At 55.9% G+C, this 48,459-nt stretch carries 52 protein-coding genes and 1 tRNA gene (1 of these 53 cut by a window edge); 20 read left to right on the top strand and 33 right to left on the bottom strand.

Translation table 11 applies throughout. The annotated features are described in order from the left end of the window. Positions 1-550: 550 nt before the first annotated feature. From rpsT to mutM, 3 genes are all read right to left on the bottom strand, one after another. Complete coding sequence (rpsT, locus tag QQG91_RS14510) at positions 551-814, bottom strand: 30S ribosomal protein S20 (protein WP_285770933.1); 264 nt, start codon at positions 812-814, stop codon at positions 551-553. A gap of 189 nt (positions 815-1,003) precedes the next feature. Continuing rightward, positions 1,004-1,780: an enoyl-CoA hydratase gene (locus QQG91_RS14505; RefSeq protein WP_285770932.1), complete on the bottom strand. Its 777-nt coding sequence runs from the start codon at positions 1,778-1,780 to the stop codon at positions 1,004-1,006. A 63-nt stretch (positions 1,781-1,843) separates the two neighbouring features. Then, on the bottom strand, positions 1,844-2,695 hold the full coding sequence (gene mutM / locus QQG91_RS14500) for a bifunctional DNA-formamidopyrimidine glycosylase/DNA-(apurinic or apyrimidinic site) lyase (protein ID WP_285770931.1): 852 nt from the start codon (positions 2,693-2,695) through the stop codon (positions 1,844-1,846). 83 nt (positions 2,696-2,778) lie between these two features. Here mutM and ubiE point away from each other — a divergent pair, with 83 nt between their 5' ends. Together ubiE and ubiB are read left to right on the top strand one after the other, a co-directional pair. Further along, positions 2,779-3,531, top strand: a complete 753-nt coding sequence (gene ubiE, locus QQG91_RS14495) for a bifunctional demethylmenaquinone methyltransferase/2-methoxy-6-polyprenyl-1,4-benzoquinol methylase UbiE (protein ID WP_285770930.1) — start codon at positions 2,779-2,781, stop codon at positions 3,529-3,531. Next, a complete protein-coding gene (gene ubiB / locus QQG91_RS14490) occupies positions 3,531-5,060 on the top strand; it encodes a 2-polyprenylphenol 6-hydroxylase (RefSeq protein ID WP_285770929.1) in 1,530 nt (509 codons plus the stop codon). Before ubiE ends, ubiB begins: the two co-directional genes overlap by 1 nt. Here the strand turns inward: ubiB and QQG91_RS14485 are convergent. After that, positions 5,057-5,701 carry a flagellar hook capping FlgD N-terminal domain-containing protein gene (locus tag QQG91_RS14485; protein ID WP_285770928.1) on the bottom strand — a complete coding sequence of 215 codons (645 nt, stop codon included), beginning with the start codon at positions 5,699-5,701 and terminating at the stop codon, positions 5,057-5,059. The two genes, ubiB and QQG91_RS14485, sit on opposite strands and share 4 nt — an antisense overlap. Then, complete coding sequence (locus tag QQG91_RS14480) at positions 5,698-6,687, bottom strand: flagellar hook-length control protein FliK (protein ID WP_285770927.1); 990 nt, start codon at positions 6,685-6,687, stop codon at positions 5,698-5,700. The genes QQG91_RS14485 and QQG91_RS14480 overlap by 4 nt, the downstream gene beginning before the upstream one ends. A 136-nt stretch (positions 6,688-6,823) precedes the next feature. Between QQG91_RS14480 and QQG91_RS14475 the strand changes: the two genes are divergently transcribed. Next, positions 6,824-7,036 (top strand): rod-binding protein, encoded by a 213-nt coding sequence (locus QQG91_RS14475; protein WP_285770926.1) that lies wholly within the window; start codon positions 6,824-6,826, stop codon positions 7,034-7,036. Further along, positions 7,026-7,334, top strand: coding sequence for a hypothetical protein (locus QQG91_RS14470; protein WP_285770925.1), 309 nt, complete (start codon positions 7,026-7,028; stop codon positions 7,332-7,334). The genes QQG91_RS14475 and QQG91_RS14470 overlap by 11 nt, the downstream gene beginning before the upstream one ends. A gap of 152 nt (positions 7,335-7,486) precedes the next feature. Here the strand turns inward: QQG91_RS14470 and QQG91_RS14465 are convergent, their stop codons facing one another. From QQG91_RS14465 to QQG91_RS14425, 9 genes are all read right to left on the bottom strand, one after another. Continuing rightward, the gene (locus QQG91_RS14465) at positions 7,487-8,896 is read right to left on the bottom strand and encodes a flagellar hook protein FlgE (RefSeq protein ID WP_285770924.1); all 1,410 of its coding nucleotides are present in this window, start codon (positions 8,894-8,896) and stop codon (positions 7,487-7,489) included. Between the two features lie 83 nt (positions 8,897-8,979). Next, positions 8,980-9,783: a flagellar motor protein MotB gene (locus tag QQG91_RS14460; RefSeq protein ID WP_285770923.1), complete on the bottom strand. Its 804-nt coding sequence runs from the start codon at positions 9,781-9,783 to the stop codon at positions 8,980-8,982. 67 nt (positions 9,784-9,850) lie between these two features. Next, the gene (locus QQG91_RS14455) at positions 9,851-10,609 is read right to left on the bottom strand and encodes an FkbM family methyltransferase (RefSeq protein ID WP_285770922.1); all 759 of its coding nucleotides are present in this window, start codon (positions 10,607-10,609) and stop codon (positions 9,851-9,853) included. Continuing rightward, on the bottom strand, positions 10,609-11,007 hold the full coding sequence (locus QQG91_RS14450; protein ID WP_285770921.1) for a DUF6165 family protein: 399 nt from the start codon (positions 11,005-11,007) through the stop codon (positions 10,609-10,611). Before QQG91_RS14450 ends, QQG91_RS14455 begins: the two co-directional genes overlap by 1 nt. Then, entirely contained in the window at positions 11,004-12,353 is a 1,350-nt protein-coding gene (locus QQG91_RS14445) for a tetratricopeptide repeat protein (protein ID WP_285770920.1), read from the bottom strand. Before QQG91_RS14445 ends, QQG91_RS14450 begins: the two co-directional genes overlap by 4 nt. Before the next feature lies 1 nt (position 12,354). Beyond that, the gene (locus QQG91_RS14440; protein ID WP_285770919.1) at positions 12,355-13,134 is read right to left on the bottom strand and encodes a hypothetical protein; all 780 of its coding nucleotides are present in this window, start codon (positions 13,132-13,134) and stop codon (positions 12,355-12,357) included. Positions 13,135-13,199: 65 nt separating this feature from the next. Then, entirely contained in the window at positions 13,200-14,252 is a 1,053-nt protein-coding gene (locus QQG91_RS14435; RefSeq protein WP_285770918.1) for a Gfo/Idh/MocA family protein, read from the bottom strand. Further along, the gene (locus tag QQG91_RS14430; RefSeq protein ID WP_285770917.1) at positions 14,252-15,037 is read right to left on the bottom strand and encodes a ThuA domain-containing protein; all 786 of its coding nucleotides are present in this window, start codon (positions 15,035-15,037) and stop codon (positions 14,252-14,254) included. Before QQG91_RS14430 ends, QQG91_RS14435 begins: the two co-directional genes overlap by 1 nt. 93 nt (positions 15,038-15,130) lie before the next feature. Then, positions 15,131-15,373, bottom strand: a complete 243-nt coding sequence (locus QQG91_RS14425) for a hypothetical protein (RefSeq protein WP_285770916.1) — start codon at positions 15,371-15,373, stop codon at positions 15,131-15,133. A 152-nt stretch (positions 15,374-15,525) separates the two neighbouring features. On the opposite strand from QQG91_RS14425, the gene QQG91_RS14420 reads away from it, so the two are divergent. Further along, positions 15,526-16,134, top strand: coding sequence for a TetR family transcriptional regulator C-terminal domain-containing protein (locus QQG91_RS14420; protein WP_285770915.1), 609 nt, complete (start codon positions 15,526-15,528; stop codon positions 16,132-16,134). On the opposite strand, the gene QQG91_RS14415 is transcribed toward QQG91_RS14420, so the two are convergent. Genes QQG91_RS14415 through QQG91_RS14400 form a run of 4 tightly spaced genes read right to left on the bottom strand, consistent with a single transcriptional unit; the run spans position 16,135 to position 20,245 of the window. Further along, positions 16,135-16,758, bottom strand: coding sequence for an ATP-binding cassette domain-containing protein (locus QQG91_RS14415; RefSeq protein WP_285770914.1), 624 nt, complete (start codon positions 16,756-16,758; stop codon positions 16,135-16,137). After that, the gene (locus QQG91_RS14410) at positions 16,751-18,415 is read right to left on the bottom strand and encodes an ABC transporter permease (RefSeq protein WP_285770913.1); all 1,665 of its coding nucleotides are present in this window, start codon (positions 18,413-18,415) and stop codon (positions 16,751-16,753) included. Before QQG91_RS14410 ends, QQG91_RS14415 begins: the two co-directional genes overlap by 8 nt. A 13-nt stretch (positions 18,416-18,428) precedes the next feature. Then, positions 18,429-19,625, bottom strand: coding sequence for an ABC transporter substrate-binding protein (locus QQG91_RS14405; protein WP_285770912.1), 1,197 nt, complete (start codon positions 19,623-19,625; stop codon positions 18,429-18,431). Continuing rightward, positions 19,622-20,245, bottom strand: a complete 624-nt coding sequence (locus tag QQG91_RS14400; RefSeq protein WP_285770911.1) for a CDP-alcohol phosphatidyltransferase family protein — start codon at positions 20,243-20,245, stop codon at positions 19,622-19,624. Before QQG91_RS14400 ends, QQG91_RS14405 begins: the two co-directional genes overlap by 4 nt. A 163-nt stretch (positions 20,246-20,408) precedes the next feature. On the opposite strand from QQG91_RS14400, the gene QQG91_RS14395 reads away from it, so the two are divergent. Genes QQG91_RS14395 through acuI form a run of 4 tightly spaced genes read left to right on the top strand, consistent with a single transcriptional unit; the run spans position 20,409 to position 24,324 of the window. Further along, positions 20,409-21,518, top strand: coding sequence for a THUMP domain-containing class I SAM-dependent RNA methyltransferase (locus QQG91_RS14395; protein ID WP_285770910.1), 1,110 nt, complete (start codon positions 20,409-20,411; stop codon positions 21,516-21,518). A gap of 16 nt (positions 21,519-21,534) precedes the next feature. After that, positions 21,535-22,674: an iron-containing alcohol dehydrogenase gene (locus tag QQG91_RS14390; RefSeq protein ID WP_285770909.1), complete on the top strand. Its 1,140-nt coding sequence runs from the start codon at positions 21,535-21,537 to the stop codon at positions 22,672-22,674. A gap of 43 nt (positions 22,675-22,717) precedes the next feature. Then, complete coding sequence (gene acuR, locus QQG91_RS14385; protein WP_285770908.1) at positions 22,718-23,335, top strand: acrylate utilization transcriptional regulator AcuR; 618 nt, start codon at positions 22,718-22,720, stop codon at positions 23,333-23,335. Then, complete coding sequence (gene acuI / locus QQG91_RS14380) at positions 23,332-24,324, top strand: acrylyl-CoA reductase (NADPH) (RefSeq protein WP_285770907.1); 993 nt, start codon at positions 23,332-23,334, stop codon at positions 24,322-24,324. The genes acuR and acuI overlap by 4 nt, the downstream gene beginning before the upstream one ends. Here acuI and QQG91_RS14375 read toward each other — a convergent pair whose 3' ends face one another. The 6 genes from QQG91_RS14375 to QQG91_RS14350 all read right to left on the bottom strand — a co-directional run bounded on the left by QQG91_RS14375 (position 24,325) and on the right by QQG91_RS14350 (position 31,532). Further along, complete coding sequence (locus QQG91_RS14375; RefSeq protein ID WP_285770906.1) at positions 24,325-25,986, bottom strand: GMC family oxidoreductase; 1,662 nt, start codon at positions 25,984-25,986, stop codon at positions 24,325-24,327. A gap of 110 nt (positions 25,987-26,096) precedes the next feature. After that, complete coding sequence (gene fahA / locus QQG91_RS14370) at positions 26,097-27,332, bottom strand: fumarylacetoacetase (RefSeq protein ID WP_285770905.1); 1,236 nt, start codon at positions 27,330-27,332, stop codon at positions 26,097-26,099. 30 nt (positions 27,333-27,362) lie between these two features. Then, a complete protein-coding gene (gene hmgA / locus QQG91_RS14365; RefSeq protein WP_502881581.1) occupies positions 27,363-28,715 on the bottom strand; it encodes a homogentisate 1,2-dioxygenase in 1,353 nt (450 codons plus the stop codon). Positions 28,716-28,728: 13 nt separating this feature from the next. After that, complete coding sequence (locus tag QQG91_RS14360; protein WP_285770904.1) at positions 28,729-28,929, bottom strand: DUF2783 domain-containing protein; 201 nt, start codon at positions 28,927-28,929, stop codon at positions 28,729-28,731. A gap of 3 nt (positions 28,930-28,932) precedes the next feature. After that, on the bottom strand, positions 28,933-30,558 hold the full coding sequence (locus QQG91_RS14355; RefSeq protein ID WP_285770903.1) for an FAD-dependent oxidoreductase: 1,626 nt from the start codon (positions 30,556-30,558) through the stop codon (positions 28,933-28,935). Positions 30,559-30,581: 23 nt separating this feature from the next. Beyond that, positions 30,582-31,532, bottom strand: a complete 951-nt coding sequence (locus QQG91_RS14350; RefSeq protein WP_285770902.1) for an MBL fold metallo-hydrolase — start codon at positions 31,530-31,532, stop codon at positions 30,582-30,584. A 163-nt stretch (positions 31,533-31,695) separates the two neighbouring features. On the opposite strand from QQG91_RS14350, the gene QQG91_RS14345 reads away from it, so the two are divergent. Continuing rightward, positions 31,696-32,178 (top strand): MarR family winged helix-turn-helix transcriptional regulator, encoded by a 483-nt coding sequence (locus QQG91_RS14345; RefSeq protein WP_285770901.1) that lies wholly within the window; start codon positions 31,696-31,698, stop codon positions 32,176-32,178. Between the two features lie 31 nt (positions 32,179-32,209). Here QQG91_RS14345 and chrA read toward each other — a convergent pair whose 3' ends face one another. The 5 genes from chrA to QQG91_RS14320 form a co-directional block, all read right to left on the bottom strand. Then, positions 32,210-33,562, bottom strand: coding sequence for a chromate efflux transporter (chrA, locus tag QQG91_RS14340; protein ID WP_285770900.1), 1,353 nt, complete (start codon positions 33,560-33,562; stop codon positions 32,210-32,212). A gap of 104 nt (positions 33,563-33,666) precedes the next feature. After that, positions 33,667-33,742 (bottom strand) — tRNA-Thr (locus QQG91_RS14335). A gap of 43 nt (positions 33,743-33,785) precedes the next feature. Next, positions 33,786-35,234 carry a heme biosynthesis protein HemY gene (locus QQG91_RS14330; RefSeq protein WP_285770899.1) on the bottom strand — a complete coding sequence of 483 codons (1,449 nt, stop codon included), beginning with the start codon at positions 35,232-35,234 and terminating at the stop codon, positions 33,786-33,788. An 11-nt stretch (positions 35,235-35,245) separates the two neighbouring features. Beyond that, complete coding sequence (locus QQG91_RS14325) at positions 35,246-36,493, bottom strand: COG4223 family protein (RefSeq protein ID WP_285770898.1); 1,248 nt, start codon at positions 36,491-36,493, stop codon at positions 35,246-35,248. A 65-nt stretch (positions 36,494-36,558) separates the two neighbouring features. Further along, positions 36,559-37,272, bottom strand: a complete 714-nt coding sequence (locus tag QQG91_RS14320) for a uroporphyrinogen-III synthase (RefSeq protein WP_285770897.1) — start codon at positions 37,270-37,272, stop codon at positions 36,559-36,561. An 86-nt stretch (positions 37,273-37,358) separates the two neighbouring features. Here QQG91_RS14320 and tsaD point away from each other — a divergent pair, with 86 nt between their 5' ends. From tsaD to QQG91_RS14295, 5 genes are read left to right on the top strand one after another with little or no spacing between them, the layout of a single operon-like run. Next, on the top strand, positions 37,359-38,453 hold the full coding sequence (gene tsaD, locus QQG91_RS14315; RefSeq protein ID WP_285770896.1) for a tRNA (adenosine(37)-N6)-threonylcarbamoyltransferase complex transferase subunit TsaD: 1,095 nt from the start codon (positions 37,359-37,361) through the stop codon (positions 38,451-38,453). Beyond that, positions 38,450-39,409 carry an NAD(P)H-dependent glycerol-3-phosphate dehydrogenase gene (locus tag QQG91_RS14310; RefSeq protein ID WP_285770895.1) on the top strand — a complete coding sequence of 320 codons (960 nt, stop codon included), beginning with the start codon at positions 38,450-38,452 and terminating at the stop codon, positions 39,407-39,409. The genes tsaD and QQG91_RS14310 overlap by 4 nt, the downstream gene beginning before the upstream one ends. A gap of 4 nt (positions 39,410-39,413) precedes the next feature. Next, positions 39,414-39,686 carry a YciI family protein gene (locus QQG91_RS14305; RefSeq protein WP_285770894.1) on the top strand — a complete coding sequence of 91 codons (273 nt, stop codon included), beginning with the start codon at positions 39,414-39,416 and terminating at the stop codon, positions 39,684-39,686. Beyond that, a complete protein-coding gene (locus QQG91_RS14300; protein WP_285770893.1) occupies positions 39,686-40,105 on the top strand; it encodes an EVE domain-containing protein in 420 nt (139 codons plus the stop codon). The genes QQG91_RS14305 and QQG91_RS14300 overlap by 1 nt, the downstream gene beginning before the upstream one ends. A gap of 40 nt (positions 40,106-40,145) precedes the next feature. Continuing rightward, positions 40,146-40,541 (top strand): DUF1761 domain-containing protein, encoded by a 396-nt coding sequence (locus QQG91_RS14295; RefSeq protein WP_285770892.1) that lies wholly within the window; start codon positions 40,146-40,148, stop codon positions 40,539-40,541. A 178-nt stretch (positions 40,542-40,719) separates the two neighbouring features. On the opposite strand, the gene QQG91_RS14290 is transcribed toward QQG91_RS14295, so the two are convergent. Together QQG91_RS14290 and ahcY are read right to left on the bottom strand one after the other, a co-directional pair. Beyond that, the gene (locus tag QQG91_RS14290; RefSeq protein WP_285770891.1) at positions 40,720-41,064 is read right to left on the bottom strand and encodes a DUF2853 family protein; all 345 of its coding nucleotides are present in this window, start codon (positions 41,062-41,064) and stop codon (positions 40,720-40,722) included. A 128-nt stretch (positions 41,065-41,192) separates the two neighbouring features. After that, entirely contained in the window at positions 41,193-42,581 is a 1,389-nt protein-coding gene (ahcY, locus tag QQG91_RS14285) for an adenosylhomocysteinase (RefSeq protein ID WP_285770890.1), read from the bottom strand. Between the two features lie 107 nt (positions 42,582-42,688). Between ahcY and QQG91_RS14280 the strand changes: the two genes are divergently transcribed. Beyond that, a complete protein-coding gene (locus QQG91_RS14280) occupies positions 42,689-43,279 on the top strand; it encodes an HD domain-containing protein (RefSeq protein WP_285770889.1) in 591 nt (196 codons plus the stop codon). Here QQG91_RS14280 and QQG91_RS14275 read toward each other — a convergent pair whose 3' ends face one another. Both QQG91_RS14275 and QQG91_RS14270 read right to left on the bottom strand, forming a co-directional pair. Further along, positions 43,280-43,831 carry an ActR/PrrA/RegA family redox response regulator transcription factor gene (locus QQG91_RS14275; protein ID WP_285770888.1) on the bottom strand — a complete coding sequence of 184 codons (552 nt, stop codon included), beginning with the start codon at positions 43,829-43,831 and terminating at the stop codon, positions 43,280-43,282. Positions 43,832-43,886: 55 nt separating this feature from the next. After that, a complete protein-coding gene (locus tag QQG91_RS14270) occupies positions 43,887-44,510 on the bottom strand; it encodes an SCO family protein (RefSeq protein WP_285770887.1) in 624 nt (207 codons plus the stop codon). A gap of 85 nt (positions 44,511-44,595) precedes the next feature. Here QQG91_RS14270 and regB point away from each other — a divergent pair, with 85 nt between their 5' ends. The 4 genes in view from regB to QQG91_RS14250 are tightly spaced (at most 60 nt apart) and all read left to right on the top strand, a layout consistent with a single transcriptional unit that may run on beyond the window. Continuing rightward, entirely contained in the window at positions 44,596-45,978 is a 1,383-nt protein-coding gene (gene regB, locus QQG91_RS14265; protein ID WP_285770886.1) for a sensor histidine kinase RegB, read from the top strand. A gap of 60 nt (positions 45,979-46,038) precedes the next feature. Continuing rightward, complete coding sequence (locus QQG91_RS14260) at positions 46,039-47,619, top strand: PAS-domain containing protein (protein ID WP_285770885.1); 1,581 nt, start codon at positions 46,039-46,041, stop codon at positions 47,617-47,619. Positions 47,620-47,661: 42 nt separating this feature from the next. Beyond that, the gene (gene tsaE / locus QQG91_RS14255; protein WP_285770884.1) at positions 47,662-48,126 is read left to right on the top strand and encodes a tRNA (adenosine(37)-N6)-threonylcarbamoyltransferase complex ATPase subunit type 1 TsaE; all 465 of its coding nucleotides are present in this window, start codon (positions 47,662-47,664) and stop codon (positions 48,124-48,126) included. Next, positions 48,119-48,459, top strand: partial view of an aminoglycoside phosphotransferase family protein gene (locus tag QQG91_RS14250; protein ID WP_285770883.1) — the start only. 592 nt of this gene lie beyond the right edge of the window; 341 of the gene's 933 nt are visible here — the first part of the coding sequence; the start codon lies at positions 48,119-48,121; its stop codon lies beyond the right edge, outside the window. Before tsaE ends, QQG91_RS14250 begins: the two co-directional genes overlap by 8 nt.

Genomic DNA, 48,459 nt, shown 5'->3' with positions numbered 1-48,459 from the left:
GACGAGAGAAGTCGTCATCAAAATGATGGGATGCATTGCCAGCCAAACCGCATGGTTTTTCGCTCGATGCATCCTAGCCCAGCAGAGAGACTCACAACCGAAAGGTGTAGGCCTTAGGTCAACACGATTACGTGCCCAATCAAGTGATTGGACCGAACAGAATTGCTTTTGCCTACAAAAGACGAGCGGCTTGTCCCAAAGCTCTCGTCTCACTTTTGGTGCAGAATCTCTACTCCCCCAGGAGCGAAGTGAATCGCATGGGCAAGCTAGCAAGCAGCTTGGGTACGCTTCAACAGAACAACGCCCTTGACTCTACCTTTGAGAAAAAAGAATCCCCGCCGCGCCAGTTGGATCAATAATTTACCAAATGGTCAGTGACACAGAATCCCGAAAGTAGACTTTTTTTGCTCTGTCGGGGGAGACATCATTGACGTGTTGGATTTTGTAAATCGAGAATCGGTTCGCGCTAAACGTGTATAGACTCAAGCCTGATTTGAAACAAAAAAGCGCGCCACGAGGGCGCGCTTTTGGAATGCGATTTGCGCAGGGCTTAGCCGAGCGACTTCACACGCGAAGCAAGACGCGAGATTTTGCGCGAAGCGGTGTTCTTGTGGAATACGCCCTTGGTGACGCCGCGCATCAGTTCGGGCTGAGCAGCCTTGAGAGCTTCTGCAGCTGCGGTCTGATCGCCTGCAGCAAGAGCTTCTTCTACCTTGCGAAGGTAGGTGCGGATACGCGAACGGCGCATCTTGTTGACTGCAAAACGGCGCTCGGACTGACGTGCGCGCTTTTTGGACTGGGGCGTATTTGCCATCGTGCTTTTCCTTGTTCGTTCCCGTGTGTCGGGACAATTGAATATCGAATGCGCAAAAGCCCGACCGGGTTCTAGAACCGGCTGATTCTGGCCAAAGCGGGCCTCGCACGCATGTATCGGGCGGCATATATGGCAAAGGCGCCATAAAGTGAAGCCCTAATTGCAGGGCCGAAGCTTCGGCCCCGTTGTTTATTTGTCGCGGAACTGCGGTTCGCGCTTTTCAAGAAAAGCAGCCATGCCTTCTTTTTGGTCCTCGGTCGCGAAAAGACTATAGAAAACGTGGCTTTCGTATTTCAGCCCCTCGCTCAGGCTGGTTTCGAAGGCACGGTTGACACAGGCCTTGGCGGCGCCCGCAGCAACGAGGCTCTTCTCGGCAATCTTACCCGCAGCGGCGAGCGCTTCTTCCTTGAGCTTTTTGACGGGCACCACGCGGCTCACAAGACCCGAACGTTCGGCTTCGGCCGCATCCATGAAACGACCCGTCAGATGCATGTCCATCGACTTGGATTTCCCGACATAACGGCTCAGACGCTGCGTGCCGCCGATGCCGGCAATAACACCGAGATTGATTTCGGGTTGGCCGAATTTTGCATTCTCCGCCGCAATGATGAAATCGCACATCATGGCAAGTTCACATCCGCCGCCCAGCGCATAGCCCGAGACAGCCGCGATGATCGGCTTGCGGGTATTTGCGAAACGCTCCGACTCGGCGGAAAAGAATTTCGCCGTATACATCTCGAGGAACGACTTGTCGGCCATCTCCGAAATATCGGCCCCTGCGGCAAATGCCTTTTCGGACCCCATGATCACAATAGCGCGGACTTTGTCTGAAGCGTCTGCATCTTCGACGGCGGTGCAAAGTTCGCCAAGGAGCTTGGAATTGAGAGCGTTAAGCGCATCGGGGCGGTTCAGGGTAATCAGTGCTACGTAGTCCTGAACGTCTACGATGATCGTCTCATAAGCCATTGCGGGCCTCAATTGCGGTTTCGTTGGAGTTAAGTGCTTAGCATCGCGGTGGCGGTGATCAAGTTATCTTTGGCATTGCGGACAATAGAAAGTTGAGCGTCCCGACTGCACGAATCGCGCGACACTCCCCTTGCAATCAGGGGTGACGCAGGGTTCACCTTCGCGGTCGTATACGCGGAAAACATGTTGAAAATAACCAAGTTCTCCGTCCGCCTGCCGATAGTCCTTGAGCGAGCTTCCCCCTGCTTCGATTGCCTCTGAAAGCACCTCTCGGATGATCGGCACAAGAGAGGCCACCCGCGCCGAAGAAAGCTGTCCCGCTTTGCGCTTTGGGTTGATATTTGCGCGGAATAACACCTCGCAAACGTAAATATTCCCCAAACCCGAAACGATTCCCTGATCAAGAAGCACAGTCTTGATCGGCGAATTCTTCCCTTTGAGTCGCTCGATCAGATAGGCTTCGTGAAAAGCGTTTCCGAGCGGCTCTGGCCCGAGGTTCTTGAGCAGCCAATGTGCGTCCCCGACCTCTGTGCCGAAGAGATCCATGGCACCGAAGCGGCGCGCATCGTTGAAGGTGATCCGTGCGCCCTGCTCCATATCGAACACCACATGGTCGTGCTTTTCGGGCACGGGATGCGGGTGGTGGAACTCGCCCACGGTGTGACCCGAAATCAGCATCCGCCCCGACATTCCGAGATGGATCAGAAGCGTCTCGCCCGAGTCGAGATCGGCCAGAATGTATTTGGAACGACGGCGCAGTGCTTTGATCCGCTTGCCCGTCAAACGCTCTGCCATACCTTCGGGAAACGGCCAGCGCAGATCGGGACGGTTGACGGTCGCTTTCGCGATGACCTGACCTTCCATGACTGGCAACAACCCGCGACGCACTGTCTCGACTTCGGGCAATTCTGGCATGGCGGACTTCCTATCTTGGGGGGCGCAGTGTATGCGGTCTTTGACCCTTATAGGTGTTATGCTGGCAAAGGACGACAAGTGCTATGACCGACAGCCTCGAAAATACGACGCACTTCGGATTTCAAACCGTGCGCGAAGAGGAAAAAGCTGGACGCGTGCAAGGCGTGTTCACCTCTGTTGCCTCCAAATACGACGTGATGAATGACGCCATGAGCATGGGCATCCACCGCATTTGGAAAGATGCCATGATGGACTGGCTGGCGCCGCGTCCCGGTCAAAAGCTCCTTGATGTCGCGGGCGGCACGGGGGACATTTCGTTCCGCTTTCTCAAGCGCGCAGGCCACGGCCACGCCACCGTCTGCGATCTGACCGAGTCGATGCTTGTCGCGGGCCGTCAACGCGCCGAAGCCTCGGATATGAGCGAGAGCCTTGAATGGGTCGTGGGCGACGCGATGAAGCTCCCCTTCGAGAACAACACCTTCGACGTCTATACGATCAGCTTCGGCATCCGGAACGTAACCCGTCCGCAAGAAGCGCTGAACGAAGCGTTCCGTGTGCTCAAGCCCGGCGGTCGTTTGATGGTGCTTGAGTTCAGCCAGATTCCGAACGACCTGATGCAAAAGGTCTATGACGCCTATTCCTTCAATGTAATCCCAAAGATGGGCGAGCTGATCGCGAATGACCGCGACAGCTACCAGTATCTGGTCGAGTCGATCCGCAAGTTCCCAGATCAGGAAACCTTCCTCGGGATGGTCCGCAAGGCGGGGTTTGAGAACGCCAAGTATCGCAATTTGTCGATGGGCATCGCCTGTCTGCATTCGGGTTGGAAAATCTGATGCGCGGACCTCATAATATCTGGCGATTGATCCGCACGGGCGCGACCTTGGAACGTGCGGGCGCGATGAATATCGTTCTTGACGCTTTCGAGGCGGGTCCGCTCTTGCGTCTCACCGCCCGCACTCTTGCTTGGCCGTTCAAATGGCTCGGCTACAAGGGCGACACCTCACTCCCGCCCGCAAGCAGCGCTCTGACGGCGCTTGGCCCCGCTTACATCAAGTTCGGCCAGATCCTCTCGACCCGTCCTGACGTGGTCGGCCCCGTCATGGCCAATGAACTCCGCATTCTTCAGGACAACCTCCCGCCGTTTCCAATCGAGGTCGCCCGCGCCGAAGTGGCGCGTGAACTCGGCATCGACGTAGACGATGTCTTCTCGGAATTTTCCGAACCCGTTGCGGCTGCCTCTATCGCGCAGGTGCACAAAGCGGTTCTGCGCGAAAACGGGCGCGAAGTAGCGGTCAAGGTGCTTCGCCCCGGTGTGGAAAAGGCCTTTCGCAAGGATATCGACGCCTTTTACTTTGCCGCCAACGCGATTGAATTCCTCTCGCCTGCCTCGCGGCGACTGCGCCCGCTCGATGTCATCGAGCATTTCGAAGGCGTGGTGAACGGCGAGCTTGATCTGCGTCTCGAAAGCGCAGGCGCTTCGGAATTTGCCGCCAATACCGCGAATGACGAAGGTTTCCGTGTCCCCCAAGTGCTCTGGCATCTCTCAAGCCGCCGCGTGATGACGCTCGACTGGGTCGACGGGGTCAATTCGGGCGATAACGACGCGATCGACGCCGCAGGCCACGACCGCAAAGTGCTTGGTGCGCGGGTGCTGCAACTGTTCCTCAGCCATGCGCTGCGGGACGGTTTTTTCCACGCCGACATGCACCAAGGCAACCTCAAGATCGGCAAAGACGGCGAGATCGTCGCCTATGATTTCGGGATCATGGGGCATATCGATGCCTATACCCGCCGCGTCTATGCCGAAATCCTCTTCGGCTTTATCCGCCGCGACTATCGCCGCGTCGCCGAGGTCCACTTTGAAGCGGGCTATGTGCCGCGCGATCAGGATATCGACGAATTCGCTCGCGCCCTCCGCGCCGTGGGGGAGCCGATCTTTGGAATGGATGCCAGCCGTATCTCGATGGGTCGTCTTCTGGCCTATCTCTTCGAGGTGACAGAACGTTTCGGCATGCAAACCCGCACCGAACTGATCCTCCTCCAGCGGACCATGGTCGTGGTCGAAGGCGTAGCGCGCTCTATGGACCCGCATATCAACATCTGGGAAGTCGCCCGACCCATCGTCGAGGACTATATCAAGCAAAGCATCGGCCCGCGCGCTGTTGCCAAGGACCTTCTCGATACGGCCAAGGTCCTCTCGCGTTTTGGGCCGCGCTTGCCGCAGATCGCCGAAGCCGCCTTGATCCGCGAAATCAACCAATCGCAACAGATTGAAAAATCGCCGAAATCGCGTTGGTATTTGTGGCTCGGTCTCGGCGGTGTCATCGGCGCTCTGGGCACTTTTGCGGGGCTCATGCTCTAGTCCCGCAGGCCCGAAATCTCGGAAGCCTCGACCGTCCCGCCATTGGCAAAAGTCACTATGACGGCGCCGTCCTCGGTGCGAACCTCGGTCACCCGATTATATGTCCGCGCTTGCGTGAACTCGAGCAGCGTATCGCCGCGATAGCTTGCGACATACAAATCATACTCTCCAAAGGGCAGCGCGTTGCCCCCTTCTGATCCGACCCAGTCTATCGCTCCGCTTTCGAGAGCCATCGCTTGACGCTGGACCTCTTTGCCGCTCGCGTCGAGAACGACAAGCTCTGCGCGCTCTGCTTCGGCGGCAAGCTCGGTAAAAATCGTCTGCGGCGCACCGTCCCAAGTCACCGGCGCAGGGGCAAGGGCTTCTTGCCCGAGCCAGCCCGCATAACCGCCAAGCCCCGCAGCACCGCCCGCGCCCATCTGCTCCAGAAGCGTGTTGGTCCGAACCTGTTGCTCCACACCCGAAAAGGTAGCCAACTGGACCGCATAATCGCTCGAATCCACGGGATTCAGCGGGTCCTGATTCTGCATCTGGACCGTTAGCATTTTAAGAAACGTCTCGAAGTCGGAAGACAGACCCGATGCGCGTGCCGTGGTCGGGGGGACGCCTGCCCCCTTCGTAGATGATATCTCGAGTGTCATAGCCGTAAATCCAACCCTTCTGGTGCAACAATCACCCGCACGACCTCCGCCACAGGCTCGACAAAGTTCTGGGCACCCATGTTTTGGGCTTGGCCCTTTGGCTGATCCCGCTTTGTCTGTTCTTCAAAGCTGAAATCGACGTTTTCAAAGCCGATGCTGGTCAACTCGCGGCTCAGCTCCGACAGGTTCCGCCTGATCAGGTCGCTCGTTTCGGCCCGCTCGGTCGCCACATGCACGATCATCGTTTCGGCCGACTGCTCGAGCTTGATCTTTACGGTTCCCAACTCCTCGGGCGAGAGCACGATTTCGGTCGTCGCCTCGCCGCTCGCTGTCACGGCAAGCGCGATCTGAACCGCAGGAGACGGGATCGGCCCACGCGGATGAACGTGTCGGATCAAGAGGCTCTGCGGCTCGCCCCTCATCGCCTCGGTCGTCTGCACCAAAGATGCAAAGATTTCCTCTGGCGGCTCCGAAGTAGGCCGTGACGCCACGGGTTCGGGCACACTTCGTTCCTCTTTTTGATCCGGAGCCCCCTCAAACCCACCACTCGACTCCGGCGGGGCAAAAGTGGCGTCGGAAGGTGGCTCGCTCTGCGGCTCTATCTCCTCGGTTGGCGGCTGGGCCAAAGCCTCCTCCATCAGAAAAATTTTGGTCGGACCCTCAACCGTTTCTAACGGCACATTGTTGGTCACACCTTGAGGTCCCTCGGTCGATTGCACTTCCTCGGGAACCTTCGGCACCTGCGCTTTCACGGGTGACATTTCCACGGCGGGCGGCAATCGCGGCGGATCGGCCATAGGTGCGCATCGGGGCACACCGCTCTCGGGCACCAAAAGCACCCATGTCGTGTCCTCCACAGCCTCCTCTGGGGCATCCTCGAAGGCACAGACGAGCGCTTCGAACGCACCGCTTTCGGGCGCGTCGGGGATCCCCCCGAGAGCGACGACCTCCAAGGCAATCTGAGGAAGGCTAAGTGTAATTTGCAAATTCGGCACCTTCTGCGTTTGAAAGCAGACTGCCTCAAAAAACTTACCGAATGTTTACGAAAACGGGCTTTTTTAGCCTCATCGCGCAATAATGGAGGCCCGAATGGAGACGGTGCACGCCCAAAACCAAAGCTTGATGAAAGCAGCCCGATTGCTTGAGCGGCAACTCATCGAAGACATGTTGAAATCCTCGAAAATCGGGGAGTTTTCCGCCGAATTCGCCAAGAGCGACGCCGCAGACCAATTCTCGTCGTTCCTGCGTCAAAGCTATAGTGAACAGCTTTCAAATTCAGGAAAATTCGGCATCGCCGAAATGATTTTCAAGGGGATGACCACTGATGCAGACTGACCTTTACGGTGTTCTGACCGAGGAACGGCGCGCACTTCTGAGTGGCGACTTCGACAAACTCGAGCCCTTTGCCGCCGCAAAAGAGGCCTTCCTCACCACCTTGGAACGACAACCCGATGCGCGTATCCATGCGCTTCTTTTGCAAAATGCCCGCTTGATCGAAGCCGCGCGCAGCGGAGTGCGTCAGGCACGCGAACAAATCGCCGAAATCCGCAACTTTGGCCGTAGTCTCGGGACTTACAACGCCGAAGGGCAGCGTGAAAAAACTGGCCAAAAGGCAGAGCTCGGGCGGTTTTGATAGAATTTTCCTGAATATCCGAGGTCCCGTTAGGCGCTTGTTAGAAGTTGTCGCGCCAGAAACAGGCATCTCCTTACGAGACACGCCCATCAAAACTTTGGGCACTTCGGCCAGAACGGCTTGTTTGAAAACCCCGGCGCAAAAGCGCCACCTTAAAAGGACACCAACATGTCAAGCATTCTGACCAACAATGGCGCCATGGTCGCACTCCAAACGCTCAAGGGCATCAATTCCGAGCTGGGCAAAACCCAAGAAATGATTTCCACGGGTCGCTCGGTCAACTCTGCCAAGGACAACGCCACGGTCTGAATCACCTTGGCGTTCGAGGAATAGGCCCTCTGGGTCTGGATCAATTCGGTCAATTCGCCCGCAACATCGGTTGTGCTTTCCTCTTGGGCAAAGCCGACGATGTCCCCTGTAGGACCGTCGCCCGCATCCCAGAGAAAGAACGAACCGCTGTCGGGAGTGGGGCGATAGGTTTGGTAATCGAGCGTCTCGAGCCCATTGGTGTTGGAGACATCGACCAGAGGGATCTGATAAATCACACGATTGATCCCGATATCGAACGAGGCTCTGACAAAGCCGTTTGCGTCGACTTCGATCGACGTCATGTTGCCGACGGGTGTGCCGTTCTTGGAAATAGCAACGGGGGCGAAGCTATCCGAAAGCTGGCTCATACCGCCCGCGCTCCCCAATGTGCCAACGGCGATGGTCACGGGTCCGCCGTCGACATTGATCGTGACCGTGCCTTCGGCCGCGTTATAGGCCCCGCCACTGAGCGCAGAAACGGATGTAAGCGTTCCGCCCGCGCCGCGCGTATCGTCAAAAGCGAGTGTATATTCCCCGATCACCGCATTGGACGATGCGCTATCGCGAATGGTCATAGTCCATGTGTTGGAGGACCCCGTCGCAGGCACGGTCGGCGTGAAAGCAAGTGTCAGATTTTCCGATTTCCCCAAGTTATCGAAATATTCGATAGAGAGTTCCTCGCTCGTCCCGGTCGCTCCCGCTTCGGTCGAGGTGGCAGGAAGGTTCACGGCAAGGTCGATTTTGGTCGTCGCCTCGCCCGCGAATTGGTTCGAGTTCACGCGGATGGGTTGAAGCCCGTCCACAGTATCACGCGGAAAAGTCGGGATGGTGCCATCCGGATTTGCGGGCCAACCCATGAGAACGAGGCCCGATGACGTTTTCAAATATCCCTGATCGTCAGTGCGGAACGATCCTGTCGTGGCGAGCATCAGGGGATTGTCGCCGTTGTCGAAGGAAACGGAAGCCTCGCTCGTCACAGGAAGCATGCCGCGGCCCCGCACGGCAAGATCCGTCGCATTCGATGTAGAAACCAAGGCCCCGCTTTGGTCGATCAGACGCATGTTTGTCGTTCGCACGCCCCCCGCAGAATAGACGCCGGTGGAGTTATCGATGACCATGGAATGGAAGTCGGTCGAAATCCGTTTGTAGCCATAGGTCGAGGAGTTCGCGATGTTGTCCGAAATGGCAGCAAGGCGCGTTGCATTCGCCGCCAAACCCGCCACCGAAGCGTTCAATGAGGATGAAATCGTCACAAGCTGGCCTTTCTGGTCAAGAGCATGACACAGGCTTACATCGTGCGAGTTAACAGCCCGCTAACCGAATTTATAAAATAACTTCAATTTCTTAGAACGATAATCTCGATTCGGTTGTTCTCTACCGCCATCGGATCGATCTTCATCGCGCGGCGATCGGCATAGGCTTCGAGGCGTTTGATCTGTCTGGGGAGAACGCCTGTTGCGACCAGCGCGGCACGAAAATGTTCGGCCCGCTCGAACGTTTCCTTCCAGATGTCCCGATCCTGTCGCACGGTAGGATAGGAGGCCTGATGCCCGTAAATCGCGATGCCGTTCGGCGCTTGGGCGGCGAGTTCGGTGAATTGACCGATGATCCCTAGAAGCAGGCTGCTCGGCCGCCCATCAGCGACAAACAACTGTGCGTCCTCACGTTCGAAAATGGTGATGGAGAGACCCTCATCGGTGAGTTCGGTGACAACGTGTCGGAGGGCCAGATCAGAGAGCAAGCTTTCGCCGCCTTTACCGATCAGAACCTGTTCAAGCTCTTGGAGAAAGGCGGTGTCGGACGGCTCTTGGGTTTGGGCCATCATTGCGTCTTCGTCGGATTGGAGCCCGCCAGTTCCCGAGTCCGCCAGCGTATTTTGGGAAAAGATATCATCGCCACTGAATGGAGCTTCGCCGCCGCCGGAGATCCTTACGATCGGGATGGTCGGTGCGAAATAGTCCGCGATCCCTTTGCGCTGCTGTTCGGTCGTGGCGTTCAGAAGCCACATCAGCATGAAGAACGCCATCATCGCGGTGACGAAGTCCGCATAGGCGACTTTCCATGCGCCGCCGTGGTGACCGCCCCCTGAGATCACCTTTTTACGCTTGATGATAATGGGACGTAATTGCGTCTCACTCATAGTCCACCTCACTTCACCCATCGTCAAACTGTGGGCAAAGGGGTGAAGGAGGGCTTAATTCTCGGGGCTAATTGGGTTTATGGTAAATTTCATCGGGACCACAAAACTCGACAAGATTATAGCCGTTTGCGGTCATGATCTTGCGAGTGTCGGAACCGCCCGAGTTGTTTTCGATGGCCCAGATCGCAACGCGATGCCGATCAAAGGGGAAACTTTCGAGAACGGCAAGCTCTCCTCCTTCGATATCAAGCGAGACGAAATCGGGATGATCCGTCCCCGTCGCGGCAATGATATCGGAGAGGGTCCGCATTTGAACCGTGATCACGTTTTCCTCGTGTCTTGGGTCCTGACGCACTCTCTCGAGAAGTTTGGGGTCATAGTGGTCGAGCAAGCCGCTCATTTGGGTGTATCCCTGCGAGACTGCAATGAACTCGGCGGTGCCCGTTTGCGGGCCGACCGCACAATTCAGACAGGGCGATTTGCGTGCTGACTTTGCCTTCTCGAAAAACGTAGGCATCGGTTCGACAAGCACCCCGCTCCAACCGCGCTGCTGCTCAAAAAACAGCGAATTGGACCCCATGATCCCGTCATAGGCGCCGACATCGACAAAAACGCCGCCGCGTTTTTGTTTCAGGATTCGATCGACCACCACATCCTGTCCTGCCTGTGACGCATAGGCATAGTTCGGGTGCAATCGCCCCATAATCTCGTGCCGTTCACGGATCAGTTCGGCGCGGGCACGGGTTCGGGTCGCTGCCAGTCGGGCGTCGATCTGTGTAAGCGCAGTTCTAAGGGTCTCGATTGCGGCCTTATGCTCGGGGATCACTATGAGGCCTCGGTCGAGTGATAGGACTTTTCCTCGACTAGGTCGGAGCCGAGCAGAAGGTTGATCTTTTTCTTCACGACGGCGCGCAGGTCATTGGTAAAATAGACCGCGCGGGCGAGTTCAATAAAGGTTGGGCCGAAATCCTTGTTCGCTTCACAGGCGCGGATATCGTCTTCGATCACCCAAAGTTTGCAGTTGATGGCGTAGAGTTCGTCCCAAAGCGAAGTGAGTTCTGAAGAGTCGGGCATGGCCTCTTGGGCGACTTTGGCGAGAACGTCTTGCTCGTGACGGATGTTGGAAAGTTTGGCCTCGTCGGAGATCTGCTCGGACTTGATCCTGAGGATCGTGAGCTTGTCGATCAGTTCACCAGGGGAGGTCGGGGTAAGGATTGTGTTCATGCTCTCAAACCAAATTCTGTGTCCAATGCCGCAAGGACCGCGTCTTGAACGCTTTGCCAGTCGCGGGGCACGGGTTGGCGGAAAAGGCGCATGGATGGATACCAAGGGGTTGTCGTTCCCGTATGGGTGTAGACCCAGAATGAGTCCCAATGAAGGAGAACCCATGTCGGAATTCCGAGCGAACCCGCAATATGCGCGGTGGCCGTATCCGAGGTGATGACAAGGTCCATTTCCCTCATCATCGCAGCGCAATCACCGAAATGCCGATCATGTGCGGCAGCATTCAGGATGAGCGCTGCGGTGCCGTCGGCCTCGTACGGGGCCAGCTCGGGGCCTTTGTAGAGAGAGAAAAGTTGGGCGCGTGGAAGATCGGTCAGCGGGAGAAAATCACGATGGCTGAAAGAGCGGAAGCTATTGCCCTTGTAGGTCGTTGATCCTGTCCAGACGACACCGATTTTGAAACGGTCGCTGTATGGGGCGGTAAACGTTCGGGCCCGCTCGATACTGTCATCCGGGATTTGGAGCTTGGTCGGTTCGGGAATGTCGTCCCGATCCTCGAGACCGAGGAGCGGAAGATCGAAGAGGCTCAGCCAATAGTCGAATTTTTCGGACTTGGAATAGCTTTCGCGGACTTCGTCACAGCCCTTGAGCGAGCCGAGCAAAGGCAGAAGCGGTTTCTTGGCCAGAACGCTCACATGCGCGCCGCGCGCTTTGAGGAGCGGTAGAAGACGGATCGTCAGGATAAAGTCGCCGAACCCCTGCTCCGGCATGACAAGCACCCGTTTTCCACCAAGATCCTGACCCGACCAGCGCGGAAAGTCGAGCTTTGGAAGCTTGATCTCTTTGGTGCGCCAGCGCGCGTCGTAATTGGCAAAGCCCGCTTTGTAATCACCCTTGCCGAGCTGGGCAAAGGCGAGCTGGATGCGGATTTCGGGATCGCTCGGATGTGCGGAAAGCGCGCGCTCCAGAAAGTTGATTGCATCCCGATACCGTCCTGCACTTCGCAAGCAGCGACCGATCATCGAAAGTTGATTTGTATCGTCGGGCTTGGCGTTCAGGATGAGCGAACGCAGACGGATGCTTTCGTCATAATGCCCAAGATCGGAGAGGATATTGGCCAGATTGTTGGCGACAGATCCGTTGCGCGGGCTAAGCTCGAAGGCTCGGCGATGCGCACGCAGGGCGTTTTCGTGCTGTTTGAGCGTTCTAAGAATGGAGCCCAGCCGCGACCAAGCAAGACCATCCTTGGGATGGTCGATCAAATAGTCGGTCAGATGTTTGAGCGCGGCTTCGTTGTCGCCTGCGGCTTGAGCGGCCGATGCTTGCTTGTAAAGGGAGTCGGACACGTCATTCCCTGCGCTTTTTGGGCGTTACAAGTGTCTTGGGACGCGCGGCTTCGGCCTGTTCAAAGAGCGAGAACGTCTGGTTCACATAGTTCACGGCGCCCGAGATATATTCCACATAGTCCTTGAGTTCGGGGGTGACCTCGGCCTCGGTCACGACAACGCCGCGATCCTGCGGCATGGTTTCGAAGTTGATGTAGAACAGTGGATCGCCGCGATTGATCTTGAGAGGTTGGGTGGTGTCGTGCCACTCGAACGCCCACATGAGCGGACGCGGCCAGACGTTGATCGGGAAACGCCCCCCAAAGATAGTGCCCGGCATCGGGTTTTTGGTGAAGTGCATAAAGGGACTGAGCTGTGACGCATAGACCGGCTCGTCCGAGATAAAGATATAGGGAAGGCTCAACTGGATCGTCGGAATATCGGGGTAACGCCATTCACGCTCGGGCGTGATGTGGAGCTTTTCACCAAGCTTCTTGGCTCTGATCCCGCTCGCATCGCCGTTCAGGTTACGCAGACCCGGCTTGCCGTCCTTGTCTCGGATGAACTCGAGATTGAGATCATAGGGGCAGCGAATAACGAAATACCGGCTTTCGAGGTTGATGACCGCTGGACAGCGCGACGCGGATTTGGCGTGGAGCTTGTTTTTCTCGGCACCGCGGAAGCGTTCGGGCGGATAGTAGATCACGCCGCCTTTGGGGTCGTTGAGAAACCAACCTACGGTAACTGGCCCGCTCGAAGCAGGCAGATCGCGCGTATTTTCAAATCGAACAGAGAGTTCCATGACAAGCCCCTAGGTGGTTTTCTTCAATGAAGCGTAAACCACCTAGGGTGTCAAAAGTCTTGCGCTCAAACGGACAGAGAGAGTCCGTTCTGTGCATCAGAATCCACAGCGGTATCGAGCGCCTTTTGGAGCGCTGCACCGCGCGCAAAGTCAGGTTCCGCCGCTTTGCCCGTGCGGATGGCATCGACAAACTTTTCGATGATCGACGGAGTTCTCGGGGCTTCTACCTCGGTCCAGTTAGGGCCGTGGATGTCCTCGCCAAGGCAAACGCGCATCGAGCTGACGTTTTTGACGTCTTTCACCTCGATCGCGCCTTTGGTGCCGAAGATCCTCAGTGACAGGTCATTGAAGTGGCCCGTGGCAAATCGGCTCGCGTGAATGACGCCCATCGCTCCGTTCCCAAGACGCACATGCATCGACATGCTGTCGTTGGCATCGAGAACATATTCACCGATTTTACCGCCCTCGGCCTTGTCGAAGGTGACAAGACGGCAAGACATGTCGCTCACCTCGGACCCAGCAGCAAAGGTCGCAAAGTCGAGGATGTGAACGCCGACGTCGCCCAGAACACCCTTGGAACCATGCGCTGTCGAAAGGCGCCACAACCATGTGGAGTCGGTCGACCATTCTCCCCAAGCGGGCTGCGTGAGCCAGCTCTGGAGATAGGAGGCTTCGAAATGGCGAACCTCTCCGATTGCACCTTCGGCGATCAGTTTGGCCGCGTGGGACAGACATGCGCCGTTGCGATAGGTCAGGTTGATCATGTTGACCACGCCGGCCTTGTGAGCGGCTTGCGCCATTTCAAGCGCCTGAGCGTAGTCTGTCGCGAGGGGCTTTTCACAGAGCACATGTTTGCCCGCACCAAGCAGAGGCATGGTCGTCATGTAGTGCACAGAGTCGGGCGTCACGTTGGTGGCAGCATCGAATTCGCCCCAAGCCAGCGCTTCTTCCAGATTGGAGAATCCGTGCGGGATTCCATGCTTGGCGCAGAATGCGGAGAGACGGTCGGCGTTGGTGTCGATCCCTGCCACGATTTCGACGCCGTCGATTTTGGAAAAGGTTTCGGCGTGGAAATTCGCCATGCCGCCCGTTCCGACGATAATGACCCTGAGCGACATCAACGGAAGCCCTCTTCGCCATCATGATGCAGACGTGGGCCGCGCTCTTCGATTTTCTCGGGAGCGACATCCACAGGAACATTCGGAGCATCGGTCGGGTTCGCGATGCGGGCAGCGGGGTTATAGGCCCACTTTACGGCATTGCTCAGGACCTTTTGCACATTCGCATCGTGATAGGTCGGATAAGTTTCGTGACCGGGACGGAAGTAGAAAACATTGCCCGCGCCGCGCTTGTAGGTCACGCCCGAACGGAACACTTCTCCGCCTTGGAACCAGCTGATGAACACCGTTTCAAGAGGCTCGGGGATGCCGAAAGGTTCGCCGTACATCTCTTCGTTTTCAAGTTCGAAGCTATCGGGGAGTCCCGCTGCGATGGGATGATTGCGAGAGGTCAGCCAAAGACGCTCGCGCTCGCCTGCTTCGCGCCAAGTGAGGTTGCACGGCGTGCCCATCAGACGCTTGAAGATTTTGGCGAAGTGGCCCGAATGGAGCACGATCAGACCCATGCCCGACCAGACGGCTTCGGCAACACGCTCGACGACTTCGTCGCTCACGTCACCATGCGCCGCGTGACCCCACCACAGCAAAACGTCGGTTTGTTCAAGGCGCTCTTTGGTGAGACCATGTTCGGGGTCCTGAAGCACAGCGGTCGTTGCAGTAATATCCGCATCCTTATTCAGAGCGTCCGCGATGCAGTTGTGCATGCCGTTCGGGTAAATTCCCGCAACGACTTTGTTCTTTTGCTCGTGGACGTTTTCGCCCCAAACAACGGTTCTAATTGTCATGTTTTTCTCCTCAGAGCGCTTCCAAAGCGCTTTGGATGGCATACTAGTGAATTTCGTGCCGTTCATCAATCGGGATAATACGGGGTCGTGAATTTAATTCGGACAGACCGGATTGCCGTTCCGATCGCGGAGCGGATAGCCCACCAAAGGGTCCGTTTCTTCTATGGCATAGGCGTAACAACCGTCTTCGCTCTTGAAGACGATGTCGGTCGGCACACCCGCGGGAAGCGCTGCGATCACTTGGGGCGAGCTGAGTTCCTCTTTGGTCAAAGCGGATTGATCGACCTGACAGGCCGAAACCAGCATCAAACCGACGAGACCCAAAATCATTCTCATTACAAACGCCCTATCCAAATTCCATTTTGCTATTTGGCATTGATAGCGGAGAGGTCAAATCGGGCCAAGGTTCAAAGTGATCATAAATATTGACCATTTGGTCAATATTTGGAAATCTAGGCTTGAACCGGTTTTATCGCCATTGGAAACGCATGTCGGACGTCAAGCCTCGCACTCGCATTCAGGAACGCAATCGTGGCTCGATTCTCGAAGCGGCGCTGGATGTCTTTTCGCAATACGGCTTTCGCGGCGCCACTCTCGATATGATCGCAGAAAGTGCGGGGCTCTCAAAGCCCAATCTACTTTATTATTTCACCTCGAAAGAGGCGATTTATATCGAGCTTCTGGAAACCTTGCTTGATACGTGGCTTGATCCACTTCGAGAGCTCGATCCCGAAGGCAAACCGATTGACGAAATCATGGGATATGTCCGCCGCAAAATGGATATGTCACGTGACTATCCGCGCGAGAGCCGTCTGTTCGCAAATGAAATCCTCCAAGGTGCACCGCGTATCCAACAGGATTTGACGGGGGACCTTCGCAAGCTAGTGGACGAAAAATCCAAGGTGATCCGCAAATGGCACGAGCAAGGCAAGATTGCCGATGTCGATCCCTATCACCTCATTTTTTCGATTTGGGCGCTTACCCAGCATTATGCGGACTTTGACGTTCAGGTGCGCGCTGTCTTGGGCGACAAGGACCCGTTTCCCGGGGCGAGCAGGCATCTGGAACAGATCTTTACCAAGCTTCTAACGCCCTGATCAGCCGAGAGTGATGATCGGCCCACCTGCGGCGAGCGCATCCCCTTCATCATGGGTGACCAGAACCGCGGGAATTCCGCGTTCTTTTATGCGATCGAACACCAGACGTCGGACCGTGTCGCGCAGCGCGTTGTCGAGCTTGGAAAACGGCTCGTCGAGCAGAAGCGCTTGGGGTTTTGCAACGAGCGCTCGCATCAGGGCAACCCGCGCCTTTTGGCCCCCCGAGAGCGTTTCTGGATCACGGGTTTCAAAGCCCTCGAGATCGACTTGGGACAGGGCGGTTCTAACGGCGAGGTCCCGATCGCTTGGATCGCGCAGGCCAAAGGCGATATTGCCGCCCACAGACATGTGCGGAAACAACAGCGGGTCTTGAAACAGAATTCCGATGTTGCGCAAATGCGGTGGAACCTCGGTGAGGTCCTTGTCCCCGAGGGAAATGCGGCCTTCTGCCGTGAATTCAGGCGAAAGATGGCCCGTCATCCAAGCCAGCAGCGTCGACTTGCCCGCGCCAGAGGGTCCCATGATCGTCAAAATCCGTGATGGCGGGACTTGGAAATCCAGCTCGAGAAGGGGCCTGTTGTCCAACGAAATTCTGAGCGCACGAACGGTGAGCGTCTCATCCATTTTGCATTCCCTTTCTATTGCGCCAGATCACAGCGGGTAGGATGATCGCCACCCCGAAAGGAAGCACTGCGGCAAGCGTTTGCACAAGGCCATAAAGACCAATCACCCGACGATCCCCCCCCGATGCTAGTGCAACCGCTTCGGTGGTGATCGTTACAACCCGTCCCGCGCCAATTAGGAGCGTCGGAAGATATTGCGCCACGGATACGGCGAACCCGATCGCAAGAGCAGCCAAACTCGGACCCAAAAGCATCGGAAGCGTCACGGTCAAAAAGACCCTGAAGGGGTGAACGCCGAGCCCCAGCGCAATCGACCGATACCGAGGGTCAATACCGTTGAACGGACCATATAGCGCCAGCACCATATAAGGCAGAACGAACAGAATATGGACGGAAACAACAGCCCAGAAGGAAGCGCCGATATCCATAGCGAGCATCAGATTCGCGATCCCAGGTAGAAAGACGACCTGCGGCAGCAGGAGCGCGAGGTAGATGAAACCAAGAAACTTTTGAGCGCCGTTCAGCAACAAGAGGGCGAGCCCGTATGAAACAGCGCTCGACACAGTCGCAACAGCAAGTGTCGGACCGAGAACGGCGAGCGCCTCGGGACCGAAGCGGGTCCAGTTCTTTGCCGTTAGTTGATCGGGCCAGAGGTCGGGAAAGCTCCAGAAACCTGCAAACGACCAGACGACAAGCGATACGATCCCAACGGCCAGAACCGACATAAGGCCGAAGACAAAAATCACAGCCGCGTTTACCAGCCGCTGCGCGCCATGACGCCTGCCGCTATTGATCCATTTTTTGAGGAACAGAGACGAAAGTCTCTCGAGCGAAAGCCAAGCAAGAAACGCGATGAGGAGAACGCCGAATTGGATCACGGCGAGCGCTGATCCGACCAGTCGTTCGCTGAGGTCTGGGGCGGACATGAAACGGGTGATCAACACGGAAAGCGTGGGAGGTGTCGAAGGTCCGAGGATGAGTGCAACGTCGACCACCGAAACCGAAAAGCAGAGCACCGCAAAGATCGGAAGCCGTATGCGATGATAGACTTGGGGGGCAATGACCTTGAGCCACCCCGTGACATGATCGTAGCCAAGCGAGGAGAATATCCTGGCGCTTTGAGCAGGTCGGGTCTGGGACAGGGCTGTAACGGCCATCAAGAGGAGAAAAGGGATTTCCTTGGCCGCAAGCCCCAAAACAAGAGAGAGCCCGAAAGGATCATTGAGAATGACGACGTCGGGCGGGCGATCAAAGCCCGCCAAATTTGCGAAAAGCCGAACAGCCCAACCTGATGGAGCAATTACAAAGGCTATGCCGAATGCCGCTGCAGCATGAGGCACCGCGAGAAGTGGCGCAGCAAACTCGAGCAATCGGTTAAAGCGTGCGTGCCGTGTCAGTGCTGCGAGGAGCAGCAGCGTCGCCACGCAAGCAAGTGCGGTAGAGAGAAGACCTGTTCCCAATGAAAGGAGCATCGCACGCCACACGCCCGGAACCGAAAGCGCCGACTTCAGGAATAAAAGGGACGGCTCAGTGCGGCCAAGCACGGGAAAGATGCCGAATGCGGGCAGAACCACACCCAGCAAACCAGAAAGCAAAACGCTGGCGGCGACCACCAGAACGGCAATCGCCAACCAGCGAATATGGAGCGAGCGGCCCAAGTTTTGGCTTGGGTCAGTTTGCACCGTAACGCGCAGTCCAATCCTCGGCGATGCGTGTCATCCAGCTTGGATGCGGCTCGGGGAGAACCGCGCCAAGCTCCGAGGGGGTGAGAGTGGCGATCCCGAGTTCAAGCGCATCGAAAGCGGCGCGATCCGGTTCGGAAAGTGCATCCATGTCGAGCACGGTACCATATCCGAGGATAGCGGGATCCTGCGCGCGAAGCTGTGCCTCGGACGAGAGGAGGAAGTTTGCGACTACCATCGCGCCTTCGGTTGCACTCGAATTATAGGGGATCGCAACAAAGGAGGCATTGCCGAGCGTTCCGCCGTCAAGAACCGAAGTGCGCACCGTATCGGGCAGTTGGCCGTTCGCGATGGCGGCTGTCGCTTCGCCCGGACTAAAGGAAATGGCCAAGTCGATTTCGTTATCCGCAATCAGCTGGAGCTGTGCGGGTCCCGTTTGCGGATAAACCTCGCCACCGCGCCACAAATTCGGCGTAAGTGTCTCTATATAGGCCCAAAGCGGCTCTGTTACTGTATCATAGTCCGCGTCCGAGACAGGCTCGGCCAGCCTTTGGGGATCATCGGTCAATGAAACCAGCGCCTGTTTCAAAAAGGTCGTTCCAAGGAAATCCGGTGGCTGCGGAAAGGTAAAGCGGCCTGGATTGGCCTCGGCCCAGACACGTATCGCGTCCATTGACGTCAGAGGCTCGGAAATGTCGGCGGTGTCATACATGAAGACCACCTGAGCCATGGCCCAAGGGCTTTCGTAGCCGTCGGTCGGAACCGTAAAATCGGTTTGCACGGTCTTGCCGTTCGTATCCACAAAAGCCCAGTTCGGAAGTTGCTCGGCAAAGGGGCCATAAAGAAGACCCGCTTCTTTCATCGAGGCAAAGTTTGCCCCGTTGATCCAGATGAGATCAATCGCTCCGCCCGTATCTTTGCCGGCTTCCTTTTCGGAAATGACACGCGTTACAGCGTCGGCCGTGTCGGTCAATTTGACGTGCTCGAGCGTAACGCCAAAATCTTCTTCTACACGCTTACCGACCCACGCGATAAAGTCGTTCGTGGTGGTCGAGCCACCCCATGCATTCCAATAGACCGTCTGTCCTTTTGCGGACTCGAGGACCTCGGCCCAATCGCTCGGGTCCGTCTGGGCCTGAGCAAACGCAGGCATGCAAAGGCTTAACGCAATCGCCAATTTCTTCATTTATCTACCTTTAAGTCAGAGAAAACTTTTCGGGCGCCAAAGAGTCGTAGCCCGCCCGTCACAAAGCACAGTCCACCGAAACCGAAGGCCAGCCAGACGAATGCACTCGGTATAAGGCAAAGCGCCATGAAAAAGAGGATCGTTTCGGTGCCTTCAAGCAGACCTTGGGAAAAATAGAGCGACTTGATCCCCTGATGGTCCGTTTTCATCCCGTGCTTTTCTGCAAGTATCGCATAGCCGAGAAAGCTTGCTCCGTTGAAGTAAAACGAAGTCAGCAAGAACGCACCTGCAATTCCGTTCTGTGCAGGATCAAACCAGACAAACGCCAAAGGAATGGCGCCATAGAATAAGAAGTCCGACGTGATATCGAGATACCCGCCGAAGTCGCTCGGCTTTGTTGCTCGGGCAATCGCACCGTCGAGGCCGTCGGCAAATCGGCTGAGTATGATGAAAGCAAGCCCCAAGAGGAACGCACCTTGGGCGATCGCAATGGCGGAGACGAGACCGATAACGAGGCCGATCAAGGTCACAAAATCGGCATTGAGCCCACGTGTGGCGCAGAACCGACCCAAATGGTTCAGGGGCGGATCAATGAGTTTACGAACTGAGGCGTCAAGCATTTGTATCCCCGAAATTTCTTCATAATTCGCCCAATATGCGGCCTCTGACAATTGCTCCCACGACTTTGTTATCGTTTGACGCAATTTCGATGCACAGAGAGGACAGGGTTCCGGTCCTCAGATTTGTGTCGCTCGCAAAAGGGAATAGCGATAAGGAGGCGGAATGACACAGACAACGCCCTTTGAAATCCTTCTTGTGACCGCCCCCGGACTTGAGGCGCCTCTTGCCGAAGAGGCCCGCGAACTTGGATTTGACGTCCAAGGCGCCATTACCGGCGGCGTCACAGTCAACGGGGACTGGAACGATGTCTGGCGTGCCAATCTTGAGCTGCGCGGAGCGGGTCGGGTTCTTGCACGGATCGGCTCGTTCATGGCCTTCCACCTCGCGCAGCTTGATAAACGCGCTCGGAAATTTCCGTGGAACGAGATTTTTGACCCTCGGTATCCTATCAAGGTCGAAGTCACCTCGAAGAAATCCAAGATATATCACGCTGGAGCCGCTACGCAGCGCATTGAAACGGCGCTGAAAGAGACGCTTGGCGCGACGATTTCTCCCGATGCCGACATTACGCTCAAAGTGCGGATAGATGACAATCTCTGCACGTTCAGCGTCGATACCTCGGGCGAGTCCTTGCACAAGCGCGGTCACAAAGAAGCCGTGGGTAAAGCGCCTATGCGAGAGAACCTTGCGGCTCTATTCCTGCGCCAATGCGGTTATTCGGGAACCGAAACCGTTATCGATCCGATGTGCGGGTCCGGCACCTTTGTCATCGAAGCGGCCGAGATTGCACTTGGGCTTCAGCCGGGGCGAAATCGTGGTTTTGCCTTTGAAAAATTCGCCAATTTCGACACCGAGGCTTTTGCGAGACTCAAACGCGCCGAGATCGGGCAAACCGAACTTCGGTTCTATGGTTCGGACCGTGACCAAGGTGCGGTTCGGATGAGCGCGGCGAATGCCGAACGCGCTGGCGTGGCCGAGTTCACACGCTTCAAACACGCCGCTGTGAGTGATCTTGAGCGTCCCGAGGGCGCACCCGGACTTGTGATCGTGAATCCGCCCTATGGGGCACGGATCGGTGATCGAAAGCTTCTGTTCTCGGTCTATGGCGCATTGGGCAAAACCTTGCTCGAGCGTTTCAAAGGCTGGCGCGTGGGGATGATCACAAGCGACGCGGGCCTTGCCAAATCGTCGGGACTTCCGTTTCTCCCCGTCGAAGAAACCGTCTCGCATGGCGGTTTGAGGATCAGCCTTTTCCGCACTGAACCGCTCTAGGCGCTAGGGGATCGAAATGGTCGCTTCATTCGGTTTTTCGACAAGCACCGAGATTGTTTTCGGCCGAGGCACAAGCAAAGATGCCGCCTCCAGAATTGCATCCTTTGGACGAAACGTTCTTGTCGTCATGGGCAAGGATACCAAGCGCGCGGACTGGTTGATTTCTGCGCTGGGCGAGCTTGGCTGCTCTGTAAAAATAGTCTCTATTCAGGCCGAACCCGATATTTCTATGATTGAAGCGGGGCGGTCGGCGGGTCACGGTTGTGAGGTTGTGGCCGCCGTCGGCGGCGGTGCCGTAATCGATGCGGGCAAGGCGATTGCCGCGCTTGTCCCGTCTCGCCATGACATCATGCACCATCTTGAAGTGGTCGGGCGGGGACAACCCTTGGATATGCCCCCTCTTCCGTTTGTTGCGATTCCGACGACCGCAGGCACGGGCGCTGAAGTGACCAAGAATGCGGTGATCGGTGTGCCGGATCATCGGCGCAAGGTGTCGATGCGCGATCTCGCGATGCTCCCCAAACTCGCAATCATTGATCCGAGTCTGACGGACCGGACGCCAAAATCCGCTACGCTTGCTTCGGGGCTCGATGCGATCACCCAAGTCATCGAACCCTATGTCTGCACCAAGGCCAATTTACTCACCGACACAATTTGCCGAGACGCGATCCCTCGCGGGCTGGCCGCGCTTCGCAGGTTGATGGATGAGGAAACCCAGATGGCCCGAGACGAAATGGCCTATGTTAGTCTCTGTGGCGGGCTTGCTCTGGCGAACGCGGGTCTGGGAGTGATCCATGGTCTGGCAGGGCCGCTCGGCGGGCTTTCCAACGCGCCCCATGGGGCGATTTGTGGGACGCTGCTTCCCTATGGGCTTGCGCTCAACTTTGCAAAAGTGACGGACCAAACGCTGAGAGCACGGCTTGCCGACGTTCGTGAGATGATTGGGGCAGAATTTAGCGTCTCGGCCGATCGAGCCTTTGACACTCTTGCCGAGTGGTCGCAGAGCCATGGGCTCTTGGGATTGGACGGTCTGGGGATCAGAAGCGAAGATCGCTCAAACGCAGCGGTGGCTGCGGCAAGTTCTTCATCAATGAAAGCGAACCCTGCGGATCTGAGCGCCGAGGATCTCCTGTCGATGATGGAACAGGCACGATAGATATGGGGGTTGCATTAATTAGACCAGTCAGTCTAATTAATGCATGGAGCACAATGCACGACCCAGAGGCCGCCCCAAGAAGGCCCCTCAAGACCAGCACACACGGCGCTTACTCATCAGGGCGGGACTTCGGCACCTGACCGAGCGCGGCTACACGCCTGTCGGAATCGAGGATATCCTTCGGGAGGCAGGCGTTCCCAAGGGCAGTTTCTATCATTACTTCCCTTCGAAAGCGGACTTCGGCCTCGAGCTGATCACGGAATACGACAGCTATTTCCGGTCGAAACTTCTGAGCCACTTTGCCGACGCGTCCCTTGGTCCGATTGATCGGCTGAAGAACTTTGTTCGCGATGCAGAAAACGGGATGGCGAAACACGACTTCAAGCGAGGCTGTCTCGTAGGGAACCTTGGACAGGAAATGGGCGCTTTGCCGCCTGATTTTCGCGCCCGTATCATCGCGGTATTCCAGAGTTGGCAAGATATCACAGCCAAGCTTTTCATCGAACTCGGAGTCGATGAACCGCACGCGCTTGCCGCTTTTTTCTGGACCGGATGGGAGGGCGCAGTGCTGCGCGCAAAACTCGAACTTTCGGCAGAACCACTTCGGACTTTTGCCGATCTCTTTTTTCAAATCCTGCAACTGCGAGGACATCTCAAATGACACATGCAATCGTCATCGACAAAGTCGACGATCACCAAACGGTTGAACAAAAAACCGTTTCACTTCCCGATTTGGCCGAAGGTGATGTGTCGGTCAAAGTCGCTTGGTCCACACTCAATTACAAAGACGCGCTCGCGATCACCGGCGCATCGCCCGTGGTTCGAAGCTTTCCCATGGTGCCGGGCATCGATCTTTCGGGAATTGTGCTCGAAAGCAGACATGCGGGGTTCAAGAAAGGAGATCGGGTTGTCCTGAACGGCTGGGGCGTCGGCGAAAAGCACTGGGGTGGGCTCGCCGATGAGGCGCGGCTCAAGGGCGACTGGCTTGTCAAACTCCCCGAGAGCATTTCACTTCGCCAAGCCATGGCAATCGGAACAGCAGGTTATACCGCAATGCTCTGCGTTCTTGCTCTCGAGGCGAATGGTGTCACGCCTGAAAAGGGAGAAGTGGTTGTAACAGGCGCTGCAGGCGGCGTCGGAAGCGTTGCGACGGCACTTCTTGCGGCGAAAGGCTATCACGTTGCGGCTGTAACGGGCCGCCCCGAAGAAGAGGATTATCTTAGGTCGCTAGGGGCCTCTTCGATCATCAACAGAGAAGAGCTTTCAGGTAAGGCGCGCGCGTTGAACAAAGAGCGCTGGGCGGGCGCGGTCGATGTCGTGGGCGGTAATGTTCTGGCAAATGTGATTTCCATGATCTCTTATGGAGGCTGTGTCGCGGCCTGTGGGCTTGCCGGTGGAATGGATCTCCCCACTTCGGTGGCGCCTTTCATCCTTCGCGGGGTCACTCTGGCAGGTGTGGACAGTGTGATGCGCCCGACCTCGGAACGGATCGAAGCTTGGGACCGTCTTGCAACCGATCTCGATATGGAAAAACTTGAATCCATGACAAAAGAAGTCGCGTTCAAAGACGTCATCGCGATTGCACCCGATTTTCTCGCTGGCAAGGTCCGCGGGCGCATCGTGGTGCCCGTAGATCCTTCGCTCAATTGATCAGGGTGCGGCCGCGAGAATGAGCGCGGCCGCTCTTTCTGCGATCATCAAAGTGGGGGAATTGGTGTTGCCAGATGTGATCGTCGGCATGATGCCTGCATCGGCCACTCGAAGCCCCTTTACCCCGATCACTTTCAGCTCGGTATCGACAACGGCGGTTTGATCCTCGGTTCGGCCCATTTTGGTGGTGCCGACAGGATGGAAAATCGTGCTCGCGATGTCACCGGCCAGCCGCGCAAGCTCTTCATCTGTTTGGAACTGGGGTCCCGGTTTCCATTCGATGGGCTCATACTTGGCAAGCGCAGGCTGGTTCACGATGTGACGTACCTGCCGCATGGACTGGGCAGCGATGAGCCGATCTTCCTCGGTGGAAAGATAGTTGGGCGCTATTTTCGGCGCCACAAAGGGATCATTCGACTTGATCTCGACCGAGCCGCGCGAAGTCGGATTGAGATTGCAAACGCTCGCTGTGAAGGCTGGAAAATCGTGGAGCGGCTCTCCGAAGGCATCGAGGCTGAGCGGCTGGACGTGATATTCGAGATTGGCGTGCCTTTGCTCGGGTCCGGAACGGGTGAAGGCACCAAGTTGTGAAGGCGCCATGCTCATCGGGCCAGATCGAAAGAGGACATACTCTGCGCCGATCATTGCCTTGCCCCAAAGAGTGGCCGCCAATTTGTTCAGGGTCTTTGCACCCTTGATCTTGAACACCGTTCGGATTTGTAAGTGATCCTGGAGATTGCGCCCGACGCCGCTTCGGTTCGCGACCACATCTATCCCGTTTTGGCGCAGTATTTCCGCGGGGCCGATGCCCGAAAGTTGAAGGATTTGCGGCGACCCGATGGCCCCAGCACTCAGAACGACTTCTCTGCGTGCATTCACCTTGAGCGTTTGCCCAGCGCGGCGAAGCTGGACACCACGGCATTGCACGGCTCCGTTTGCGTCCTTTTCCAAAACAAGCTTTTCGACCTGAGCTTCGGTCCAGATGACCAGATTGGAGCGATGTCGAGCCGGACGTAAAAACGCTTTGGATGTGTTCCAGCGCCAGCCTTTGCGTTGGTTCACTTCGAAATAGCCGACGCCTTCGTTATCTCCGGTATTGAAGTCATCGACCTTGGGGACGCCTGCTTGCTCGGCTGCATCGGCAAAACTCTCGAGAATATCCCAGCGCAAACGCTGTTTTTCGACGCGCCATTCGCCGCCGTGGCCGTGAAGATCGGAGAATTTGCGATTATGCCCGATTTCGGGATCGGCACCGTGATCGAGCCTGTGATGGTTTTCGTGCTGCTTGAAAACGGGAAGGACATTGTCCCAGCTCCAAGCGGTGTCACCGACCAAGTCGGCCCACTGATCATAGTCGCGCGCCTGTCCGCGCATATAGATCATTCCGTTGATAGACGAGCAGCCGCCAAGCGTTTTGCCGCGCGGATACCGAAGACTGCGCCCGTTGAGGCCCAATTCTTGTTCGGTGGAATAAAGCCAATCGGTGCGCGGGTTTCCGATGCAATAAAGATATCCGACCGGAATATGGATCCAGTGGTAATTGTCCCGCTTCCCCGCTTCGAGGAGCAGAACACGGTTCTTTGGGTCGGCACTCAGTCTGTTGGCGAGAAGGCAGCCCGCGCTGCCTGCCCCGACAACGATGTAGTCGAACTCGGATTCCATCGCTTTTGCCTCCCTTTTCCTCGATGCAGAGTTTAACGCATTCGAAGCGGAGGTCACGCTTAGGATGACACTATTTGCGGGATGCCGTCATTTGATGACGGCCCGAGTTATCAGAGTTTCCTTGCGGGCAAAAGCTTGCCCGAGCACTCACCAAAGCCGATCGTATATCCTTCGCCCTTGGCCGCGCCGCGCAAGGTCAGGGTATCGCCGTCTTCTATGAAAGAACGGGTTTCACCAGTGTCGAGGGTCAGGGGCTCTTTGCCGCCCCAGCTCAGTTCGAGGAGCGAACCGCGGCTTTCTTTGGTTGCGCCCGAAATTGTGCCTGATCCAAGGAGATCACCGACGCGCATAGGGCATCCACTTGTCGTGTGATGCGCAAGCTGTTGGGCGGCAGAGTAATACATCTCGCGATAATTGGTGCGACTGATCACGGTTTCGGACTTGCCCTCGGGGGCCATAGTCACTTCGAGATCGATGTCGTAGAGCATCGGTGCAGGTTCAGCGAGATAGTCGAGCAAGGGCTTTTCACGCTCGGGCGTCGATACGCGGAACGGCTCCAAAGCGGCGGCTGTCACGATCCAAGGGCTGATTGTGGTCGCGGTCGCCTTGGCTTGGAACGGCCCCAGAGGTTGATATTCCCATGCTTGGATATCGCGCGCGGACCAGTCATTCAAAAGAACGTAGCCAAAGATATTCTCGAAAGCTTCCGTCACAGAGATCGGTCCGTTCGAGGCGGTTCCGACAATGGCACCCATTTCAAGCTCGATATCGAAACGGGCCGAGGGACCGAACCGAGGGAGTTCGTCATTCGGACCTTTGAGCTGGCCGTGTGGACGCACAACAGGCGTGCCCGAAACCACGACCGAAGACGCACGGCCGTTATAGCCGATGGGAATATGAAGCCAGTTCGGCGGAAGAGCGTTTTCGGGCCCGCGGAACATGGTCCCGACATTGAATGCGTGATTTCGACCCGCGTAAAAGTCGGTATATTCGGTCACCGCAAAAGGCATAAGCATTTTGATATCTGAAAGCGGGACCAGATATCGGGAAAGGTCGGTCCGACCGCCCTCTGCCAGCATCTCGGTCAAAAGGCGCCTCAGTTTGGCCCAGGCACTCGGACCCAGAGCCATGAAGGCATTCCAGCTTCCTGTAACGAGTGTCTGGTCAAAGGACAAAGCCGCGTCCAATTCCATCGCTGCAAGGTTCAAAGCTTGATCGCCGATCGCGACACCGCATTGCGGTGACTGTCCGTTTACGGTGAAGACGCCATAAGGAAGGTTGTTGAGCGGAAACGGGCATTGCGCCGAGTTCGCGGACTCGACCCAAGAGCGGAGCAGCTTTGTCATGGATTATCCTTTTTCACTTGGCCTTGGGTGTTACTTTGTTCCTGGAGTGCCATCGAACTTTTTCTCAAGGTCTTCCCAGCAATCGATATAGTCGTCCTGAAGCGGCGCCTCCTTGCCCGCAAATTCGGTCAAATGCTGCGGAAAGCGGGTCTCGAACATAAAGGACATGGTGTTCTCGAGCTTGACGGGACTGAGGTTCGAATTCGACGCATGTTCAAAGGCGTTCTTATCGGGGCCATGCGGGATCATCATATTGTGCAGGCTCATACCGCCCGGAATGAATCCTTGGGGCTTGGCATCATACTGGCCATAGATATTGCCCATCAGCTCGGACATGATGTTCTTGTGATACCAAGGCGGACGGAAGGTATTTTCGGCAACCATCCAACGCTCACGGAAGAGAACAAAGTCGATGTTCGCGGTTCCCGGCACGCCCGAAGGCGCAGTCAGCACCGTAAAGATCGACGGATCAGGGTGGTCAAAGAGGATCGCGCCGACAGGGCAATAGGTTTTGAGATCGTATTTATACGGCGCATAGTTCCCATGCCACGCCACAACATCGAGTGGGGATTGCCCGATCTTGGTCTGGTGGAACTGGCCGCACCATTTGATGGTCAGGGTCGAGGGGACCTCGCGGTCTTCAAAAGCGGCAACAGGTGCTTTGAAATCGCGCGGGTTGGCAAGCGCGTTTGCCCCGATGGGCCCACGGGCGGGCAGCTCGAACTTTTGGCCATAGTTTTCGCAAACAAATCCGCGGCAGGGTCCTTCGAGCACTTCGACACGATAGACGAGACCGCGCGGCAGGATCGCGATTTCCTGTGGCTCGAGGTCGATGATCCCAAGCTCGGTGCAGAACCGCAAACGGCCTTGTTGGGGGACGACAAGAAGTTCAGAGTCAGCCGAGAAAAAATATGCGTCCACCATGGATTTGGTCACAAGGTAGACATGGCTTGCCATACCGACTTGGGTATTCACATCGCCTGCGGTCGTCATGGTCCGCATTCCTGTGATCCAGTCGAGATCGCCCTCTGCTTCGATCGGGTCCCAACGATATTGACCAAGCGAAGTGACATCAGGGTCAACGTTCGGCGCGGACTTCCAATAGGGCACATCGATCTTGGTATAGCGGGCCGAGTGCTTGACCGAAGGACGAATACGATAGGTCCACGTGCGCTCGGGCGGGTTCGCCGTGAACGCCGTGCCCGAAAGTTGCTCGCCATAGAGCCCATAGTTGCACTTTTGCGGTGAGTTCATCCCCTGAGGCAATGCACCCGGCAGCGCCTCGGTTTCGAAGTCGTTCCCAAAACCCGGCATGTAACCGGGATACGTTCCGGTCGTATCGGTGGCTCGGATCATTCCTTTTGGAAGGTCATGAACGATCATGTCGATGGTCCTTTCAGGTGGCGCTGGGCGATTTAGCCGCTGCGATAGCTTGGCGAAGCACGTCACGATTTCCGACTTGATTTGCCAGAACAAGGATCAAGCGGGCATTGAGCGCGGCACTTTCTTCGTCGGACAAACCTTCATGTGCTTCGATCAATTCGTTATAAAATCCATCCGGGTCAGGGATATTGGGATCAGTATTGAGCGAGGTCATGCTCTAGGCCTTTCCAATTGCTGTGCGAAGCGCTGAAACAGTTGCAGCCATGTCGAAACTTGCCCAGCGTGCGGCAACATGTTGGTCAGGCCGGATAAGGTAAACGCCTGCTGCCGCGGAACCGAGATACCGCTTTGCCAGCTCACAGCTTGGATCGTCGGCGGCAGTGACTGCAACGCGCCGAACGGGGATGCTGTCGATCGCACCTATTTCCGGAGCTTCGGCATCAATCGTCAAGAGGGCGAATTCGTTCCCGAGCTTCTCCAGCAGATAACCCGTTCCAAGCGGTGCGTCGGGACATGGGCTCCCTACCCTTGTGCGGTCGGGCCCGCCTTGAAGGGCGTCCGGGCCGTTGAGAGAAAGCCCATCGTAGACACAAGGAAGCGACAAGCGCCCCGAGTTCACGAGAGGACGCGCAAAAGAGTAATGCTCGGCCAAGTCGAGAACAGCGTTGCGGAAGATGTGGCTCGTTTTGGATTTGGGCGTGATGAAATCAGTCGAGCGGGTGGAGTTACGAATATTCTCATCCGCTCCATAAGCCCGCTCTTCGTGATAGGTATCAAGGAGCCGGTCAGGAGCCTTGCCATTGATCACCAAGCCAAGTTTCCAACCGAGGTTGTCCACGTCCTGAAGACCCGAGTTCGCTCCACGCGCGCCAAAGGGCGAAACCTGATGCGCTGCGTCACCCGCAAAGAGGACACGGCCATGGCGGAACTTTTTCATACGGCGGCACTGGAAGGTGTAGATCGATGACCAGACTATCTCGTAATCGATACCGTCGCCGAGCATGGCATCGATCCGCTTGCAGATGTTTTCTTCCTTGAGTTCTTCTTTACGATCCACGTCCCATCCGATCTGAAAGTCGATCCGCCAAATATCGTCTGGCTGTTTATGAAGAAGGGTCGAGGCACCTGATTTGAACCATGGCTCGAACCAGAACCAACGCTCGGTCGGGAAGCTCGCGCCATTCATCTTGATATCGGCGATCAGGAAGCTGTCCTGAAAGACGCGGCCCTCGAAATCGAGCTCCATCATGGATCGAAGTGGAGAAGAGGCACCATCCGCACCGATCAACCAATCAGCCTCGATCCGATAGGGGCCTTCGGGCGTCATGATGCTGAGGAGGACGTGGTCTTCCTTTACCTCGACCGCATCAACGCGGTTCTTGCCACGCAGTTCGATCGGAGCGCCTTTGGCTTGCGCCTCGCGGACCCGTTCGACAATGAATTTCTCGAAATAGGGCTGTTGAAGATTGATGAAAGCGGGAAACTTGTGTCCCTCTTCAGGGAGCAGGTTGAACTCGAAAACCTTGCGGTCATCGTGGAACACTTTGCCTAAGTTCCAAACAACGCCCTTGTCGAGCATTGGCGCGCTACAGCCATAGCGGTCGGCAATTTCAAGGGTGCGCTTTGCAAAGCAGATGGCGCGGCTTCCCTTGCCGATCCCCTCATGGTCATCAAGGACGACAACGGGAATACCTTGGAGACCGAGGTCCAAGGCGGTCGCGATGCCCACGGGACCACCCCCCATGACTACAACCGGATGACGCACGGGAGTGGGGCTATCCTGATCTGAATTACGTTCATAGGGATAAAGTCTGAATGCGAGCTTGTAGCGGTCGTCTAACATCTCTGATCCTCCACCACGCCCGATTAGCCCTGAAGCTGTTCCCACATTTCCATGTCGCGCTGGGCGGTCCAGATCCGCGGAGTATCGATCCCGCGCGCTTCGTCATAGGCACGTGCCACGTTAAAGGGCAGGCAATGCTCGTAGATCGCATAATCTTTAAACTTGGGATCACATTCGGCGCGCACGGCATCCCATGCTTCCTTGAGCGAACCGCCGCGTGCGGCAACCGCCGCTGCGGGGCGATAGGTGGAAGCTACAAAATCGCGGGTGTTTTCGATGGCTTTGCCGACCATTTCCTTGCCGACAAGCGCGTCACCACGACCTGGTGCGATGGCGTCGACGTCAAACGCTTTGATCGCGTCGAGCGTGTTTCCCCAGTCTTTGAAATGTCCGTCACCGCAATAACAAGCCGAATGATATTCAACGATGTCTCCGGTAAACATCACATTCTGATCCGGGACGTGGATAACGATATCACCTGCGGTATGGGCGCGGCCGAGGTGCATGAGATCAATGCGCCGATTGCCGAGATGCACAGTCATCCGGTCATTAAATGTGGTCGTCGGCCAGGTCAGACCAGGGATTGATTCATGACTTTCGAAGAGACGCGGGAAACGCTGGAATTCAGAGTCCCAGTCTTCCTGACCACGTTCAACAACCATTCCGCGTGCCTTTTCGCCCATGATGATCTGCTGCGCACCAAAGGCCGAGGCACCAAGAACGCGCACTGCGTGATAGTGGGTGAGAACGACGTGAGAAATCGGTTTGTCCGTCACGGAACGGACGCATTCTATGACCTTGTTTGCCAGCCTTGGCGTGGCCTGCGCTTCGACGATCATCACACTCTCATCGCCGATGATAACGCCCGAGTTCGGATCACCTTCGGCGGTAAAGGCGTAGAGCCCCTCTCCGACCTCGGTAAAGCTGATTTGCTTTTCGGTCATGTCGCCTTGCGACGCGAATGCTTTCGCCATCTTCCTTGCTCCCCTTGATGATGCAACAAACAGGATTCCCTATCGTTGCATTTGCACCAATATAAAGTTGCAAATGCAACGAAGTCAATCTTCCATGCTCTGATTGTTGCATTTGCGATGGTTTTCCCTGAAGAAAGAGAGAGTAAACGCTAGGGCTAGGGAAATGACGACGCCTAAGAACCAACTCCGCAAAGAGATCACGGATGGCTTCGAGCTTGGTCGGTTCACGCCTTATCGCTCGGCCGTTGTGGCACAGCTTTTGAGCGAGGCTTTGGCGCGCGAGTACCGTGACCGTTTCGGTATTTCGATACCTGATTGGCGCGTGCTTGTGCATCTAAGCGCAGACGATGGCGCCTCGGTCCGTGACATAGAACAAAAGGTTGCCATGGAGAAATCCAAGGTCAGCCGCGCTGCGTCTCGACTTGTCGCCAGAGGGCTGATCGCTCGCACCAAGAACGAGACTGACGGTCGCTTGCTACACTTTTCCCTTACGGAACAAGGGTGGGCCATGATGGCGGAACTGCTGCCGCTCGCGAACGCGTTTCAGCGCAGAATTGATGCCGCATTGGGTCAAGGAGCGGAAGCCTTTGAAGACGGGCTCACTCGGCTTTGGGAAGAATTCGAGACCCAGCACGAACAAGAGTAGCGCGGTCGAACAGAACTCTCGGATCGTCTGATTAGACCATACCCGCGAAGACGAAAAGTATTCCGCCCAGCGCAGCGCCTCCGAGCACCACGGTCAAGCCGAGATTAAAGCGGAACACTGCAATCAAAGCAGCCGCAGACAAAAGAGCCGCGGGGGCGTTGAAACTTTGAAGCAGTGGAAGCTCAACGGTAATTGGGCCGAAACCCCAAGCGGTGACGTCTTCCCAAATCAGGTGCAGCGCAAACCATATCGCAAGATTAAGGATGACACCGACCACAGCCGCAGTCACTGCTGTAAGAGCTGCTGAAATTGCTACATTTTTGCGCAAGGTTTCCATGATCGGCGCCCCGAGAAAGATCCACGCAAAACAGGGTGCAAAGGTTACCAAGGTGGTAAGCAAACCGCCGACGGTTCCCGCCCAGAGAGGGGTGGCCCAACCTGCCTCGCGGAATGCCGCGAGAAAGCCCACGAATTGCAACACCATGATCAAGGGGCCGGGCGTTGTTTCAGCCATTCCGAGACCATCAAGCATTTCGACCGGAGCGAGCCATCCATAGATCCCGGCAGCATCCTGTGCGACCCAACCAAGCGCGGCATAAGCACCGCCAAAGGTCAAAACAGCGAGCTTGGAAAAGAACAGCGCGATATCGGCAAAGACAGATTGGGGCGCAAAAAACACGAGCAACGCGACCGGCACCAACCAAAGTCCCAATGCGCCTATGCCCGCGGCGATCAATCCGTTGACCGAATGCTTTTGATATCCACCCTCTTCGAGGAGCGTGTTTGTTTCACCGACTTGAGAAGCCGCTACCGCTCCGCCGCCACCTGACACAAACGAAGACAAGCCGAAGCGTGCACCACACCACCCTGTAAGAGCTGCGGATAGGACGATCACAGGAAATGGAACGCTCAGTAAGAAAATGGCTATGAAAGAAGCAACCGCAAGTGAACGCATAACAGCATTCTTCAAGGCGCGCTTTGCGAGCCGGATCACTGCCTGACTAACGATCGCAAGCACTGCAGCTTTTAACCCGAAGAACACCCCTTGGATCAGCTCGACATCTCCAAAGACGACATAGGCCCAACTTAGAGCCATGATCGCCAACATCCCCGGCGCGATAAACAAGAGCCCTGCGATCAGAGCGCCACGCACTCCGTGCATCAACCAGCCAATATAAGTCGCAAGCTGCTGTGCCTCGGGTCCGGGTAGGAGCATGCAAAAATTCAATGCATGTAGAAACCGCTCGTCTCCAAGCCAGCGTTTCTCTTCGACCAGAATCCGATGCATGACCGCAATCTGGCCCGCTGGTCCCCCAAACGAAAGAGCCGCAATCCGCGCCCAGACTTTGGTGGCTTCTCCAAGTGTCGGATAAGTCTCGCTCATTTTGAAACTCCCAAGGCGCGGCAACAGAGTTGGAGATCATTCCATTACAAGCGTATCTCGAAAATTCAGAGACACGAAAGAGCCTGAACACCGCTTTGGGGAAGTGGTGCCGCAGAAGGGACTCGAACCCCCGACCCCATCATTACGAATGACGTGCTCTACCAGCTGAGCTACTGCGGCTTCCGAAGCGGCTCTTAGCACCGCTCCGAATTGTGGAAAAGACCTATTTTTCCTGATCGGACAGAAGTGTGTCTCCTGCGACCACGATCTCGTCTTCCGAGCTGGCCATTTCAGGCGCTCCGACAATCAGAGGAAGCATCTCGGTGCTTGACGGGATTGCTGTTTCGCCCTGCGGGGGACGCTTCCATGACAGTGTATCGAAGGCCGAACAATGATCGCAAACGGGCTGCCATTCAGTATGGATGTGGTTGCACTTGTCACAAATCCACTGCGGGCCGCGAGAGGCGGTTACAGCCTTTGCAAGCCATGCCCGAACCACTTGATCGCTTGCGCCGCTTCCTCGTTCGATAGCAGCCATCAGAGAGAGGCTTCGTGTGGTCGGATCATCCTGTGCCAGCGAGCCAAGCTCGCGGCGGGCTTCGGGGAAATCCTCGGCCGCAACGTTGAGTTCAGCCAGAACAAGCTTGGTTTCGGGATTTTCGGGCGCGAGCTTGGCAAGAGTTTTGAAGCGCTTCAGACGCTCTTGCGGGGTCTCGTCGGGGGCGATTTCGGCAAAGACACGGGCAAGGTCCGGATGAGGCTGGGCTTTCCATGCTTTGGTGATCACCCGCGCAGCGTTCTTTGGATTTGCCGCCTCGATATAGGCGCGCGCCGCCATCACTGCCGCAGGAATAAGGTCGGGCGACAATTTGTTGGCCTCGATTGCAGCTTCGCGCGCAGCGATCGATGTCGTCTCATCGCCAATGACCTCCCTTGCTTCAGACAGTGCAAGGACCGCGTCTCGACGCTTGTGCACATCACGGGGAAGAGATCCAGACTTCAGCTTGGCACCGAGTGTGGAACGGGCTGCCGACCAGTCGCCTTTTTCAGCCTGGAGCTTGAGGAGAATATCCTGGGTTTCCTCGTGCTTGGGCTTGAGCTCAAAGGCCTTTTCCGCAAGCTTGAGCGCTTTTTCTTTGTCGCCTTCCGAAAGCTTTTGCTTCATGATCCCACGGATGCCGACAAAGCGCGTTTTATCGTCTTCCAGAAGCTTTTTATAAGTCGCTTCGGCCTTTGCCCGATCCCCGACCTGTTCGGCAGCTTGGGCGATCAAAAGGTTCGTCAGTTCAGGCCGCTGCAAATAGCGTTCGGCTTTTGCGGCTTTGGTCAGAGCAAGGTGACCTTCGCCAGAAGCGAGTGCCATAAGCCCATCGGAAAGGGCTTCGAAGCCTTTACGCTCGCGATTGCGGGTGAAATAGCGGGAAATGGCCGTTTCATCCCCGTTCAGGAACCGGAATAGTGCGGCAAGAAATGCAACCAGTTTGAAAACCACCCAAAGGCCGACGACCATGGCGAGAAGGGCGAAAACCACCTGTAGAGGCGAAAGAGTCGCTTTGATCCCCGCAAAGGTCAGCACAAGGCTGCCCTCCATATCCGAGACCATTACCGCGCCATAGGTGAGACCAGTGACGGCAGCAACAAAGGCCAAAATCTTAATCAGGGACCACAGCATCTAATCCGGCCTCACTTATCGTTCAAAGAAAAAGAAAGCTCTTCGACAGCAGCAATCACCGCGGAGCGAGCTTCGGCACGAGAGATCCAGTCGACCAATTCGGCGCGCGCGACTTCAGGGAGGCTTCGGACTTCGGCGAGAGCGTCCTTCAACCTTGCTTCGTTCAAAGCCGCTTGGGCGCGCGACAGGATCGCGTCGACAGAGGTGCCTTCTTGGGGCGTAACCGAGCGCACATCAAACTGGCTCCTCAGAAAAGCTCCGAATGCAGTGCGCTCCTCGCCATCGACACCCTCTGCGCGCGCTACAGCAAGCGCCTTGTCCGCAGCAAGATCGAATTCGGTAACGAGTGACGCTTGGGTTGCTATGCCATCAGCGGCGTTCTGCACAAGAACGGAAGGCACCGCATCGCCAAGCGCATCTGAAAACTCGGGGATGATTGCTTGATAGGGCGCGCCCGTTTCAATCACAGCCTGAACTTTGGCAAGAGCCAGTCGCAAGGTCACGGCGCGTGCGGTTTCTGCTGCGCTTTGCTCGAATTGGAGGGATTGGGCCTGTGCCGCTTCGAGCTGGTTCGAGGCTTGATCAACCATTTGGGCAAGTGATGTGCGCTGCGTATTTAGCTCGGCTCGAAGATCAACGATCTCTTTTTGGTATTCGGCAAGAGCAGCGGGCGACAAGGCGCCTGTGTCCGTCGGTGTATTCAAAGCCTGATCAAGTCTAGAGGACACTTCCTCGATCCGGCGCTCGAGGCCCGCAACTTGTTCCCCAAGGTCGGCCATATTGTCCGAGACGATCTTTGCTATCTCGGACTCAGATACGGCAGTCGGGAGCGCATCGACGCGGGCCACAAGAGATTGAAACTCTTCGACGGCTACAACAGGGGTCGCTTCTTGCTCGGAGCCGAGAAAATTCGGGTAGAAAACCGCAGCGCCAAACCCGATCGCGCCAGCGATGATACCTCCAAAGACCATCGGCACGATGGACGAATTAGGCTTTTCGGCTGTTGTGGCCGCCTGTGTCTGCGCAGCCGGCTCGTCTTGAGGTGCAGTTTCGTCGGTTTGCGCGGTCTCGACCTCGGGCTCTTCGTCAATGGGCTCGGGCGAAGCATCTTCTACCGGCGCGGCCTCGGCTTCGATCAGATCCGCCGATGGCGTTTCGATTGTCATATCTTTGATGGTTTCGCTCACGACCTCGTCGCTCTGCCCCTTTTTTCGGGACGAGGATCTGGGTTTCGAAGTAGAGGAGGTCGGCTTTGCCACAATAGATTCCTTGATACAAAGTCACTGACATTACGAATCCAACCTAGCCCCCTTGCTTGGGTTGCTCAAGCAATCGACGGACCCAAAAGCTCGAATAGGCGGTGACAGGTCGCCGCAACCATGGATTGGCCATCGGGTTTATCGACGACGCGAACGGTATCCGCGCCAAGATCCGCCACTTCAGAAGCGACGGCTTGGCTTATCGCGATGATATGAAGAGGCGCTCTTATTTCCTCGACGAGGCCAAAGATCAGCGCCGATCTTGGAGAAAAAAGTGGAACCAAGAGCGGTTGGTCGCCAAGCAGTGCGCTCAGTAGCGTTTCGGTGGGTGGGCATATCGCTTGGCGATAGGTCGTGACGCTTTCACACGGAAACCCCAGATTGGAAAGACGGTCCGCAACATTCCCACGAGTGTGTTCGCCGTGAACGTGCACCAGTGGAGTCGCAGGCTTCAAATCGGCAATAAAAGAGACGAGATCGTCCGCACTGCCATCCGCAGAAATCGACTGGAAGCCTGCTTCTTGGGCCGCTTCTGCTGTCTTTGCCCCAACGCAAAATGCCTTGGTCCCCCTGCTGAACCCGAGCCTCACCGCGCCGGAAACGGCATTGGCCGAAGTGAGCACGAGCGCTTTGTTGCGGCTTTCGATTTTGGCGGGAATCTGGACGATTTCAAGCAAAGGAGAAATGATCACCGAGAGATCGAGACCCATTTTTTCTTGGACCTGCAAGGAAAAGCGTCGCGACGCCTCGGTGGGGCGTGTGAGAACCAAGATTGCCATAGGCAGAGCACTCCTCAGATCACACCCATTGTTCGGGCGGTCTCGGAGTGTTACCTGCCTTTGCAAGAGGTGCAACCGGCGAAGATATGAAAAAGACATTCACCATCTTGGGAATCGAGAGCAGTTGCGATGACACTGCAGCGGCCGTGGTGTCGGGGACGCCCGAGCAAGCTGAAGTCTTAAGCTCTGTTGTATACGGGCAATTCGAACTCCATTCTGACTTTGGCGGCGTTGTTCCCGAGATTGCCGCCCGTGCCCACGCGGAGAAGATCGACATTTGTGTCGAAGAAGCCTTGGCCAACGCGGGTGTTACTCTATCGAATGTCGATGCAATTGCCGTTACGTCCGGTCCGGGGTTGATCGGTGGCGTCCTGAGCGGTGTCATGTGTGCAAAAGGCATTGCCGTTGCATCAAACAAGCCGCTTCTCAGTATCAATCACCTTGCGGGCCATGCACTCACCCCGCGTCTTACGGATGGGATCGCATTTCCCTATCTGATGCTTTTGGTTTCGGGTGGGCATTGTCAGTTCCTGATCGCACATAGTGAAGAACGGTTCGAGCGGATCGGCGGAACAATCGACGATGCTCCCGGAGAAGCCTTTGACAAAACGGCACGATTGCTCGGTCTTTCCCAACCTGGGGGACCGAATGTTGAAAAAGCCGCCAAAGAGGGTGATCCTAAGAGATTTCCCCTGCCTCGTCCGCTTTTGGACAGAGAAGGCTGTGATATGTCTTTTTCAGGCCTAAAGACCGCTCTCCTGCGCAGCAGGGATGCGGTCATCACCGAAAAAGAGGGTCTAACAAAGCAGGATCAAGCCGATCTTGCTGCCAGTTTCCAAGCAGCCATCCGCGACATTATCGTCGAAAAAACGCGCCGCGCCTTGGGCCGCTATCTCGAACTAGACCCCAAACTGCCATGCTTGGCCGTTGCTGGCGGAGTTGCTGCGAATATGGAAATTCGTGAAGCGCTGACATCTCTTTGCGAAAGCGTTGCGGTCCGTTTCATTGCGCCGCCGCTCAAGCTTTGCACCGACAATGCAGCCATGATCGCATACGCAGGTCTTGCAAAATTCGCGTCGGGTCAAACGGATGATCTGGGGTTTTCCGCCCGTCCGAGATGGCCTCTCGACGCCTCCGCACCCGCGCTGCTAGGCTCGGGCAAAAAGGGGGCAAAGGCATGACGATTTCGATCTTGGGCGCAGGTGCCTTCGGAAGCGCACTAGCGGTTTCACTTTCCTCCAAGACCAAGGTGATACTCTGGGCGCGTGACGACGCAATGATCACAAAAGCCCAAGTGGATCGCGCGGTTCCACGACTGGCGGGAGTTGAATTGCCTGAAACGATCGCTCTGACGAGCGATCTTGATATCGCGCTGTCGGCCGACACCATTCTGGTTGCCATTCCCGCACAGAAAATTCGGGATTTCGTGGTCCAAAATGCCTCGAAGCTTGGAGGAAAAACGATCGTCTCCTGCTCGAAAGGGATTGATCTCGACACGCTGAACGGCCCTGCGCTGGGGATTGCCAAAGTGTTGCCCGAGGCGACTGTTGCGTGTCTTACTGGGCCGAGTTTCGCCGCCGACATCGCACGGGGACTTCCGACCGCGCTGACACTTGCTTGCCCATCCGAAGATCGAGGTATAGAGCTTCAACAGATCCTAACAACGCCCAATATCAGACTATATCGTACGAATGACCTGCTCGGCGCTGAGCTGGGTGGCGCGCTCAAAAACGTGATGGCGATTGCTTGCGGTGCTTGTATCGGCAAAGGATTTGGCGACAGCGCTCGCGCCGCATTGATGACGCGCGGCTTTGCAGAGATGCAGCGGCTTGCAGCCCATCTTGGTGCTCGCGCAGAAACTCTCGCAGGACTTTCGGGCCTCGGCGACCTTGCTTTGACTTGCACGTCGGATCTTTCACGGAATTATCGCTTCGGGCTCGCCCTCGGCAAAGGCGAGAGTTTTGATGGTAATACGACCGTCGAAGGCGCAGCTACCGCTTTGGCTGTTGCAAAACTTGCCAAGCGCGATGGTCTTGACCTTCCGATCAGTCAAGCCGTCGCCTCGCTTGTTGCGGGTGAAATGAATGTGAACGATGTTCTGAAATCCCTTTTGGCCAGACCACTCAAGGAGGAATAACCCCATGCGTTTTGCCGTCATCACCAAAGACAAACCAGGTGCGCTTCAACTTCGGCTCGATACGCGCGACGCCCACGTCGCCTATCTCAAAAGCTCCGGAGTTGTAGAAATGGCAGGTCCCTTTCTGAATGAAGCAGAAGAAATGTGCGGCTCGCTTGTCATCATCGAGGTAGAAGACCTTACCGCGGCTCAGGCCTGGGCCGCAAACGACCCTTATGCCAAAGCAGGTTTGTTCGCGGAAACGCGCATTCAGGCGTGGAAAAAGGTTATCGGCTGATGGCATTTTGGCTGTTCAAATCAGAGCCCGATGCCTGGAGTTGGGACCAACAGGTTGCCAAAGGTGACGCGGGCGAAGAATGGACAGGGGTTCGCAACTATCAGGCCCGCAACAACATGCGGGCCATGGCACTCGGGGATCGCGGGTTTTTCTATCATTCGCGCACAGGGCTCGAAATTGTCGGCATCGTCGAGGTCTGCAAAACAGCACATCCCGATAGTTCAACCGATGACCCAAGATGGGAGTGCGTCGACATCAAAGCCGTGAAACCGATGGCTAAACCCATTTCAATGGCCATGATCAAACAGGACCCGCGTCTTGCTGATATGGTTTTGGTGAAGAACTCGCGTCTTTCGGTGCAACCTGTCACCCAAGAAGAATGGGATTTGATCTGTAAATTGGGCGAGACGCAGCCCTGAATTTATGCTCATCTTCCGCCATAAAAAACGGGAGGTCATTTTGGAACTACTCAATATTCTAGCTGCCGGGGCAGTTGCTTGGATATACGGCGCAATCCATTACATGGTGCTGTCCAAGCCCTGGCTTGCAGCAAACAAGATCGAATGCGACGAAAACGGACGCCCCAAAGGGAACAACAGCCCCCTGCCCTTTGTGCTGTCTGCGATTGCGATGATCGTGGTTGCAGGAATGATGCGCCATATGTTTGCGATGTCCGGCATCACTTCGATCGGTGGAGGTGCGATTGCCGGCTTCGGGGTTGGGGCGTTCTTCATTACGCCGTGGACAATCATCAACAATGCCTATCCGGGGCGGCCGTTCGTGCTCTCGGCCATCGACGGTGGCTATGCGATCATCGGGTGCACATTGATCGGGATCGTTTTGAACCTTTTCTAACGCAAAGAAGGGTTCAGGCCATAGTGCCCGAACCCTTCTTCTCACCCCGCGTGCTCCCTAGCACCACACGCGTTTGAAAATCATTGGTCGGGCCATCCTGGCCGTAGGATCTGGATATAAGAAAACGGGCTATTTTGCAAAGAAATAGCCCGTTCAATTTGAGTGAAATCCAGCGTTTTTACTTGGAAAAAACCGCTTCTTTTCCAAAATGCTTGGTCAGCATGTAATAGACGACGGCGCGATATTTGTTTCGCTCGGAACGTCCATAGGTCTCGAGAACCGAGTTGATCGCTTCCATAAGCTGTGGACCATCTGCAAGACCGAGTTTCTTGATCAGAAAGTTCTTTTTTACAGTCTCGAGCTCTGACTCTTGCGAGCCGGCAACCGTGCAGGCGTCCGCATCATATATAGAAGGTCCGCAACCGATCGTGACTTTGGTCAGAAGATCCATATCGGGCGTCATCCCGCATTTGTTCTTTAGATCATCGGCATATTTGGCGATAAGATCGTCTCTTTTTCCCATTGGTCTCTCCGCAATCAATCCCACACGGCGCTTGCCGCTGGTGCAAGCCTAACAACTCGCACATTGCGTGCAAACAAAAAAGCCGCGCCTACCCAAGGGTAAACGCGGCTCTTTGAAACTTTATTGCCTCAATACCGATAGTGTTCGGGCTTGAAGGGACCTTCGATGGTGACACCGATGTAGTCGGCCTGCTCTTTGCGCAGCTGGGTGAGCTTCACGCCGATGCGGTCGAGGTGGAGACGCGCGACCTTTTCGTCGAGGTGCTTGGGCAGGATATAGACGCCGGGGGCGTAGTCCTCGCCTTTGGTCCAAAGCTCGATCTGTGCAAGCACCTGGTTGGTGAAAGAGGCCGACATCACGAACGAGGGGTGGCCCGTGGCGTTGCCGAGGTTCAGCAGACGACCCTCGGACAGAAGGATGATACGGCTGCCCGAGGGCATTTCGATCATATCCACCTGATCCTTGATGTTGGTCCACTTGTGGTTCCGAAGAGCCGCGACCTGGATCTCGTTGTCGAAGTGGCCGATGTTGCCGACAATCGCCATATCCTTCATCTCGCGCATGTGCTCGATGCGGATGACGTCACGGTTGCCCGTGGTGGTGATGAAGATGTCAGCGCTCGCGACCACGTCTTCGAGAACGACAACCTCGAAACCGTCCATCGCCGCCTGAAGCGCGCAGATCGGATCGACTTCGGTTACCTTGACGCGTGCGCCTGCGCCGCGTAGCGAAGCGGCAGAGCCTTTGCCCACGTCGCCGTAACCGCAAACGACGGCAACCTTGCCCGCCATCATCGTGTCGGTGGCGCGGCGGATGCCGTCGACGAGCGATTCTTTACAGCCGTATTTGTTATCGAACTTGGACTTGGTGACCGAGTCGTTGACGTTGATCGCAGGGAAAGGGAGCTGGCCCTTCTTGTGCAGATCATAGAGGCGATGCACGCCAGTGGTGGTTTCCTCCGAGACGCCCTTGATGGCCTCTTTGGTCTTGGTGAACCAGCCGGGGCTGGCTTTCATGCGCTTGTAGATCTGCGCCTTGATGACTTCTTCTTCTTCGGACTGGGGCACGGGAATGATGTCCTCGCCTGCCTCGGCGCGGGCGCCCAGCAGAACATAGAGCGTCGCATCACCGCCATCGTCGAGGATCATATTCGCGCCTTCGGGGAACATGAAGGATTTGTCGAGATAATCCCAATGCTCGGTCAGCGTCTGGCCCTTGACCGCAAAGACGGGAATACCGGCTTCGGCAATCGCGGCGGCGGCGTGATCCTGGGTCGAGAAGATGTTGCACGAAGCCCAGCGCACATCCGCACCCAAAGCCACCAGCGTCTCGATCAAAACGGCCGTCTGGATCGTCATGTGGAGCGAGCCCACAATGCGCGCACCCTTCAGAGGCTTGCTCTCCCCGAACTCGGCACGGCACGCCATAAGCCCGGGCATTTCCGTTTCTGCAATGTCCAATTCCTTGCGACCAAAACCCGCAAGCGTGATGTCTTTGACGATGTAGTCCTTCGGCATGCGCCGCACTCCTTATTTCGAATTTAAAGGGCAGATAGCACTCGGACCCTCTCTCGACAACATTAACGGCAGATCTTAGGATTATCGGCAAAAATCGGGGGCAGAAAATGAAGCAACCAAGAGCATGGCAACGAATGCTGTCAGGTCGAAGGTTAGACCTATTGGATCCGACCCCGATGGATATCGAGATCGAGGATATCGCACACGGTCTTGCCTTTGTCGCGCGCTGGAATGGTCAGACCTTTGGGGACTTTCCCTATTCCGTGGCCGAACATTCGCTTCTTGTCGAAGAGATATTCACGCAGCAAAACGGCGGCGTTCCCGCGCGCTGGAGACTTGCCGCGCTTCTCCATGATGCGCCCGAATATGTGATTGGCGACATGATCTCGCCGGTGAAGGCAGCGGTCGGCGAGGGATATTCCAAGCTTGACGACCGATTGGTCGCAGCGATCCACATCCGCTTCGGCCTCCCAGCCCACATTCCGGCCACCATCAAGAAAAAGATCAAAGACGCCGATAAGATTAGTGCCTGGTTGGAAGCGACCCAAATTGCCGGATTCTCGGTCGAAGAAGCCAATAAGCTGTTCGGGAAAATCGAGCCTAATTTGGCCAAATCCATGAAGATCAGGCTCCGCCCCCCTGCTCAAGTGAGGGCGGAATTCACCGAAAGACACAAAGCCCTTATCTCGATGCTCTAGTTACTTGGGGCTGCGCTTGGCGAGAATGCGTTGCAAGGTGCGACGATGCATGTTCAAGCGGCGCGCCGTCTCGGATACGTTTCGATCACAAAGCTCGTAGACCCGCTGAATATGCTCCCAGCGCACGCGATCCGCGCTCATGGGATTTTCAGGAGGAGGAGGAAGCTCGTCACCGCGTGAAAGCAGAGCATTGATCACGTCATTTGCGTCGGCGGGCTTGGAGAGATAGTCGGTCGCACCGATTTTGACCGCAGCGACAGCCGTCGCGATGGCGCCATAGCCTGTCAGGACAACGATCCGACTGTCAGGGCGTTTGTCACGGATGGTTTCAACCACATCCAATCCGTTCCCGTCTTCTAGTCGAAGATCAACCACGGCATAGGCAGGCGGTCTTGCGGTGGAAATAGCCTTACCTGCCGCCACGGAACCCGCGAGTTCAACCTCGAATCCACGCTTTTCCATCGCCTTACCGAGACGGCGAAGAAAAGCTTCATCATCATCAACAAGAAGTAGGGACTTATCTTCGCCCAAATCGAGTTCATCTGAGGTCATTCGGCTTTTCCCAATCTATCCATTTTTCAACAGGTATAGCCCTCATCCCCTCAGGTCAATTCGAACTGGTCTGATCTATGAGGCAAGCAACGCGATCAGCGACCGCCTCGGCAGTGTCGTCCCGACGGAAAAAGTCGATGACACCGAGGCCGGGAATATTGAAATAAGCCATCGTCGAGTGGTCAACGAGATAGTAGTCAGGATCGCCGTCCTGTTTTTTGTAGTAGGTCTTATAGGCCTTGGATGCGGCGGCCACCTGTTCGGGGCTTCCTGTAAGGCCGATCATATTCGCATCGAAATTCGCCGCAAACTCGCCAACGACTTTCGGTGTGTCCCGTTCAGGATCAATCGAAATAAAAATTGGGGTGACGTCATACCCTCGTTCTGCAAGGAGCGCCGTGGCGTCGACGTTGCGCAAATTATCTAGCGGGCAAACGTCGGGGCAGAACGTATAGCCGAAATAGAGGATCGAAGGTCCCGTTATGACGTCCTGATCTGTGACGACGGCTCCGTTCTTGTCCAAAAGCTCGAACGGGCCACCGATTGCGCCACCTGCAACCTGAGCCGCCCCGCATTGAGCATACTCGGGATCCGGCCTGAAAATCGTAATGGCAAGCACCCCCGCAGTTACGCAGAGGGCGACGGTAGCGGTTGCCGTAACAGCTATCATTGATCGCATGGTTGGCTCCTGTTCGACTGACGGATTGATCCCGTAGCATGTGGCAAATAACAATAGAAACGTTGCATATACAACAGGAGCGGCCATGAGCCCGACCGAACCAGACGTTCTCGAACACCGCGAAAGGTCCAATTGGGTCAGGCTGCACACCCTCGTGGTACTGCGTTGGATTGCGATTGTAGGTCAAAGCCTTGCAATTCTGACAGCAGTTCAGGTCTATGACTTCCAGTTCGAGGTGGGAATGACCGCTATGGCGGTCGGCGCATCAATCGTTGCGAACCTGTTTTCAACTTTTCTTTACCCAGAGAACAAACGGCTCTCGGAGCGAGAGGCCTTTCTCATGTTGCTCTTCGATTTATTGCAACTTGGTCTTTTGCTTTATCTCACAGGCGGGTTGAACAATCCCTTTGCACTTCTTGTACTCGCTCCCGTAACGATATCGGCAACTTTCCTCAGGCTGAACTCCACCGTAATCATCGGCATCGTTGCGATTATTATCGTAACGACGCTTGCGCGGTTCCACCTTCCTCTTTCGAGTTCGTTCGGCACGACACTCGAGCTGCCAAAGCTGTTTTTGTTCGGCTTCTGGCTCTCATTGATGACAGGCATCATCTTTCTTGGCCTTTATGCGCGGCAAATCACCGCTGAAATGCACAACATGAGCGATGCACTCTTTGCCACACAAATGGCGCTCGCCCGAGAGCAAAAGCTCACGGATTTGGGCGGGGTTGTCGCGGCCGCAGCGCACGAGTTGGGGACACCGCTCGCGACGATCAAACTTGTGAGCAGCGAGCTACTTGACGAAGTAGAAGACAACGAAGCGCTCCGTGAGGATGTACTTCTCATCAAAGAACAGGCAGACAGATGCCGCGACATTCTGCGTTCGATGGGTCGGGCAGGTAAAGACGATCTTCATATTCGCCGTGTGCCGATCGAAGCATTGGTGAAAGAAGCTGCAGAGCCGCACATGTCACGCGGAAAACTTATCGAGTTCTCTGTGTCACCCGAAACCGATCACCCCAAGCACCAACCTGTAGTCGAGAGACGGCCCGAGGTCCTCCATGGGCTTCGAAACCTGATCCAGAACGCTGTCGATTTTGCCGAATCTAAGGTGGAAGTGGAAATGGATTGGAACGAAACCATCATCACTTTGCGGATTGCCGACAACGGTTCAGGTTTTCCCGCCTCAGTGATCGGCCGCATCGGTAACCCCTTCATGAGCAGACGTCGGCAGAGCGAAGATCGAAAGATGCGTCCCGGTTATGAGGGGATGGGGCTGGGGCTTTTTATCGCCAAAACCTTGTTGGAGAGATCCGGGGCAAGGCTTTCTTTCTCGAACGGTGGTGGTTTTGCTATGGGCGAGGCGACAGGCGGAGCCATCGTTACAGTGGAATGGCCACGAGACAGACTTGATCCGCCCGGTAACAGATACGACGCGCTTGGAGAAAACCAACCGTTCCAAGTTTAACCTTGGATTAACCGACTCTCTCGAAACTTTGGTTTCGCAACAACAGAGTTGGTTACTCCCGTGTCACAAACTTTTGAGTTCTGGATTTACCTGGGCGTCACCTTCGGCGCAATTACGCTCACGGGCGCTTTTTTGGGTCTCTTCTTTTCGGAAAAGGTCGTCTCTCGACGCATCTTGATGAAAGAAGCAGAGCAATCTGTCACCTTCATCTTTGACAACGAAAATCTTGTCGACGCTTCGGCAAGGGCCAAAGCTATGTTTACGCGGCATCTGAACAAGAAAGACACGGACTTCGAGTGTTTCTTAAGGCTGTTTTCACCGACCTTTCCAAGATTACGCACGTCGCTCGAAACTTTGGCCGAAGAGCGCACCAAGGTCATACAGTCCCCGCTGCATCCCGACACAATTCTGATTGCAGAGTATTGGAACGGGGTCGCACGCCTCACATACTCTAGCGGGCCGGTTCAAGACCATACCCACACGCATGAGCCGCTAGAACTTGAAGCGATTGAGGCTGAAATTCACGCGTTGCGTGCAATCGCGGAGACGTCCCCGCAACCGATCTGGGAAGAAGAGGACGGAGTAATCACTTGGGCAAACGCCGCCTACTTGCGGCTTGCCAACGATCTCGGTCATCCGAAACATGCCTGGCCGCCGATCCGTATTTTCAACGAGCTTACTGTTCCATCACCTGTCGAGCCCAATATTCGCGAGCGGGTAGCAGCCTACAAAGTCGAGTCCACCACATGTCGCTGGTTCGACGTGACAAGTGCGATGCGCGAAGATCGCTGTATGCGCTTTGCAACGGATATCGATCCGCTTGTTCAGGCCGAACAAAGTCAAAAGAACTTTGTTCATACTCTTTCCAGAATTTTTGCCGAACTTTCTGTCGGTCTCGCCGTCTTCGACAAGAACAGGCAACTCATGATTTTCAACCCCGCACTTTCGGATCTAACGGGGCTTTCCTTCAACTTTCTGTCATCGCAGCCGGATATTCAGGCGCTCCTTGATAGGCTTCGCGAAAACAGGATCTTCCCGGAGCCGCGGAACTATCGATCCTGGCGCGAGACGGTTTCGCATCTTGAGACATCGGCGATCGATGGAACCTACTGCGAGAATTGGGATTTGCCAGATGGACGGATATTTCGGGTCACTGGGCGTCCACACCCAAACGGTGCTATCGCCTTCATCTGGGAGGACGTCAGCTCTGAAATCGCTTCAAGCCGCAAATTCCGCGAGAAAATCGAAACAGCGCAAACGGTCTTGGACCAGCTCCCCGAAGCAGTTGCAGTCTTTGATCAATCGGGGGAGCTCAACCTGACAAATGCGGCTTATCGCCGTTTGTGGTATGGCGAGCCGGACTATTTTGTCGATCACGAGAGCGTCTTTGAAAGCGTTCGTCATTGGCAAAGCAAATGCGACGAAAATCCCCACTGGAATCTTATCCGCGATGCTATTTTCCAGACGAGTGCGACCAAAATCGAACCGGTGCAAATCAGGCTTCAAGCCGGTCGGCGATTGGAGTGCCGCATAACTCTACTCAAGAACGGGAAATCCATGGTCAAATTCCGGAGCAAGTTGCAAGATGCGCCGCGGCCTGACTGGATCGAACCTTCGCCGTCGCAACACCTTCGCGCGTGATCTGGACTTGCGGCGACAGTCCCATGCAATACTGTGCACCTCATGGAACACGCCCTTTTTTCCCGCCGTCTTAGGACAGAAGACGAGAGCAGATCTTTTGCCCAGAAAATTGCCGATCTCCTCGGCGTTGGTGACGTCGTCTTGCTCGAAGGGGATATCGGAGCAGGCAAGACGTTCTTTGCAAGAGCAGCCATCCTGCATCTTCTTGGCTATCCCGAAGACGTTCCGTCTCCGACATTTACCATTGTTCAATCCTATAGCACAAAAATTGGGGAAATCTGGCACTGTGACCTCTATCGTCTGACCTCACCGGACGAGGCCATCGAACTTGGGCTCGACGAAGCCTTCGAAGAGGCGATTTGCCTGATCGAATGGCCGGATAGGCTTGGCGATCTTTGCCCCGAAACTGCGCTTCGCCTGCACTTCACCGCAGGTGAAACCGAGCACAAAGTCGTGGCCTTTGGCTCCTCTACATGGTTGAATCGTCTGGAGAACGTGATTGAGTGATCTCGAGCAGATCGATGATTTCTTGGATCAGACGGGTGTTGGTGATTGGGCTCGCGAACGATTGCCACAAGACGCGTCAAGCCGGCATTATTTGCGTCTCAGAGATGGTTCGTCGACTTTGATCGCCATGGTCTCGGAGCCTGACGCATCAGTCGAATCCTTCGTCAAAATGTCGGAACTACTTGTGGGCAATGGTTTATCCGCTCCGAAAGTTCTGGCGCGGAAAGGCGGCCTATTGCTGCTCGAAGATTTGGGTCAGATGCATGCGGCAGATCACATTGGGCTTTTCCCGCAAGATGAGGAGAAAATTTACCTCTGGACTGTCCAAGCGAT

Origin of the sequence: Marivivens sp. LCG002 (assembly GCF_030264275.1) — a bacterium.
Classification (GTDB): Bacteria; Pseudomonadota; Alphaproteobacteria; order Rhodobacterales; family Rhodobacteraceae; genus Marivivens.
This window is presented reverse-complemented; position numbering and strand designations above follow the sequence as displayed.

Excerpts from the sequence above, each read along its gene's own strand:
- rpsT (WP_285770933.1), bottom strand. The coding sequence starts at position 814 with ATGGCAAATACGCCCCAGTCCAAAAAGCGCGCACGTCAGTCCGAGCGC.
- QQG91_RS14505 (WP_285770932.1), bottom strand. The coding sequence starts at position 1,780 with ATGGCTTATGAGACGATCATCGTAGACGTTCAGGACTACGTAGCACTG.
- mutM (WP_285770931.1), bottom strand. The coding sequence starts at position 2,695 with ATGCCAGAATTGCCCGAAGTCGAGACAGTGCGTCGCGGGTTGTTGCCA.
- ubiE (WP_285770930.1), top strand. The coding sequence starts at position 2,779 with ATGACCGACAGCCTCGAAAATACGACGCACTTCGGATTTCAAACCGTG.
- ubiB (WP_285770929.1), top strand. The coding sequence starts at position 3,531 with ATGCGCGGACCTCATAATATCTGGCGATTGATCCGCACGGGCGCGACC.
- QQG91_RS14485 (WP_285770928.1), bottom strand. The coding sequence starts at position 5,701 with ATGACACTCGAGATATCATCTACGAAGGGGGCAGGCGTCCCCCCGACC.
- QQG91_RS14475 (WP_285770926.1), top strand. The coding sequence starts at position 6,824 with ATGAAAGCAGCCCGATTGCTTGAGCGGCAACTCATCGAAGACATGTTG.
- QQG91_RS14470 (WP_285770925.1), top strand. The coding sequence starts at position 7,026 with ATGCAGACTGACCTTTACGGTGTTCTGACCGAGGAACGGCGCGCACTT.
- QQG91_RS14460 (WP_285770923.1), bottom strand. The coding sequence starts at position 9,783 with ATGAGTGAGACGCAATTACGTCCCATTATCATCAAGCGTAAAAAGGTG.
- QQG91_RS14450 (WP_285770921.1), bottom strand. The coding sequence starts at position 11,007 with ATGAACACAATCCTTACCCCGACCTCCCCTGGTGAACTGATCGACAAG.
- QQG91_RS14440 (WP_285770919.1), bottom strand. The coding sequence starts at position 13,134 with ATGGAACTCTCTGTTCGATTTGAAAATACGCGCGATCTGCCTGCTTCG.
- QQG91_RS14435 (WP_285770918.1), bottom strand. The coding sequence starts at position 14,252 with ATGTCGCTCAGGGTCATTATCGTCGGAACGGGCGGCATGGCGAATTTC.
- QQG91_RS14430 (WP_285770917.1), bottom strand. The coding sequence starts at position 15,037 with ATGACAATTAGAACCGTTGTTTGGGGCGAAAACGTCCACGAGCAAAAG.
- QQG91_RS14425 (WP_285770916.1), bottom strand. The coding sequence starts at position 15,373 with ATGAGAATGATTTTGGGTCTCGTCGGTTTGATGCTGGTTTCGGCCTGT.
- QQG91_RS14420 (WP_285770915.1), top strand. The coding sequence starts at position 15,526 with ATGTCGGACGTCAAGCCTCGCACTCGCATTCAGGAACGCAATCGTGGC.
- QQG91_RS14415 (WP_285770914.1), bottom strand. The coding sequence starts at position 16,758 with ATGGATGAGACGCTCACCGTTCGTGCGCTCAGAATTTCGTTGGACAAC.
- QQG91_RS14405 (WP_285770912.1), bottom strand. The coding sequence starts at position 19,625 with ATGAAGAAATTGGCGATTGCGTTAAGCCTTTGCATGCCTGCGTTTGCT.
- QQG91_RS14400 (WP_285770911.1), bottom strand. The coding sequence starts at position 20,245 with ATGCTTGACGCCTCAGTTCGTAAACTCATTGATCCGCCCCTGAACCAT.
- QQG91_RS14395 (WP_285770910.1), top strand. The coding sequence starts at position 20,409 with ATGACACAGACAACGCCCTTTGAAATCCTTCTTGTGACCGCCCCCGGA.
- QQG91_RS14390 (WP_285770909.1), top strand. The coding sequence starts at position 21,535 with ATGGTCGCTTCATTCGGTTTTTCGACAAGCACCGAGATTGTTTTCGGC.
- acuR (WP_285770908.1), top strand. The coding sequence starts at position 22,718 with ATGGAGCACAATGCACGACCCAGAGGCCGCCCCAAGAAGGCCCCTCAA.
- acuI (WP_285770907.1), top strand. The coding sequence starts at position 23,332 with ATGACACATGCAATCGTCATCGACAAAGTCGACGATCACCAAACGGTT.
- QQG91_RS14375 (WP_285770906.1), bottom strand. The coding sequence starts at position 25,986 with ATGGAATCCGAGTTCGACTACATCGTTGTCGGGGCAGGCAGCGCGGGC.
- fahA (WP_285770905.1), bottom strand. The coding sequence starts at position 27,332 with ATGACAAAGCTGCTCCGCTCTTGGGTCGAGTCCGCGAACTCGGCGCAA.
- hmgA (WP_502881581.1), bottom strand. The coding sequence starts at position 28,715 with ATGATCGTTCATGACCTTCCAAAAGGAATGATCCGAGCCACCGATACG.
- QQG91_RS14360 (WP_285770904.1), bottom strand. The coding sequence starts at position 28,929 with ATGACCTCGCTCAATACTGATCCCAATATCCCTGACCCGGATGGATTT.
- QQG91_RS14355 (WP_285770903.1), bottom strand. The coding sequence starts at position 30,558 with ATGTTAGACGACCGCTACAAGCTCGCATTCAGACTTTATCCCTATGAA.
- QQG91_RS14350 (WP_285770902.1), bottom strand. The coding sequence starts at position 31,532 with ATGGCGAAAGCATTCGCGTCGCAAGGCGACATGACCGAAAAGCAAATC.
- QQG91_RS14345 (WP_285770901.1), top strand. The coding sequence starts at position 31,696 with ATGACGACGCCTAAGAACCAACTCCGCAAAGAGATCACGGATGGCTTC.
- chrA (WP_285770900.1), bottom strand. The coding sequence starts at position 33,562 with ATGAGCGAGACTTATCCGACACTTGGAGAAGCCACCAAAGTCTGGGCG.
- QQG91_RS14330 (WP_285770899.1), bottom strand. The coding sequence starts at position 35,234 with ATGCTGTGGTCCCTGATTAAGATTTTGGCCTTTGTTGCTGCCGTCACT.
- QQG91_RS14320 (WP_285770897.1), bottom strand. The coding sequence starts at position 37,272 with ATGGCAATCTTGGTTCTCACACGCCCCACCGAGGCGTCGCGACGCTTT.
- tsaD (WP_285770896.1), top strand. The coding sequence starts at position 37,359 with ATGAAAAAGACATTCACCATCTTGGGAATCGAGAGCAGTTGCGATGAC.
- QQG91_RS14310 (WP_285770895.1), top strand. The coding sequence starts at position 38,450 with ATGACGATTTCGATCTTGGGCGCAGGTGCCTTCGGAAGCGCACTAGCG.
- QQG91_RS14305 (WP_285770894.1), top strand. The coding sequence starts at position 39,414 with ATGCGTTTTGCCGTCATCACCAAAGACAAACCAGGTGCGCTTCAACTT.
- QQG91_RS14300 (WP_285770893.1), top strand. The coding sequence starts at position 39,686 with ATGGCATTTTGGCTGTTCAAATCAGAGCCCGATGCCTGGAGTTGGGAC.
- QQG91_RS14290 (WP_285770891.1), bottom strand. The coding sequence starts at position 41,064 with ATGGGAAAAAGAGACGATCTTATCGCCAAATATGCCGATGATCTAAAG.
- ahcY (WP_285770890.1), bottom strand. The coding sequence starts at position 42,581 with ATGCCGAAGGACTACATCGTCAAAGACATCACGCTTGCGGGTTTTGGT.
- QQG91_RS14280 (WP_285770889.1), top strand. The coding sequence starts at position 42,689 with ATGAAGCAACCAAGAGCATGGCAACGAATGCTGTCAGGTCGAAGGTTA.
- QQG91_RS14275 (WP_285770888.1), bottom strand. The coding sequence starts at position 43,831 with ATGACCTCAGATGAACTCGATTTGGGCGAAGATAAGTCCCTACTTCTT.
- QQG91_RS14270 (WP_285770887.1), bottom strand. The coding sequence starts at position 44,510 with ATGCGATCAATGATAGCTGTTACGGCAACCGCTACCGTCGCCCTCTGC.
- regB (WP_285770886.1), top strand. The coding sequence starts at position 44,596 with ATGAGCCCGACCGAACCAGACGTTCTCGAACACCGCGAAAGGTCCAAT.
- tsaE (WP_285770884.1), top strand. The coding sequence starts at position 47,662 with ATGGAACACGCCCTTTTTTCCCGCCGTCTTAGGACAGAAGACGAGAGC.